At 60.8% G+C, this 42,296-nt stretch carries 28 protein-coding genes and 2 pseudogenes; 13 read left to right on the forward strand and 17 right to left on the reverse strand.

Annotation, left to right across the window (positions count from 1 at the left end; genetic code table 11):
* Positions 1-1,384: 1,384 nt before the first annotated feature.
* From GE027_RS18875 to GE027_RS18900, 6 genes are all read left to right on the forward strand, one after another.
* Positions 1,385-1,615, forward strand: a complete 231-nt coding sequence (locus GE027_RS18875) for an addiction module protein (protein WP_162006817.1) — start codon at positions 1,385-1,387, stop codon at positions 1,613-1,615.
* Complete coding sequence (locus GE027_RS18880) at positions 1,593-1,895, forward strand: type II toxin-antitoxin system RelE/ParE family toxin (protein WP_202617471.1); 303 nt, start codon at positions 1,593-1,595, stop codon at positions 1,893-1,895. The genes GE027_RS18875 and GE027_RS18880 overlap by 23 nt, the downstream gene beginning before the upstream one ends.
* Positions 1,896-3,102: 1,207 nt before the next feature.
* On the forward strand, positions 3,103-3,318 hold the full coding sequence (locus GE027_RS18885; RefSeq protein ID WP_202617472.1) for a hypothetical protein: 216 nt from the start codon (positions 3,103-3,105) through the stop codon (positions 3,316-3,318).
* A 5-nt stretch (positions 3,319-3,323) separates the two neighbouring features.
* Positions 3,324-3,623 carry a type II toxin-antitoxin system RelE/ParE family toxin gene (locus GE027_RS23790; protein ID WP_153558807.1) on the forward strand — a complete coding sequence of 100 codons (300 nt, stop codon included), beginning with the start codon at positions 3,324-3,326 and terminating at the stop codon, positions 3,621-3,623.
* A 980-nt stretch (positions 3,624-4,603) separates the two neighbouring features.
* The gene (locus GE027_RS18895) at positions 4,604-5,086 is read left to right on the forward strand and encodes a type II toxin-antitoxin system VapC family toxin (protein ID WP_153558783.1); all 483 of its coding nucleotides are present in this window, start codon (positions 4,604-4,606) and stop codon (positions 5,084-5,086) included.
* Between the two features lie 1,056 nt (positions 5,087-6,142).
* Complete coding sequence (locus GE027_RS18900) at positions 6,143-8,242, forward strand: FAD-dependent oxidoreductase (protein WP_153558784.1); 2,100 nt, start codon at positions 6,143-6,145, stop codon at positions 8,240-8,242.
* Between the two features lie 287 nt (positions 8,243-8,529).
* On the opposite strand, the gene GE027_RS18905 is transcribed toward GE027_RS18900, so the two are convergent.
* The gene (locus tag GE027_RS18905; RefSeq protein WP_237607654.1) at positions 8,530-9,384 is read right to left on the reverse strand and encodes a glycerophosphodiester phosphodiesterase; all 855 of its coding nucleotides are present in this window, start codon (positions 9,382-9,384) and stop codon (positions 8,530-8,532) included.
* Positions 9,385-9,618: 234 nt separating this feature from the next.
* On the opposite strand from GE027_RS18905, the gene GE027_RS18910 reads away from it, so the two are divergent.
* Both GE027_RS18910 and GE027_RS18915 read left to right on the forward strand, forming a co-directional pair.
* A complete protein-coding gene (locus GE027_RS18910; RefSeq protein ID WP_153558785.1) occupies positions 9,619-9,954 on the forward strand; it encodes a hypothetical protein in 336 nt (111 codons plus the stop codon).
* A gap of 52 nt (positions 9,955-10,006) precedes the next feature.
* Entirely contained in the window at positions 10,007-10,447 is a 441-nt protein-coding gene (locus GE027_RS18915) for an NINE protein (protein WP_153558786.1), read from the forward strand.
* A gap of 9 nt (positions 10,448-10,456) precedes the next feature.
* Here the strand turns inward: GE027_RS18915 and GE027_RS18920 are convergent, their stop codons facing one another.
* Both GE027_RS18920 and GE027_RS18925 read right to left on the reverse strand, forming a co-directional pair.
* Positions 10,457-11,158 (reverse strand): carboxylesterase family protein, encoded by a 702-nt coding sequence (locus tag GE027_RS18920; RefSeq protein ID WP_237607655.1) that lies wholly within the window; start codon positions 11,156-11,158, stop codon positions 10,457-10,459.
* A gap of 409 nt (positions 11,159-11,567) precedes the next feature.
* Positions 11,568-15,311, reverse strand: a complete 3,744-nt coding sequence (locus GE027_RS18925) for a PVC-type heme-binding CxxCH protein (RefSeq protein WP_153558788.1) — start codon at positions 15,309-15,311, stop codon at positions 11,568-11,570.
* Between the two features lie 354 nt (positions 15,312-15,665).
* Between GE027_RS18925 and GE027_RS18930 the strand changes: the two genes are divergently transcribed.
* The 3 genes from GE027_RS18930 to GE027_RS18940 all read left to right on the forward strand — a co-directional run bounded on the left by GE027_RS18930 (position 15,666) and on the right by GE027_RS18940 (position 18,651).
* The gene (locus tag GE027_RS18930; protein WP_153558789.1) at positions 15,666-17,036 is read left to right on the forward strand and encodes an NAD-dependent succinate-semialdehyde dehydrogenase; all 1,371 of its coding nucleotides are present in this window, start codon (positions 15,666-15,668) and stop codon (positions 17,034-17,036) included.
* A 35-nt stretch (positions 17,037-17,071) separates the two neighbouring features.
* Positions 17,072-17,776, forward strand: a complete 705-nt coding sequence (locus tag GE027_RS18935) for an SDR family NAD(P)-dependent oxidoreductase (protein WP_153558790.1) — start codon at positions 17,072-17,074, stop codon at positions 17,774-17,776.
* 194 nt (positions 17,777-17,970) lie between these two features.
* The gene (locus GE027_RS18940; RefSeq protein ID WP_162006818.1) at positions 17,971-18,651 is read left to right on the forward strand and encodes a hypothetical protein; all 681 of its coding nucleotides are present in this window, start codon (positions 17,971-17,973) and stop codon (positions 18,649-18,651) included.
* Here the strand turns inward: GE027_RS18940 and GE027_RS18945 are convergent.
* Complete coding sequence (locus GE027_RS18945; RefSeq protein WP_153558792.1) at positions 18,590-21,898, reverse strand: PAS domain S-box protein; 3,309 nt, start codon at positions 21,896-21,898, stop codon at positions 18,590-18,592. The two genes, GE027_RS18940 and GE027_RS18945, sit on opposite strands and share 62 nt — an antisense overlap.
* A gap of 260 nt (positions 21,899-22,158) precedes the next feature.
* Positions 22,159-24,036, reverse strand: a complete 1,878-nt coding sequence (locus GE027_RS18950; protein ID WP_153558793.1) for a hypothetical protein — start codon at positions 24,034-24,036, stop codon at positions 22,159-22,161.
* A 284-nt stretch (positions 24,037-24,320) separates the two neighbouring features.
* On the opposite strand from GE027_RS18950, the gene GE027_RS18955 reads away from it, so the two are divergent.
* Positions 24,321-27,188: an NACHT domain-containing protein gene (locus GE027_RS18955; protein ID WP_153558794.1), complete on the forward strand. Its 2,868-nt coding sequence runs from the start codon at positions 24,321-24,323 to the stop codon at positions 27,186-27,188.
* 209 nt (positions 27,189-27,397) lie between these two features.
* On the opposite strand, the gene GE027_RS18960 is transcribed toward GE027_RS18955, so the two are convergent.
* From GE027_RS18960 to GE027_RS19005, 11 genes and pseudogenes are all read right to left on the reverse strand, one after another.
* Entirely contained in the window at positions 27,398-31,588 is a 4,191-nt protein-coding gene (locus GE027_RS18960; RefSeq protein WP_153558795.1) for a COG1361 S-layer family protein, read from the reverse strand.
* Positions 31,589-31,714: 126 nt separating this feature from the next.
* Positions 31,715-33,268 (reverse strand): BBP7 family outer membrane beta-barrel protein, encoded by a 1,554-nt coding sequence (locus GE027_RS18965; protein WP_153558796.1) that lies wholly within the window; start codon positions 33,266-33,268, stop codon positions 31,715-31,717.
* A gap of 588 nt (positions 33,269-33,856) precedes the next feature.
* Positions 33,857-34,663 carry a ParA family protein gene (locus GE027_RS18970; RefSeq protein WP_153558797.1) on the reverse strand — a complete coding sequence of 269 codons (807 nt, stop codon included), beginning with the start codon at positions 34,661-34,663 and terminating at the stop codon, positions 33,857-33,859.
* 236 nt (positions 34,664-34,899) lie between these two features.
* Positions 34,900-35,304 carry a hypothetical protein gene (locus GE027_RS23150; RefSeq protein WP_202617474.1) on the reverse strand — a complete coding sequence of 135 codons (405 nt, stop codon included), beginning with the start codon at positions 35,302-35,304 and terminating at the stop codon, positions 34,900-34,902.
* 237 nt (positions 35,305-35,541) lie between these two features.
* Positions 35,542-35,787: pseudogene (locus GE027_RS23795) on the reverse strand (hypothetical protein); the annotation flags it as partial.
* Positions 35,741-36,751: pseudogene (locus GE027_RS18980) on the reverse strand (recombinase family protein); the annotation flags it as partial. The pseudogenes GE027_RS23795 and GE027_RS18980, both read right to left, overlap by 47 nt.
* On the reverse strand, positions 36,748-36,990 hold the full coding sequence (locus tag GE027_RS18985; protein ID WP_153558800.1) for a hypothetical protein: 243 nt from the start codon (positions 36,988-36,990) through the stop codon (positions 36,748-36,750). The pseudogene GE027_RS18980 and the gene GE027_RS18985, both read right to left, overlap by 4 nt.
* A 75-nt stretch (positions 36,991-37,065) precedes the next feature.
* Entirely contained in the window at positions 37,066-37,383 is a 318-nt protein-coding gene (locus GE027_RS18990; RefSeq protein WP_153558801.1) for a winged helix-turn-helix domain-containing protein, read from the reverse strand.
* 306 nt (positions 37,384-37,689) lie between these two features.
* The gene (locus GE027_RS18995; protein ID WP_153558802.1) at positions 37,690-39,609 is read right to left on the reverse strand and encodes an AAA family ATPase; all 1,920 of its coding nucleotides are present in this window, start codon (positions 39,607-39,609) and stop codon (positions 37,690-37,692) included.
* A complete protein-coding gene (locus tag GE027_RS19000) occupies positions 39,587-39,754 on the reverse strand; it encodes a hypothetical protein (protein WP_153558803.1) in 168 nt (55 codons plus the stop codon). The genes GE027_RS18995 and GE027_RS19000 overlap by 23 nt, the downstream gene beginning before the upstream one ends.
* A 153-nt stretch (positions 39,755-39,907) precedes the next feature.
* Complete coding sequence (locus GE027_RS19005) at positions 39,908-41,356, reverse strand: phage major capsid protein (RefSeq protein ID WP_162006820.1); 1,449 nt, start codon at positions 41,354-41,356, stop codon at positions 39,908-39,910.
* Positions 41,357-41,444: 88 nt separating this feature from the next.
* Here GE027_RS19005 and GE027_RS22875 point away from each other — a divergent pair, with 88 nt between their 5' ends.
* Entirely contained in the window at positions 41,445-41,669 is a 225-nt protein-coding gene (locus tag GE027_RS22875) for a hypothetical protein (RefSeq protein ID WP_162006821.1), read from the forward strand.
* Positions 41,670-41,741: 72 nt separating this feature from the next.
* Here GE027_RS22875 and GE027_RS19010 read toward each other — a convergent pair.
* Positions 41,742-42,296: sigma factor (locus GE027_RS19010; RefSeq protein ID WP_153558805.1), on the reverse strand; the 555-nt coding region annotated here is incomplete at its 5' end.

Raw genomic sequence — 42,296 nt, forward strand, 5'->3', positions numbered from 1 at the left:
ACGTTACTGTCGCTTGTGTTCTGTGGTGCGATCGAGGCGGGGGCCGGTTGTCGGTAGCGGCGAGCGGTTCCAATTGGCGTCCATTCGCGTGATTCGCGGGTCTACTTTCGGAATGGGGATGTGCCCGCTAATCACGCGAATGGTCGCGAATAGGCGAGTGCTGGTGCTGTCCTGTGGCGCCGGTACCTGCTTCGCCTCCGTGTCTTCGTGAACTCCGTGAGAAGCCGTCATCCTGCGAGCTTGCTTGCTCATCTATCAGGGCCCGCGTTAGAATGCGGCTGTCAAAACCGTTCCCGATTGGAACAGTCCGTGAACCAGTAACCACCAAATGCACGTGAGCACGGGTGGTTCGTTTGTCGGTCAGCTTGCTCGTCCAGTGCCCGTGCCACGTGATTTGCAACGTTACCGGGCTTGAGCTCTAGCGGTGTCGCATTCGCTGCAAACACCTTGGCTTCGTCGCATCACGTTGCGATGGGCAGCGCGTAACCTGTCGCCATCCGGTTTCCCCCGACGGTGCGTTTGACTTCGTTCCCACCTATGGTCGATGACAGGATGCTATTTGTGATGCAGATGGTCACGGGCAACGCATATGGATTCGGCCCGCCATTCGTAGCACGCATCATTGTCAGCATGTGGTGGATCATCGACGACGAATCTGCTGCAACTGAACGCCAGTCTAGCGATGGCTCATTCCTGCGTTTGCCGGCAACCGTTTTGTTGCTCGGTCGGTCGCGTCTGGGGTACAATGCCCTGCAATCTCAAAGGCCGAACCCGTGGCGATGGTAGACGCGGTGTCGGTAACCAAAAAATGCACTGGAGCACGGGTGGTGCGGTTTTTGGTCGGCTTGCAAGTCAACTGCCCGTGCCCAGTGTTTTTCAACGTTCTTGCTGTCCGTGGTTGCGCGGTCGAACGCCCGGCTTCGTGATGGATGCTCGGTCGATGGTCCAGGTCCGTGATGGATGCGCGGTCGATTGCCGGGCTTGCTGATTGTAGCTGGAATCTCCGTCTGCCCCTGTTCCTGCCATCGCGAGAACTGGTCACAAATGTCGACCCCCACCTATCTTCCTACCTCCATGTTCCTACCTGTCCCTCGCGAGCAGATGGTAGGAAAATGCATGCAGTGATTTGCAGGTGACGCGGTCATTTGTTGCTTAATCCCGTTCCGGTCGGTATTCTGAGGTCGATCCCGAGCGGCGGGGTTGGCAAGCCGCCCGTGAATTCGATCGCCTCGCAAGAACAAAGTGGTGCACCCGAGCGGCGGCAACGTCGCGTCGTGTTCACCAGATCCCGGGTCGCCGCCGGGTGACCACCAACGTTCGTCCGCTTCGTTCACCGTTTACCGGCGACGGCACGGCGTGTAAACTTGACGTTGGAGGAATGCCCATGTCGCTCGAGAATCTGCTGTCGTCGCTGAGTCCTAGCGAAAAAGTTGCCGCCATGAATTACCTGTGGCGCGAACTGTCCGCTCAGCCGGAGGAACTTCCCTCACCGGCTTGGCATGGCGACGTTCTGGCTGATCGCGTTGCGAATCCATCGCGCGAGTCGCGACTTCCGCTTGATGCCGCCATGGATGACGTCAAGGAGCGGCTTAATGGACGTCGAGCTAAGGGATGAAGCCAGAGAGGACCTGGTCAACGGTGCGTTGTTCTATGCTGGTCGATCCCTCGGACTCGAAGTGCACTTTCTCGATTGCCTCCGGGCGGACCTAGAAAGCCTCAAATCCACTGCCGGCGTCCACGAGCAGTACCGTGGGTTCCATCGGAAACTCTCTCAGCGTTTTCCATTTGCGGTCTACTATCTGGTGGCAGGTGAAATCGTTGACGTGGTCGCCATTCTCGATTGTCGGGAGCATCCGGAATTTACTTCTGCGAGACTCGGACGAACCAAGCGGTGAACGGGAGCCGCCGGTCACGCGGGTTTTGAGATCAAAGTCTTTGGCGGCGGCCCCGTTACCGCCAACGTTCCCCGACTGAAATCTTCCCAACACATATTGCGAACTTAATGCACAGATGGGTTGTGACATTCACATTGCCGTTGAGTACGACCATCCCGAACTGGGATGGCAGCCGTTTATCACTGGCGGTGTTTTTATTCCTCGCGACTACGAGCTTTTCGGGGCACTAGCGGGCGTTCGCATGCCTGGAGGTCGTGCTCCACTGCATTTGCCGCGTGGCTTTCCAGACGACGCAACTGACATCGTTTGGGGAGCGTTTTACATGCTCGTTGTTCCTGATGAACGACCAGACTTCCGCACATTCGGATTCAGCACCATTCTTCGTTCACAAACTCATGATGCTGCTGTCGTTACGCGTTCGTGCGAGCTGATCGACGACGCAGCCTGGGTACTCGGGCCCGACTATCATTCGCTATCATATTTAGGCCGTAGTGAATTACTCTCGGCGTTGGATCAATGCGACGTTGGCATTGACTCTCTCCCGTGAGTTTCGCTGTATAATGGACTCATTGGCTTCGCTCGACACGCGGTTTGACGGCGATCGTTCTCGACTACTTATGGCATTTTACGACTGAGCGTAGGCGAGCGGGGAACCAAACGATGCAACCGAGCGGCGAAGTCGGGCGTTTTGACAATGGAAGATCTTCCGTCGCCGCCGGCTGATCGTAGACGTTACTGTCGCTTGTGTTCTGCGGTGCGATCGAGGCGGGGGCCGGTTGTCGGTAGCGGCGAGCGGTTCCAATTGGCGTCCATTCGCGTGATTCGCGGGCCTGCTTTCGGAACGGGGATGTGCCCGCTAATCACGCGAATGGTCGCGAATAGGCGAGTGCTGGTGCTGTCCTGTGGCGCCGGTACCTGCTTCGCCTCTTTGCCTTCGTGGACTCCGTGAGAAGCCGTCATCCTGCGAGCTTGCTTGCTCATCTATCAGGGCCCGCGTTAGAATGCGGCTGTCAAAACCGTTCCCGATTGGAACAGTCCGTGAACCAGTAACCAACAAATGCACGTGAGCACGGGTGGTTCGTTTGTCGGTCTGCTTGCTCCTCCTGGGCCCGTGCCACGTGATTTTGAACGTTCTGCCGTCAAGATCTCCGCGTTTGCCGACATGGTTTCGTTCGTCTAGAATACGGCTACCAATAAGGAGACATCCGTGGCTGATTCACCTTCGCCTGTGCGTGACACATTAACTGAGATTGCTCGATTGCTTCCGACTGATGCATCGTTGGAAGACGTTCAGTATCACCTCTATGTGCGACAGCAGATTGAGGCCGGACTAGCTGATGAAGAAGCGGGACGTCTCATCGATACGGACGAAATGCGGAGACGTCTTACCGCACACAAACGCGCGAAAGAAAACCGAGGCTAACGGGTATTCGATGGACTGAGAAGGCGTCAGCCGACGCTCTTGGTGTTTTCGATTACATCGCGGATCAATCTGGTGCATACGCGGAATCAGTGTACGAACGGATTCTTCAAAGGCCTGGGCAGCTGGTTGCTCACCCCCGGTCTGGATCCGTTGTGCCCGAATTTGGACGTGACGATATTCGTGAGCTTTTTGTGTATTCGTTTCGACTAGTTTACCGAATCGCAGGGGACGAGATTCGAATATTGACTGTCATTCATGGCAGCCGAAAACTGGTCCCGGATATGCTCCGAGAGGCAGAACAATGAAATGCACGCGAGGCCGGGAGTCGCGGTTTTTGGTCTGCTTGCAAGTCGTTCGCCCGTCCCGCGTGATTTCTAGCGTTCTTGCTGTCCGTCGTTGCGCGGTCGAACGCCCCGATCCGCAAGTGCCAAACCTCGGAATTGTCAGATCCGAATTGGATACGCGGTCGATTGCCAAGATTCCCGATGGTTGCTGGACTTCCCGTTAGCATTCGCCCCTGCCGTTGGGCGAGAACCGGGCGCGGATATCGACCTCCACATATCTTCCTACCTCCATGTTCCTGCCTGTCCCTAGCGAGCAGAAGGTAGGAAAATGGAGGTAGGAAAATGCATTCAGTGACTTGCAGGTTGCGCGGTCAATTGTTGCTAAGTCTCGATCCGGCCGGTATCTTGAAGTTGGCTAGATCGGCAGCCTCGGCGAACCGTCCGCCAATGCAATCGCCGCGCAAGAACCATGTGGTGCACACGAGCGGCGGCAACGTCGTTTCGTGTTCACACAATCCTGGGTCGCCGCCGTGTGACCACCAACGTTACTGTCGCTTGTGTTCTGTGGTGCGATCGAGGCGGGGGCCGGTTGTCGGTAGCGGCGAGCGGTTCCAATTGGCGTCCATTCGCGTGATTCGCGGGCCTGCTTTCGGAACGGGGATGTGCCCGCTAATCACGCGAATGGTCGCGAATAGGCGAGTGCTGGTGCTGTCCTGTGGCGCCGGTACCTGCTTCGCCTCTTTGCCTTCGTGGACTCCGTGAGAAGCCGTCATCCTGCGAGCTTGCTTGCTCATCTATCAGGGCCCGCGTTAGAATGCGGCTGTCAAAACCGTTCCCGATTGGAACAGTCCGTGAACCAGTAACCAACAAATGCACATGAGCCCGGGTGGTTCGTTTGTCGGTCTGCTTGCTCCTCCTGGGCCCGTGCCACGTGATTTTGAACGTTCCCCGATCGATAGACGCACGGTCCTCTCCTGCTCGAAGTTCGTTAAGATACGGCGATGCAAAGTGTCTATCTCGAAACCACCGTAATCGGCAATATCGCTGGTCGTGTCCATCCTGACCTTGCGATGGCAGCTAGGCAGTCCGTGACTCGACGATGGTGGGACACTGCCGCGGAACGCTACGAACTGTTCGTCTCAGCATTGGTTGTCGAGGAATGCAACGGCGGTGACCCACAGGCTGCCTCGGAGCGTTTCGCAGTGATTGGCAACCTTCCTATGCTCGATGGCGGCGACGACGCAAAGTCGCTCGCCGACTCTCTGCTCGATGGCAACGCAGTGCCTCGATCCGAGCCCCGTGACGCCACGCACATCGCTATTGCCGCCGTGAACGGGATCGAATTGTTGGCGACCTGGAACTTCAAGCATATACTTAACCCTACCACGCAACACATAATTGATGCTGTCTGTCGCAAGGCGGGCTATGAGCCGGCAACAATATGTACACCTGAACAACTGCTGGAGGCGTTCGATGATTCCTGATCCTACGGCTGAGATCAAACGAATTCGACACCAATTGGGTGCAGAAGACGATTTCGATCTCGATCGCATTTTCGCTCGCATTCGTCGGGTGCAAGCTGAGTCGGGTCGCAGAATCGTTCGTCGACCTTCACGTAAACCGGCGAACCATGCGATGCAACGGAGCGGCGGAGGGGACGTTTCTGCAGGTGGAGAGTCAACTCCCGCCGCCCACTGACCGCCAACGTTCTTGCACGTTCAGAGTCGTACTCAGGGCGCAGCCCGGTACTCGTACTCCTACCCGAATGTCCGGTGACGAGTAGCGAATGCACCGCCGATTCGGCCGTGGTTGCGATGCTGCCATTTCTCCCGAATCGAGTACGAGTACCGCGTAGCTGAGTACGAGTCAGAAGCTTGCTCCATGGTTGCTGGACTCCCCGTTAGCATTCGCCCCTGCCGTTGGGCGAGAACTGGTCATAAACCTCGCTCGCCACATATCTTCCTACCTCCATGTTCCTACCTGTCCTTAGCATGCAGGTGGTAGGAAAATGGAGGTAGGAACATACAGGTCCATCCGGGATTTTCGTGGGTTCAGCCCAACTGCAAGGTTTTCTTAGGCACCCGCGGTGGTGTCCGAAGGGTGTGGTCTACCGGATCAAAAATGCTGGCGGCAGGCAATGCTTGCCACCAGCCAGAGACACCACTGGGCGCACCCCGACCGCGATATCCCTGGCCGTGCCCGCGTCCCCGCAGAGCTTGGTTCCGTTTCTCGCGGCAACTTCAACGAAATGGATGAAGACACCGCAGGCAAATCCTTCGGGCACCACCGCGGGTGCCTCCGAAAATCCACCATCCTTGGCTTTCCCGCGACAAACCCGGAGGCATCAAATATTAGGACACCACAAAGGAGAAATCCGTGGCAGCAGGGGAAAACAAGGTGTATCCTAACTCCGAAAGCTACCGTTCTACTCGCCGGGAGGATGAATGCTTCCTTTGCCGGTCTGCTCGCTTGTGTTGTGCCACGTGATTTTGGATGTTCGCTACGGGACTTCATCGCACGTACACCGCTGGAAAAAAAGGATGCAATTGCTTGTGATACCCTTGACCTTGCGATTCGTCGTTGCGACCACATTGCTGGCGACCATTGGTCAGACTGCGAGGGCCGAGAACGATGCTGAAGTGATCGTCTACGGCTCCACACCGGGTGGGTTTTGTGCTGCGATCGCCGCCGCACGCGAAGGGGCTTCGGTCATTTTGCTGGAGCCGACAGCACACGTTGGTGGGCTGAGCACCGGCGGGCTGAGCCACTGCGACTCGAACCAAATGGTCCGCAGCACACTGATGGGGCTGTTCGACGAGTGGCACACGCGCGTCGTGAAAGACTATACCGATCGGGGCCTTAAGGCGCCGTACAACCCGGCAAACAAAGACCAGTCGCGGTGGACCTTCGAGCCGCATGTTGCCATGCGAGTGACGATGAAGATGCTGGAGGAAGCCGGGGTCAAAGTGCTGACCGAACGCTATCTCAAGGCGGTCACCAAAGACGGACCGCGAATCACGTCCCTGGTTACCGGGAACGGTACGTTCACTGCCAGAGTCTTCGTCGACGGTACCTACGAGGGCGACTTGATGGCGGCTGCGGGCGTCGACTGGACAATCGGTCGCGAGGGCCGCGAGGTATACGGTGAGTCGCTTGCCGGCAAGCAGTACCCGAAGCAGAAGATGGACATCGATGGCTTTGGGGAGGACGGCAAGTTGTTGCCGCTGGTTACTACCGACGACGCCGGCGGCAACGAAGCGGGCGACAACGAAGCGGGTGACGGGAACGTGATGACGTACAGTTTTCGGCTGTGCCTGACCGACGTCCCCGACAACCGCGTGCCGATGCCCAAGCCGGCGAACTACGACCCTGCCCGGTTCGAGATTGTCCGCCGCGCATTGCGGGCGGGGGAGAAGCGTGTCGGCTTCGACCTCTATCCGCTGCCCGGCAAAAAGTTCGACGGCAACAATTCGATCGGCGGCCAGTTTTCGATCGGGCTTGTCGGCGGCGGCAACGACTGGCACTCGGCCGACGAAGCGGGACGGAAGGAGATTTGGGAAGCCCACAAGCAGTACACACTCGAGTTTATTCACTTCCTGACAACCGACCCGGCCGTGCCGAAGAAGACGCGAGACCGCTATGCCAGCCTCGGCCTGTGTCGTGACGAGTTTGCCCCGTACGACCATTTTTCGCCAGCGCTTTACGTCCGCGAATCGCGCCGCATGAAGGGTCTGTATGTGATCACGCAGAAAGACATCCTCGAAACGCCAGAGAAGGATGATCCGATCGCGATCTCGTCGTTTCCGATCGACTCGCACGACTGCCAGCGGATCGCCCTGCATGGCGGAGGCGTGGTTAATGAGGGGACGATCTTTCCCGTGCGGAGAGCGACTTCTAATCAGGGCTATGCGTATCACGTGCCGTACCGCTCGATCCTGCCGCGGTCCGAGCAGTGCGACAACCTGCTGGTGCCAGTAGCGCTGTCATGCACGCACGTCGGCATCTCGTCGCTGCGAATCGAAGGTGCGTGGATGGTTATCGGTCAGGGAGCCGGCATTGCTGCTGCGCTGGCGGCGGACCAAGATGTGAAAGTTCAGAAACTGGATTACGAAAAACTCCGCGAGCGACTGCTGGCCCAGAATCAGGTGCTGGATTTGCCGGATGCTTCCGATCTGCCATCGGCGAGCGGATCCGTCTCGGCGGAGACGTTGCCGGGAATCGTACTAGACGATCGACAGGCAGAGCTGACCGGCAACTGGTCTCGATCAACGAATTTCAAACCTTACATTGAAAGTGGGTATATCTATAGCGGAGGGAAGGATTCCAGCGCGACGGCCACCGGCAGGTCGACCGCCACCTTTCGGTTCAAGGCGCCGAAGTCCGGTGAGTACCGATTAATGATGGCCTATTCCGCACACGAGACGCGGGCCACGAACGTTCCCGTGGTGGTCAGCAGCGGCGGCAAAAAGAAAACATTCAGCGTAGATCAAACCCAGCCGCCGCCCCGGGGGAAACACTTCAGAACCGTGGGTACGGTACCATTGGAAAGCGGAGTCGAAACCATCATCACCATCAGCAACAGGCAGACGATGGGCTTTGTGATCGTCGACGCGCTGAGCTTGCTGCCGAAAGACCAGTAGGCGAACAAACGCATGCACCGGAGTGCGCGATCGGTGCAAGAGTTGGAGTACAACAGTTTTGCTTCGGGCGTATCGATCGTCGGCGGTTGGCTTCCCGGAATCGTTTACTCCGGGGTGTGCGTTGCGATTGTTGCCATGGCTTCAGCGGTCACGCAACGAATCACCAACAAGCCGCCCGAGCCGTGACATGATGCGGACGTACGGGCGGTGTCATTCCTGCCATCTGATTGGGACTTTGCGCTGTCAGTCGGAGCGGGCCGACTGGAAACCCTTTCGCCGGGTGTCCGTTACGGAGCTAGCACAGCGCCGGCCGGGGCGGCATCGCTGCGGCCGGCCAGCACGTTGCGGATGTATCCCGGGCGGTCGGTCGTGATCGAATCGACGCCCAGGTCGGCGAAAGCCTTGGCATCATCGGCGTCGTTGACCGTCCACACGTGCAACTCCTTGCCCGCCTCGCGAACCGCTCGGGCGAAGGCTTCGTCCAGGACGGCTCGCTTGCCCTGGCTGCCCAGTCCGGTCGCCTGCGTCTGTTTCAGGGTTTCGATCACCTGTTGGCGGCTGGGCGACCAGCGTCCGGTGGTTTTGTTGCGTTTGTAACCTGTCAGGTAGTTGGCTTTGTACTGGGGCATGGTCTCGCGAGCCCCCCGGATGACGGCTTCGTTGAAGCAGATGATGACCACCTGTTCGGGGTCGAGCCCGGAGCTTTCCAGCTGGGGTTTCAGCACCGGCAGGATTTCGGGCCCGCATTTGATTTCCAGAAAGATCTGCTTGCCTGCGGGGATGGTTTCCAGCACTTCGGCCAGCGTCGGAATCTGCTCGCCCTTGTACCGGGGGTGTTTCCAGCTGCCCACGTCCAATTTTCGCAGCTCTTCCAGCGTTGCCTTGGCGGGGGTCAGGACGGGGGCCTGAGGGGCGACGCGTTTGGTGTTTTTGTCGTGCAAGCACACGATGTGCTGGTCGGCGGTCAGGTAGAAATCGCCTTCGATAGCGTCGGCGTTTTGCTGCCAAGCTTGTCGAAAAGCGGCCAGCGTGTTTTCGGGGGCGTCGTGGGAGGCACCGCGATGGGCGACGATTTGTTGGCCCAAAGCGGTGGATACCATGGGAAAAACCAGGATGGTTAGAAAGGTAAGCAGGTGGCGCACCGTTTACTCCTCGGAGAATCTAGTTGCGGAAAGGGGGGAAATCTAGTTGCGGAACGGGAAGAAACGTCAGAGTGTAACAGGCCCGCGGGACGTCGTCTCGCCGGTATCGCGGCGGCGATGGACCGGCGAGTCCCACGGTTTTCCGCGGGCATAGCTGTGGCTGGCACGAAGGTTGCTCATTTTTGTCAATGCTTCATTCGCAGGAAGCGTTCTCGCAATCTCGAGGGTACTGAGATGCCAATCCAACACCATGCACAGGTCGAGTTTATCGGAGGCCCCATCGACGGGCAGATGCTGCATTTTTCCGAAACGCTCAAACCGTTCGTCGTCGTGCAGACCCTGGCTCGTGCTCGTCGCGTGAGCCTGTTTGTTCAGCTGTTTCGGATGCTGTGTTTCTATGACCACACCGAACCGCCGGTATTGGCGATCTACGAACTGGAGGGCCAGCGGTATCGCTACGTGCGGTCGACGCTGGGGACCGACGCCACCTGGGCCCATCAGAGCGTGTGCCAGTTGGTCCAGGATCGTCCACCGTTTCGCGCCTGTACCACCTGTGTCGAGAAACCCTAAACTCTGCCTGCAACCCCGCCGCATCAATCACCTTTGAAGGAGTCGCCGCTGTATGGCAGGGCAAACACCCGGGGCGCGTCACGAAATCGAACCGGCTGGATTTGAGCACGAGTCGCACTTGGTTGTGATGGGGTACGTGTTGTGGATCGTCGGCTTTACCGGTGCTCACCGTTTCTATTACGGTCGGCAGTTGACCGGAACGCTGTGGTTCTTCACCGGCGGGCTGCTGGGCGTCGGCTGGTTGATCGACGTGTTCCTGATTCCGGGAATGAACCGCAGCGCGGACTTGCGCTACACCCAGGGTCCGTACGACTACAGTCTTGGTTGGATCTTGCTGACGTTCCTGGGACTGTTCGGCGTGCACCGCTTTTATCTGGGGAAATGGTTGACCGGTCTGCTGTACTTGGTCAGCGGAGGGCTGTTCGGCGTCGGTTGGCTGTACGACCTGTGGACGTTGAACGAGCAGATCAGTTTGAAAAATCTGCGTGGCTGACTGGCCCGATCATTCGTTCGCCGCCTGGCCATCTCGCTTGTGCTGTAGCAGCCAGGTGAAGAACTCGGGATTGTCGTAAGTTTGGGTCCAGGAGTTGTGACCGGCATCGGGATAGATCGTCAGTTTGACGTTTTTCGAACCCAGTCGCTTCAGGCCAGCAACCATCCGCTGCGATTCGTCGACCGGCACGACGGTATCTTCCCCGCCATGAAAGGCCCAGACCGGAAGGTTCTGCAGCGCCGCTCTCTGGGCTGCGGGGACGAGCAAAATGTCCAGCAGTTCACCGCCACCACAGATAGGTGCAATCGCCGCAAATCGCTGGGGTTCGGCAATGCCCAGATTCCATGTTCCGTAACCGCCCATGCTGAGTCCGGTAAGGTAAACCCGATCGGTGTCGATGTTCAGACGAACGGTCACGTCATCGAGCAAGCGAGACAGGGCGGACGTGTCCCAGGTTTGGTCCTCGGGGCACTGCGGCGAGACGAGGACAAAGGGGAAGTCCGGATCCGTCTCGACCAACTTCGGCGGGCCGTGAATCTTTACCCGGGCCAGATCGTTGCCCCGTTCACCGGCTCCGTGCAGGAACAACATCAGCGGCCAGCCTGACTCGCGGTCGGCATCGTACGCTTTGGGCAGATACAGCAGATAGTTCAACTCCTGTTTCTCCACGGCTTTGTAACGGAATTGCTGTGGAGTTTGGTTTCCGATCATGTCTGGGTTCGTTGGCTGGCGTTCGGCGGTGTTCTGGGAGGGGACGTCCTGAGCGGTAAGGGACGTTGCGGCCAGTAGCGGCAAGCACAAGGTCAGGGCGAGGCAAGTGGTGAAACGATTGACGCACATAAGGGTTGGTCCGCAGGGGATTGGTGGTGGGTTAGGGCATCGTTGCTCGTAGCCGAAGTCGCCAGACTTTGGAAGCGAACGTGTTGCGGCGGTGTGTCCAAACTCTGGCGAGTTCAGCTACGGGGTGATTCACGTTCACAGGCTGGAAGCCTATGCCACTATGGGCTGGCGATTTATTTGAAAACGCATTGTTTATGTGAGCCGTTTGGGCGATAGCCCCGGTTTTGCAGTGACGAAACCAAGGCCAGCACCTAAACGGCTCCATAAATCGACAGGCCGACTAGTTGCCGAAGACGGCGGCTTGGTACAGGTGGAAGGTTCCTTGGCCCTCCAGTCCGATACGGATGTACTGGGCTGTGGTACCGGCCGGGAAATCCACCATCCACTCCGCTTGCGGCTTCTCCGCGCTCCAGACCTTCTCGTAATCTTCACCATTACCGCTGACCCAAACGGCCAGTCCTGTGGCTCGCTGATGGAACTGGCGGCTGAGCCGATTGCGGAGCCATAGCTGGGATAATTCACGCGGCTCGCTCAGGCGGATCGTCACATACGGTTTCGAAGCATCGTGTTCGCTGTGAAAAGCAAAGTCGAACGCTTCGCGGCCCGAGGCGGTCAGCAACAGATGCGACTCCTGGTTCCAGTCACGGTTGCTGAAGTTCGGACCCAGTTTCACCGCGGCGTCCTGCGAAACCTCCACCGCCTCGCCGCGACTTCGCGGTTCGGGTGCCTTCAGGTATTTGGGCGATGCCCAGCCATCGCGAACCTCGCGGCGGATCGCTTTTTGGCTTTGCAGGTAAGCGACCAGATCCAAGAATTCGATCGGGGCGATGGTCATCGCCAAGCCTTCGGGCATCGAGCTGGCTTTCATGGCTTTGCGGATTTCGATGTTGTCCTTTTCGATATCCACCTTTTTGCCGTCAGCGATTCCCAGGGACAGTGTTTCTTCGTCCTCGTCAAGAATGAACCCGTTGTGCGTATCGCCGTCGTAGGTGAGCACCATGACGGTTTCGTAGCCCTTGGGGATTTCTTCGTTGGGCATCGTAATCGAACGAATGATTTTCTCGCGGTCGAAGCGTTGGCCGATATCCGTGAGGTCCGGACCGAACTTCTTGCCCAGATCACCCACCTGGTGACAGGACGAACAAACCTGTTTGAAGACGCCTTCGCCGCGGCCGGCGTTACCGCCGCTCATCTGGGCCAGTTGGCGGATCGCGGCGTAGCGCCGCTTGATGTCAGCGTCCACGTCGTCGGCGATTTCCAGCGGCAATGCGGCGGCGCCGCCGGGGCCCGACATCCGTTTGTAGCGCTGGAAGTACTTTTGGGCCGCTTCGCTGCTGTCGGCCAAGAAGTCTTCGTTCTGTTCCTGCTCGGACCACTGGGGTTTCAAGCCATGAAGGGTGTGTTCGAGGGTGTACTCGATCCAGTAGTCCAGCGGATGATTCGCGACGCGCAGAGCCATCTCGGTGGCCTGCGGCGAATCCCACAGACTGATGCCACGCAGGGCTTCGAGGCGGACTCGCGGCGCGGGATCTTCGACCGCGGCGGCAAAGTATTCGCCCACGTTCTTGATTCGGTCTTGTTGGTTGCTGATCGTGTGGATCGCAGCGGCTCGTGCGTTGGCGTGGTCGCTCTGCAAGATTTTGGCCAGCAATTCCGGCCGCAGATCGTGGAAGCTTTCCTGAATCCACATCGCTTCGCAGGCCAACTGCGGGTCGTTATCGACGGCATCCCAATTTTCTAGGGCCGCGTACACTTCGGCTTTCGGACGTTCCCACAACTCGCGACGCACGCGGTAACGGGTTCGCAGCTCCGGCAGTTCCAGCGCCTCGAGCAGTTCGGCGGCCGAGGCCTGGGAATAGTCCACCGTTTCCAGCAGCGGCTTGTCGTCGTACACCATGCGATAGACGCGGCCGTGGGTGTGGTCGCGGTTGGGGTCGCGTTGGGAGTACTGCATGTGGCCGATCAGGGCGTTGCACCAGTCGCCGAACCAGATCGCCCCGTCGGGTCCGATTTTGGGATCGACCGGTCGAAAGATCATGTCGGTCGATGACAATAAATCTTCGACTCGTTCGCCTTCAAAACCGGCCGTGTCCGGCTGGTCGCGAAGATTAAAACGCGGCATGCCATGCATGTTGATCACGCAGGCGTAGATAAACTGGCCCTGCATGTCGTCGGGCAGATGTCGCGAAAGCAGGAACTCGTTGCCGACCGCCGGCCGCATGCCCTCGTTGTCGAACACCGGTTGCAGGGTTTTGCGCGTATTGACGTCCCGGCCGGTCAGCGGGCTGAGCCAGTGTTGGCGGGCGTTGGTGCCGTCGCCAACGATGCCGTTGCCCCAGCGATCAAAGACCAGGCACCAAGGGTTGCCGTAGCCGGGGGTGCGGAAGTGCCGCACCTGCATCGATTTCAGATCCAGAATATAGCCGCCACTGCTGTTGCGATTGCGGAACGCGCCCCAGGGCGTTTCCAGGGTGGTCGACAAGGCGACGCCTTCGAGCATGTACAGCAAACCGCCGGGCGAAAACTCCCAGGCACCGACCGTGTGGTGGGTATCGTCGGTGGCAACGCCGTCGATCAACTGGACCACTTCGTCGGCGCGATCGTCGCCGTCGTGGTCTTTCAAGAACAAGATCCGCGGCTCGTCGACCACCAACACGCCACCGTCGTAGAATTCGAATCCGGTCGGACAGATTAATTTATCGTAGAACGTCGTACACTTGTCGGCTTTGCCATCGTTGTCGGTGTCTTCCAGAATCAGCAGGCGGTCGTCGGGACGCTGGGCGCCGGGTTGCCACTGGGGATAGTTGGGCATGCAAGAAACCCATAGCCGACCTTTGGCGTCGAACGCGATTTGGTTGGGGTTCGCCAGTTCCGGGAATTCACGCTCCGACGCGAACAGCTCCACGCGGAAGCCTTCGGGAACGTTCATCATTTTGATGGACTCTTCGGGCGTCGGATAAACCAATTCTTCCGGCTCGCGCATCTTGCGGAAGTTTTCATCGCGCGTTCCGAACATCGTCGGTGGGACCACGACGTCGCCGGTTTGCGAGTCGTCGGGCTGGTCCGCAACCGGTCGACCTGCGGCTAGATCCCACAGGTACTGGTCGCGAACGGCCACCATCGCTCGGATCTTGCGGTACTCGGTCGGGAAGGTTTCGGTATCCCAGGTGCGGCGGCCGCCATACACATACCAGCCGTTGAGCATGCGGTAGTCCTGCTGGTGCAGCCAGGATTTGTCGTTGACCCACCGGCGGACCCGTTCGTACTGCTGGCCGGAATGATCTTGCCGGGCGGATCCGAACAACGCGGCTTCCAGTTCGGCGGCGATTAAGCGGTCGCCGGCTTCGTTCAGGTGTACGCCGTTGATCGTGAACTGCAGGCCGTCCTGTTTCTCAAACGGCTCCAGCGTGGGCGTGAACAAGTCGACGAAGCCATGGCCATCGGCCTTAGCCAGCGACTCGATCGCGTCGCGGTAGACGCGCAGGGCCGCGTTTCGCTCCTTCGCATCGGGACCGAACGGATTGCCGGTCGGTTCGAAAGCGGTCGGACTGACCAGCACGAACTGACCCCGATTGTCACGAGCGTAGTTCTTGGAGGTCTCGGCGATGTACTCGCGGTAGTTTTGCACAAAGCTTTCGATCTGCTCGGGCTGCGTTCCTGCGAAGGACTCATTGAAGCCGAAGAAGCAGAGGAACAGGTCGGGACCGAATACTTTCAGCGGGTCGTCGATCGTCGTGTAACTGTTGGGCCGCTGTTGAAGACCGACCTCGTCGGCGGGCCAACCGAAATTGCGAAACCGCGTTTCCGCTTCCGGATTCCGCAGATGCCAGCGGGTCTCGAAGTGGCCGAACAGATTCATCCGTTCCGCCAGCGAATTGCCGACCAGGGCGACACGCTGGTTTTTTTCGAGATCCAAAGTCGGTTCGGCGGCGGCCAGCGGTCGCTGGGCCCCCAGGAGCATCCCCGCCAAACTCAGGAAAACCGCCGTGAAAACGGCGGCTTGAGAACGAGTGAAAGCATGCATATTGAACGAATGTCCTTCGAGTGTGCAGCGCAGTTAATTCGCGTGGAGCAGTTAGTTTGCGTAGAATACGACCCGTAGTATAAACAGGTCGGGCAGAATTTGGGGATCGTCTAGGAGGTCTGGGCAAGCGAATTTGCGGGCTCCGCGCCTCAGGACCCGCGAGGACCGTAGGACCGGTCCGGCCACGGCAGGCGTGCCTCTATCACGGCGGATACGCCCAGAGGGTTCAAGCGGATCCGCTGTGCGGCGCGGAGTTTGCAGCCGCTTCTTACGCGGCCGGCCTTGTTCGACAGCGACTGTCGGCGACGCCACGATGCCCTCCGTTTCGTTCCTCGCACTCGGTTACCACCTGCCATGACCATCACCAGCGTCAATCCCGCCACCAACGAAACCCTGCAAACGTTCCAGCCCCTGACCAAGGAGCAGGTGATGTCCGCCATCGAGCAGGCGGATCAGGCCTACCAGAGCTGGAAAGAGGTCACGTTCGCCGAACGCAAGGCGTGTATGTTGCGGTTGGCGGCTCGGCTGCGCGAGCGAGCCGATCACTACGCGCGGTTGATCACCCTGGACATGGGCAAACGGATTTCGGAAAGCCAGTACGAGATTGAATACTGTGCGAACATCGCCGAATTCTACGCCAATGGAGCGGAAGAATTCCTTGCCGACGAACCGCTGGATGTCGAAGGCGTGGACGCGTATCTCCAGTACGCACCGCTGGGGGTGTTGATGGGCGTCATGCCGTGGAACTTTCCTTTCTACCAGGTCATCCGGTTTGCGACGCCGAATGTCATGGCGGGCAATACGGTGATGGTCAAACATGCCAGCAACGTGCCGCAGTGCGCCGAAGCGATCGAGGAACTGTTTCACGACAGCGGATTTCCCAAAGGTGTGTTCACCAATCTGCTGATCCCGTCGGAGTTTGTTGAAAGCATCATCACCGACCCCAGGGTCCAGGGCGTCTCGCTGACCGGCAGCGAAAGAGCGGGCCAGGCGGTCGCCGCGGTCGCCGGTGAACATCTGAAGCGGTCGGTTCTGGAGCTGGGCGGCAACGACCCGTTCATCGTGCTGGAGGATGTGGACATCGACGAGACGGCCGAAGCCGCGGTCCAGGGACGGTTGGTCAACGCCGGCCAGTCCTGCGTGGCTTCGAAACGATTCATCATCGTCCAGGCGGTGGCCGACGAATTTCTCGAAAAGTTCAAACAGAAAATGTCCGAGCGACGTCTGGGCGACCCGCTGGACGAGCAGACCACGCTGGCGCCACTGAGCACCGAGTCGGCGGCGGAAAAGCTGCAGAAGCAGGTCCAGTCGGCGATCGATGCAGGTGCCAAGGTCGTCCTGGGCGGCGACCGACCGGATCGCGCCGGCGCCTTCTTCAATCCCACGATCCTTACCGGCGTAACCCCCGACAGTCCGACCTTTGACGAAGAGCTGTTCGGCCCGGTCGCAACCGTCTATGTGGTCCGTGACGAAGACGAAGCGATTCAGTTGGCCAACCGTTCGTCCTTCGGTCTGGGCGGCAGCGTGTTCAGCAAAGACGTCCAGCGTGCGCGTCGCGTTGCCGAGAAAGTCGAATCGGGCATGGTGTTCATCAACCAGCCGACCAAGAGCCAAGCGGAGTTGCCCTTCGGCGGAGTGAAACGCAGCGGTTACGGCCGAGAGCTATCGCACCTGGGAATCCTGGAATTCGTCAACAAGAAATTGATCAACCTGGGCCCTAAATAGTTTTACGTAGACGTAGTTTTTACGGACAACCTTCGATGACTTCCAAGCATTATCTGATCATCGGCGGCAGCCATGGCATCGGCCTGGAGCTGGTCCGGAGGCTTCGCGCCGACGGGGCTGCCGTGACCGTGGTTTCGCGGACGCGGGGCGACCTGGGCACTGTTTCCGAGGTGTCGCATATCGAAGCGGATGTTACGGCCGCCACCCTCCGCCGCGAACAGTTGCCCGAGGTCGTCGATGGACTGGCCTACTGTCCGGGCTCGATCCAGTTGGCGCCGCTGCGCAGTATTACGCCGGAGCTGTTGTTGGAGGATTATCGATTGAACGTGGTGGCTGCCGTCCAGTGTGTTCAAGCCGCCCTGCCGGCGCTGAAGGCCGCACAGCAGGCGGCCATTGTGCTGTTTAGTACTGTGGCGGTTTCGCAAGGCCTGGCGATGCACACATCGGTGGCCGCGGCGAAGGGTGCGGTCGAAGGTTTGACCCGCTCGCTGGCTGCAGAGCTGGCTCCGGCGATTCGCGTCAATTGCGTCGCGCCGGCCCTAACCGACACCCCCTTGGCCGAACGATTCTTGCAAACCGAGGAGAAGCGAAAAGCGATGGCGAAACGGTATCCGCTGAAACGCGTCGGGCAACCCATCGATGTTGCCAATGTCGCCGCCCTGCTGCTCGGCGACCAATCGGACTGGATCACCGGTCAGGTGATCGCCGTCGACGGAGGCATGTCACGGGTGCGCGTTTGAAGTCTGTGGTTTTGGGCTTTCTGGGAACTCGTCGAAACGGAATACGTCGTTACTGAAGGACCGTTCGTTTAACTCAGGTGGAGACTTTTTTGATGTTCGCACCGCGTACTCTTGTCATTTGCTTCGCGACGATCTTTGCCCCGCTGGTTCTTACTGCCGCTGCCGCAGCAACCGCTGACGACGAGCTGAGGCAGGTGGACGTAACGCAGCGCTGGGCCGGCAAGAACCCGGATGCGTCGCGGCGTGAGCTGGCCCCCGAATCCGGCGTGATCAGCGATGCCGCCACCTGGGAGAAACTGTGGAAAGCGTGGCATGGCGAGAAAGCCGTACCGCAGGTCGACTTTGAAAAGGAACTGGTCCTGGTCGGTACCGCCCCCGGACCCAACTTGATCATGATGCAGCCGATGATCGACCGGCAGGGCGACGTACGCTTCAGCGTCGGGGCGACTCGGATGGCCGGCCCCGGCTTTGGTTACAATCTGCTGAAGATTCGCCGAGCAGGGGTCCGCAGCGTCAACGATACCAAGTTGCCGGGCGATTCGGATCCGAATGGCGGCGCCGATCGGGCGACGAAAGCCGAGGAATCCATCACGGTCACCGTGGTGGGGACGCTGCGCACCGGTATCTTTGCGATCGGCGGCGAGACGACGGGAACAACGATCACCGCCAAAGGCATCACCTGGGAACTGGACTTCGGCGAGCAAGCCAAATTCCGCCGGATGGCAGAGAGCCTGAACGAAAAGCAGGTGGTCGTGCGCGGCAGCCTCGAACGCCGCAGCGGCGTGGAGATCAAGCAGCGATGGATCGTGCACGTTAGCGATCTTGAGGCAGCAGCACTGAACCGGCCGAATCCCGACGAAGCCGCGCGGCAATAACCTCGTCGAAAACTTTTTGCAGCACGGCAACGCTGGCAGGTTTGACCAGGTGTCGGTCGAAGCCTGCCTGGCGGGCTTTCTGGATGTCTTCCGGCTGGCCGTTGCCGGTCATGGCAACGATTTCTAGGTCCTTCAGTTCGGGCTGCTGACGCAGGCTCTGGGCGACTTCATAGCCCGACATGTCGGGCATGCAGATGTCCGAGAACACCACATCGGGTTTGTGCTGTTGAACCAGAGCGATGCCCTCCCGAGCGGTCAAGCACATCTGTACGTTGTGTCCCAAGGCTTCGATCAGTCGAACCAGCAACGTGGCCACCGCCGGCAGGTCGTCGATGACGACCACCTCGAGCGTTCTCAGCGGCTGTGGTGGAGCCGGACGAGGGGCCGGAGAGGACGTGTTTTTTACCAGCGGCAGGCGAACCACAAACCGGCTTCCGGCGGCGTCGTGATTCGGGTCCAGTTCGACACTGCCACGATGCATCTCGACCAATTGTTTCACCAACGTCAGCCCGATGCCCAGGCCACCTTGGCTGCGCGTGACGGAGCTTTCCACCTGCGTGAACATGTCGAAGATGGTTTCGGCATCTTTCGATGAGATGCCGATTCCGTTGTCTTCGACGCTGATTTGCACTTGCTCGTCGACGGTCCGGCAGCACAACTCGATCGTGCCACCGCGCGGCGTGTATTTGCAGGCGTTATTGAGGATGTTGGTAAAGACTTGGGCCAGCCGCACCCGGTCGCCGACGACGGTCGTGGCGGGATCGATTTCGATATGCGAACGCAGGGTGTGCTGTTGTTGGTCACAGGCCGGTCGCACCGAGGACAACGACGTCTCGAGGACTTCGCGGATCGAGACCGGTTCGTTCTGTAGTTTGACCTTTCCGCGTGTGATTCGGGAGATGTCCATCAGGTCGTCGATCAAGCGGACCAACTGGGAGACCTGGCCTTGGAGGATGTCGCTGATCTCGGCGATTTGTTGCGGATCGTCGCTGCAGAATCGCAACAGTTCAGCCGCGTTGCCGATCGGGGCCAAGGGGTTTCGCAGTTCGTGCGCCAGAACCGCCAGGAACTGGTTTTTGCGGGCGTCCATCTCGCCGAGTTGTTCGGCTCGCTCGATGAGTTCTCGTTCCAATTCTTTCTTTGCGGTGACATCGACCATCACACCCCGCAGTTGGTCCGGCTTGCCATCGGCGTCGGAAACCACGTAGACGATATCGCGCAGCCACACGGTCCGGCCGTCGCGCGTGATCGCTCGGTACTCGAAATCGTGGTCGCGACATTGCTGACAGGCGTTGCGACAGAGGGCAACCGAATCGTCGCGATCCTCGGGATGGATGATGCCGGGCCAGAACGAAGGGTTCCCGAGCCATTGTTCGATGGGGTAGCCCAGGATCTGTTCGGCTCGCTCGCTGACGAAGGTGAACTCCCAACTGTTGGCGTCCGCTTCCCAGACGATGGCGTCCAGGCCGTCGACCAAGTTGCGGTACTTCTCTCGCGCCAGTTCGGCGTCCTTGCGGGCCTGGACTTCGCGCTTGATCAAGGCTTCGCGTTCCTGCTCGGCCAGGACCGAATCGGTGACATCCCGCGAGATCGAAAGCAGTTGTTCGGGACTACCGTCCTCGCCGGTGATCGGCGTCACGATCACGTCCCACCACTTCTTGGTTTTCGATTTACGGGTGAAGCAGACGCCTCGAAAGCGGCCCGCGCGACCTTGCCGAGCCGCGGCGATCGCAGCGGCTGCGGCGTCGCGATCCACACCGCTCCAGAAGTCGGTCCACTGGTGCCCGATCAACCGTTCCGCACTGTCGAGCTCCAGCAGTTTCTCCCCGCCCGGACTCATCGAAAGCAGGTGTCCGTCGAGATCCAGAATCTTGATGCAGTCCTGGCTGCTGGCCAGAATTTGACGAGCCTGTTCCTCGCTGCGGTGTCGAGCGGCCTCCAGCTCCTTTTGTTCGGTCACATCGGTCATCGTGGTGATGGCCCGGGCCGGTTGTCGATCGCCAACCGCGACCTGTTTGGAACTGATCAACAACCGTCGCAACTGGCCGCCGGCGGCCTCCAACAGAATGTCCTCGTTCGAGATGGCTTCTCCGTCCAAAATGGTTCGAGCCAGCGGCCATTCCTCTGGCTCGTAGCGACGACCGTCCGGGCGATACCCGGTATAGCTGGCCGACACTTGCGGATCGATTGGGCCGGGGATGCTGTCTCCGACCAGCTCCATGGCGCGTTCGTTGACCGACAACACGCGTCCGCTGGGCACTTCGGCAACCACCACTCCGGCCGGCAACTGGTCGAGCAATGCTTTCATCAGCGAACTCTCTTCCTGGACCTGCTGCAGTAGGTCCTCACGCTCTTGGTCCGCACGGACCTGATCGCTGATGTCATCGAAGATCAACAGGCTGCGGCCAGCCTCTCCCTCGTAATCGGGGAGCGCGGCGGCGGCGACTTTGATATGCAGGGTTTCACCGGCCCGGTGCCGACAACGTATCGCGTGCCCCTGCGGCGCCGTGCCGCTGGCCAGACGCTGTAGCACCGAAGGTAATTCCTGCCCGGGCGTCGCGCAAGCGATCGGCAAGCGTTGGCCGAGGACGTCGTCGGCCGAGTAGCCGAACATTTGCTCGGCGGCGGGGTTCCACAGCGAGACTTCGGCCTGGTCGTCGACCACGCTGATCGCCAGTGGCGATTGTTGGATGATGGTTTTCAGCAACTGTTGCTGCTGGCGTTCTCGAGCGGCGATCGTGACCAGTTCGATCTCGGATTCCACCGACTCCGCCAGGCTGTGCAAAATGTCCAGCTCGGTCTCGGTCCAGTCGCGGACCACGGTATCAAACACACAGAAGGAACCCAGCACGTGGCCCGAGCGGGTGCGTACCGGGACGCCGGCGTAGGCTCGCACGCCCAATTCCGCGACCGCTGGGTTGTCCTTGACGCGATCGTCACTGTGGGAATCACTGACGATCAACGGAGCGTCGCAGAGGACCGCCTGCCGGCAAAACGAATAGCTCAGCGGGCTCTCACGGCGTGAGGCCCAGGGTTCGGGCAATCCCACACAGCTCTTGAAAAACTGACGATCCGCGTCGACCAGCGTGACGACCGACGCGGGACACTTCAGCAATCTGCTGGCCAATTCGGTCAGGCGGTCGAAGGAACGTTCCGGAGCACTGTCGAGCAGCTTGGTCGCTCGCAGACTCGCCAGACGTTGCGGATCGGTGACCGCGTTGCCACGAGTCGAGCTTGATTCTTTCATCGCCCAGCAGTTCTCTTGAATGAAAAAGCGTGTCGACTGGTAACCGTATCACCAGGATCGCTCGTGGAGAAGCGCTTAATTCTCTGGCCGCTGCATTGTAAACGTTTTTTTCCGCGGGCAGATGATTTCGCCACCATCGGATCAGGCGGGGGGCAGATGGAAAACGCATGGTCTATGTGAGCCGTTTGGGCGATAGCCCCCGGTTCTTCGCTGACCAAACCGAGACCATCCCCCAAACGGCTCACTAGTTCGACAAGCCGCTAGGCGGTTGCGGCGGTGGTCTGTTTGGCTTTGCCCGCGGTGGCGGTGCGGAGATTGACCCGCAAGTCGCGGTAGCGCTGGATCAATTTGGTCATGTGAATGATCAGATAAGCGTTGGCGATCAAGGACAACAGCAACAGCAGATTGAACGCCTGCTGCGGCAGCGCGCCGCGCTCGTCGTCCCCAGCCGGTCGGCTCGGCGGCATCGTCGCCGCGTCGAGATCCAAATCCGATGGACTCTGCGTCGCGGTTGTCTCGCCCGGCAGCAACCCGGTGCGGCCGCCGGCACCGGTCGTGCGATTGGACGCGAGTTGAGGATGGGGGGGAGCGTTGCCGACGGGATGGTTCGCTGGGGGGGAATACCGCGCGCCCGGAGCACTGCCGGGAGCATAACCGGCGGGGTTTTGAGGAGACGCGTTATAGGGAGCGCTGCCATAGTTTTGGTTGGCGTAGCCGCCTGCCGGAGCCGGGTTGCCGACCGGCGACTGCGTCCGTGGATCGTACGCGCCGGCGGCGTTGTTCTGGCCCGCGACGGGCGTTTGATATTGCCCCGGCCGGTACTGACCCGCCGGGTATTGCCCTGGCTGGGGTTGGCCTGGCTGGAGTTGCCCTGGCTGGGGTTGGCCTGGCTGAGCTTGGCCTGGCTGGTACTGGCCGCCTTGGCTTTGGCCCGCCTGGGTTTGACCGGCGTAGGCGTGTTGCGGTGTGGTCGCGTTCCCGCCCTGGTCAGCCGTCGCCGTGTTATTCCCATAGCGATCCGGGTTGTCCCCATAGCGATAAGGAGTGCTGGTGGCCGGCCCGGCCGTGGTTCCAGCAGACGCCGCGGTTTGCGGGCGGGGCGCCGGTTGCTGCGGGCTGGATTGCTGCGGGCTGGATTGCTGCGATAGGGCCGATGCGGGCAGGCGTGGATCGGCCAGCCCTGGTGGTGGCGCGCCGAAGTTCCCCAGAGCCGAGGAGGATGCGTTTGGGGTCGGCGTGGAAGCGCCGCTGGCGGACGCAGTGCTGCTTCCGCCGGCCGCGACCGTGGTTCGTTCGCGGTCCCAGCGGTCGTCGCGCCCGTTATCGACGGTGGAGGGTAGCTGGAGGTTCGAGGCGGTAGCTTCACTCGGCGCACCGGCGGAGCGGCCCGGGCCGGCTTGAGCGGTCTGCGGTCCCGCAGCGCTCTGGGCGGCCGGGGCGCTGGCGTTCGAGGGCATCGGATTAGTGCTGGGAAACTGCGGTCCGGTCGCAGGCGAATTGGCGGCGGTGGAGGCGGTCCGCACGGGCGGCTCGGCGGCGGAGTCGCCGGCTTGCAAGCGGCGAAACGGATTCTGGCCTTGAGGCTGGCTCTGCAGCGATTCGGTGGCTTGCCGCGCCAACTGCTGGGCTTGTTGCGCGGCGGCATCGACGGCGTTTTGGGCATCGGCCCGCAACTGTTGCTCGGCCGCTTGCCGGCTCCGCTGCAGGGCGTCCTGGGCCGTCTCAGCCAACTCGCCGGGCAGACTCATCGGCGCGGCCTCCTGCGGTTTGGCCCGCGTCACCGACTCGGCACTACCGCCAGCGAGGGCTGGAATCGGGGTAGCCGAGGGTGGATCGTCCTGGATGGCGGGGATCGGGACGTGGTCCTGGTCTCGCTGCGCAGGGGACTGAAACGCTTGGGCTTGGGCTACCGAAGGAGGTTCGGGGCCGGGATCGCGAGGCAGCGGATCGTTGCCGACGCGCAGCACAAACCGCGACACACGACCTCGTACCGAGGCGTCGACCGTACTGGATATTTCGCCGGCCTGCTTGGCGTGTTCGAACTCCTCCGGCGTCACCTGGACGATGTACTCCACACCGCCCTTGCCGTCGGGTTCGTAGCCGTAATCTACGGTCACTACTGCCAGAGCCAGTAGCATCGGGACTCCGCCCATCGGATCCTTCCTTTCGTGGCGCGCGGGTCTCTCCGGCGCTTTTCCAAATGAACTTGTCACCGAACGCGACGGTGGTGACAGAATGGATAGGGCGATCCTAGTCGATATTCCGGCCTGCGGTAAAGAGCTTTCCACAGTATTCCTTGATGCCGTGCTTGCTAGCAAAAGGTGGTCGTCCCTGGGTCGCGCCGGCGACGATTTTCGCTACGGTGAAAAGGTAGAACGTTAAAAACGCTTGCTTTTCTGCTTCGATCGACGAGCCGCCTGCTATGCCCGAATCCCGCTGCTATCGATGGGTTGCGGTCCTCGTGCTGTTGGCCGGCGGCGTTTTGTTGGGAACAAGCTTGCTAGGGGGCCAGCGGCTAGCGTTTCGCGACGTCGGCCATTTCTACGCGCCGCTTTACGGCGGGCTGGACCAACAGGTGGGCCAGGGGCAGGTCCCGCTTTGGAATCCGCTGGACCACACCGGGTTGCCGGTCCTGGGCGAAACCACCACGGCCCTGCTGTATCCGCCGCGATGGCTGTTTGCGCTGCCCCTGCCGGCGGCGGCCGTGATGGCGTGGTATGTGTTGCTGCATTGGGTTCTGGCCGGTGTCAACGCGTCGGTCGCACTGCGGGCTGCCGGCGCGAACCCGATGGCGTCCGCATTCGGCGCCTTGGCCTACGCACTGTCGGGACCGATTGTTTTCCTGTACTGCAATCCGCCATTTTTGGTCGGGGCGGCTTGGTTGCCGCTGGGGGTGTCTTTGGGCCTGAGGTTGCTGGACCGCGGCGGTACCGCGGCGGTTCTGGCCGCCGGTACGGTGTTCGCGCTGCCGGTGTTGGGCGGCGACCCGCAGACCGCGATTCATGTCGGTGTTTTGGTCGTCCTGGTCTGGACCGGTCGCAGTCTGGCGGCAGGGTGGAGGCGGATTCTCGGGCGGCGTGATCAACGGCAAGGGCAAGCCGAGCGACCGGATCCAAGGCGGCTCGAACGCGGGCAAGACGCGGATGCGGGGCGTTCGGCGATGGGGCTAGCGAGGTCAGCCGAATCCGGCAGGGGACGACGCGTCCTGCCAATGCTGGCCGCGATCCTGCTGGCGGTGTTGCTGGCCCTGCCGCAGGTGGCCGCATCGCTGGACTGGGCGCGTCACAGCGCTCGCCGGTTCGCGCCGCCGGATGGGATGTATGACTACAGCACGGCGCCGTGGCAGTTTTTGGACTTGGCTGTCCCCTACGCTGGGGGCCGATTGTTTCCCGTCTACCAGCGCCTGAGCGCAGCTTTGCCGGCGGACAGTCGGGTGTGGACGGTGTCGCTGTACGGCGGCGTGTTGACGCTGTGTTTGGCTGCCGCTCACTACGTTCGCCAAGGGCGAGCCCGTCGCGGAGGCCCGTGCGCGAAACGCTGGCGCTGGGACGCCTGGGACGTGATCCTTCCGCTGGGAGTGTTGATGGCGCTAGGGCATTACGGTCCGCTGTGGGTTTGGCGAGCCCTGCTCGGCTGGTTCGGCGTGGATGCCGGTGGCATCGACCCGGCGACGGGAAGTCCGTACTGGTTGCTGTCGAAGCTGCTGCCCGGCTATGAAGCGTTTCGTTATCCCGCCAAGTGGCTGCCCTTCGTTTCGATGGGGCTGGCTGTCGCAGCGGGACGCAGCCTGACGGGGCTATTGGAGCGACAACCGACGCAGGGCCGACGACAGACGCAGGGCCGACGACAGACGCGGGGCCGACAACAGACGCGGGGCCGACAACAGACGCCGGGCCGGGGATGGTTGGTAGCCGCTGTGGGATGCGGTGCCGCGGCGGCAGTCTTGGCTGTGCGTCCGCTGCGCGGGGCGATCGCGAGTTGGCTGGAAGGCCAGATTGCACCGGACGCGTATTGGGGCCCGCTGCGAGGGGCCGCCGCGATCGGCGACTGGTCCTACAGCCTGACCCACGTGGCCCTGGTCGCGTCGGCGGCTTGGCTGCTGCTGCGATACGCGCACCAGCGTCCGTGGCTCTCGAGGCGGTGGACCGGTGGGTTGTTGTGCGGACTGCTGGTCATCGATCTGTTGGCCATCAATTATCCGCTGGTCGCAGCGGTATCCACAGCGCAAGAAATCCGCTGGGTGGATCGCTGGGGCATCGCCGATGCCGATGCCATCGGGGCGCGGACGCTGCTGCGGACCGGGCCCGAAGCGCCGGCAGTCTGGAGCCGCACGTCGCTCGGGCGACGTGTCGCCGAGGTGGCGGCCAGCGAACGGCTGGGGCTCCAGGGACGCTGGCACCTGTCCGCGGGACACCGCATTTTTAATAGCGCCACGTCCATCACGCCCCAGCGCTACCAGAGTGCCGCCGTGGCGGCTGCCGAGTGGAATGCCGGACGCGGTGCAGAAGCGCAAACGCGGTTTTGGCGAGCCGTCGGCCGACGGTGGGGAATCAGTGCTTGGGCGCACAGCAGCGGAGGAACGATTGCCGCCGAAACCGATCGGGGGCAGAGCGTGCGATTGGCTGAGTCACGACTGATGATCGATGCGAATTTTCCACGACCGACCACGGTGGATGCCTTCGCGTGGCACACGACCTGGCAAAGGATCGCACCGCGTCGCCCAGTCAGCTCCGCGGATTGGGCGGAACGTTTTGGTGTCTGGGAAGACGCCTTCGCAGAAGCTCCGGTGCAAGCTTCTGAATTATTTCCTGGTCTATCGAACCTCGCGGTGCCGCTTGTCGAAGACGAAAACTTCGCGGTCACCGATCCGCCGACAGGGTTGCTGGCCAACGTGTCTCGGCAGACGCCTATCGAGGTGATGGCTTGGAGCAGTGACCGGGTGCGTGTGCAAGTCGAACCCACGGCCGCGGGGTTGCTGTCTCGGGCGACCTATCAGGACGGGAATTGGCACGGTCGTTACCGGCGGTTGCCTTCGGCGACATCGACAGACGTTACCGCCGGACCGGTATCGTCCGGCGGGGCCGACGGAGTCCCCGCGTGGGAGTCGGCCGAGGTGCTGCCGGTCGACTACCTCGGCCAGGCCGTGTTTCTTCCGGCCGGACGATGGGAAGTCGAATTCGTGTACCGGCCGTGGTGGCTGGTGCCCAGTTTCCTGCTGTCGATCGCGACGCTGGCCGCGATGGGTTACCAGACGCTGCGGGTGCGTTCGGTCGCTCGGCGCGGAACGTAGCATGGCTCGCCGAGCTACTGTTTTTTCTCGGCTGGGACAGCCGAGCTACTATGGTGGCAGAGGCTTTGGGCCTGTGTGGAAAAAAAAGCGAGGGCGACGGGTGGCTCTTTCGTCTTTTCCACCGGCTCCCGCCGACGAAAGGTCCACCTCGTCGCCCTCGCTCACCAGGCTTCTCGTCCCCCCGTCGGAGAAGCCATGGCCCCCTCAGGTCAAGTGATCGTCGACGCCAGGAAACGCCGTTTGGAGAACGGCTCGTCCAGCTCGCCGAAGTTGAACATCACGGCATCGACGTCGGGTCCCAGCACGATTTGCGAGAACTGGTTGTTCGTGACGGTCGCTCCCGAAGCGTTGCCGTCGACCGTCCCGGCGGTTTCGATACCGTCGACGAATCCGCTCGGCTGGGTTTCGGTGACCGAGTAGGTTCCGGCCGGCAGTTGGTCGAAGCGGTAGGCACCGTTGGCATCGGTGGTCACCGAGCGGGTCACGGGATTGTTCAGCGTATCGGTACCGGCCAGGGTAATGGTCACGCCCGCGATGCCGCGTTCTCCCGCGTCCTGGATGCCGTTGTTGTTGCTGTCGACGTAGACCACGCCGGCCAGGGTCGAAAGCACCGGATCGACGGTCGTGGTTGCCGAAGCCGTGTTGTTCGTGTCGTCGGTTTCGGTTTGCGGCGTCGCCACGATCACGCTGTTGACCAAATCACCGGTCGCGTCGTTATCGATCGTCGCCACGATGGTGAAGGTGGCCGAGGCTCCGGCCGCCAGCGATCCGAGGCTGACGTCGACGCTCTGCCCATTGGCCGTCAACGCTCCGTCCGGCCCACTGCCGCTGACGAAAGTGACTCCGGCCGGCAGGGTGTCGGCCGCGGTCACGCTGGTCGCGGTCGAGGTGCCCTGGTTGGTCACGGTGATTGTGTAGGTCAATTGTCCGCCGACCTGAGCGGCGGTGGCCGACACGTTTTTCTGCACCGCCAAGTCCACATCGGGTACCAGCAGGGTGTCGGCGGTGTCGGAGTTGTTGGCCGTATTGGCTTCGTTTTCGGCCGCGGTAACGCTGGCCGTGTTGGACAGCGTGCCCGTCGCGTCGGCCGCGACGGTCACGACCAGGGTAGCCGTCACGTCATCGCCGGCGGCCAGGGTGCCGGCATCGAAGGTCACCACGTTGCCGTTTACCGTCGCAGCTTGACCGTTCACCGTGCCGCTGACGAACGTGGTTCCCGCCGGCAGGGTGTCGGTGATCACCAGTCCGGTCGCATCGCTGGGACCGGCCGCGTTGGAGACGGTGATCGAATAGGTCAAGTTGCCGCCGGGAGCGACTTCGGCCAGAGCGCTCTTGGAGAGAACGAGGTCGAACTGCGGTTCCAAGGCGGTGCGGACTTCCGCTTCGTTGTTGGTATCGTCGGATTCGGTTTCGTTGCCTTCGGTGACCGCGGTATTGACCAGTTCGCCGGTCGCCGAGCTATCGATGGTGCCGGTGATCGTGACCGTCTCGCTGGCACCAGAGGCCAATTGGCCAACCGTAAAGGTCAGCACGCCATTGGCACTGACGAAGGTGGTATTGCCTTGGTTGACCGCCGTGACGGTAAAGGCGGCTGGCAGGGTATCGATGATCCGCACGCCGCTGGCATCGCTGGGGCCATCGTTGGTGACCGTGACCGTGTACTGGACCGGTTGACCTGGTACGCCGCTGGTGACGTTGTCGTCTTTGGTGATCACCAGATCGACCAGGCGGTCCACGGTGACGGCCACCGTGGCGCTGTCGTTGGCCGCGTTGGTGTCTACGTCGGTCGTCGTGACGGTGGCCGTATTGGAGATGCCGGTACCGCTTTGCACGATCGAGTCGATCAGGACGTCGATGGTGAACGTGGCCGAAGCGCCCGAGGCCAGCGTGCCGACCGTGAAGGTCAGGTCCTGTCCGGCGGCGTTGACCGTCACGCCACTGGTGCCGGCGTCCAGCGAGTCGAAGGAGAGGTTGCCGTCGAGGGTATCGGTGACGGTCACGCCGCGAGCGTCCCCCGGACCGGTGTTGGTGACGACGAACGTGTACGTCATGAGATTGCCAGCGACCGGATCGGCGCTGGCGGTCTTGGTGACGCCGACGTCCACCTGACGTTCGATCGTTGCCGCCACGGTCGAGCTGTCGTTGTTGTCGTTGGGATCGGTGTCAGGCGTATTGGTGACGGTGGCGGTGTTGGAGATTTGTCCCTCGGCGTCGCTGTCGACGCCCACGACGATCGTAATCGTCTGCGACGCACCGCTGGCCAGATCGCCCACGGTCGCGGTGATCACGCCCCCGGTTTCGCTGACCGCCGCGGCATCGCCGCCGACGTTGCCCGAGGTAAAGCTGACTCCGGCCGGCAGGGTATCGGTAACGCTGACACCGGTGGCATCACTGGGTCCGTCGTTGGTGACGACCAGGGTGTAGGTCAGGGTGCCGCCGGCGGCGACGGTGGTCAGGTCAGCCGATTTTTCGATCCGCAGGTCGGTTTGGACCGTGATCGGCACCGCCGCGCTATCGCTGTTGTTTGCGGGAACCGGGTCCTGTTCGTCGGCGGTGACGCTGGCCTGGTTGACGATCGCGTTGCCCGTGGCCGAGGACGGAATGTCCACGATGATGTCGAACGACAGCGAAGCACCGACCGCCAGACTGGATGCGGTGGCCGTTACGGTTGCGCCGGAGACGGTGGGCTGGTCCAGTCCGGCCGAGACGTTTTCGACGCGGTCGAACGTCAGGCCGGCAGGGATTGCGTCTTCGATGACCAGGTTGGTCGCTTCCAGGTTGCCGTTGTTGGTGACGGTGATGCGGAAACTGGCTTCGCCGCCGGCGATGGGCGTGGTGGTCAACAATTCCTTGGCCACCATCAGGTCGGTTTCGGGCACAAAGCCAAAGTCGACCGTCAGGTTGGTGCTGGGATCGGTATCGCCGTCGTCGATCGGTTCGCCGCGAGAGACCAGCGTGATGGCGGCCGAGGCGACGCCTGCGCCGGCGATTTCGCTGCCGTCGTCGACGCCGTCCTGGTTATCGTCGGGATCGGCGACCGGGTCATTACCGGTGCTGGTCGTAAACCCGTACAGCGGTTGGCCGGCGGTGAATTCGGTGCTGGGGATCTGGACCAGGTATTCGCCGGGAGCGAGATTGCTGAAGGAATAGGATCCGCCGGCGGCGGTGGTCGTGCTGGCCACCAGCGTGTCGGTGTTGGGATCCAACGTCCCGTTGCCGTCGGTGTCCTGGTACAGGTTCACATCGACGCCCGAGATGCCGGGTTCGCCGGCGTCTTGAACACCGTTGTTGTTGTCGTCGCGGAAGACCGTATCGCCGAGGGTCAGCGGTTCGTAGTTTGCCAGATTCTGGGTGACTTCCACCGGTGCGATCGAACCGACCAGCGTGATCGCTCCGTCCAGGGACGGGACGCCGTTGATTTCAAACTCGATCGCGCCGACGTTGCTGAAGTCCGCCGGTCCCACGCCGCCCAGTTGGACGAAGGAATCGAAGGGCACGAACAGTTCATCGAACGCGACCTGGTTTTGGATCGTCAGGGTGGTTTCCGAAGCGTTGTCCGCATCGGTATACACCCGCACCGTGATCTGGCCGTTGGCCTGGTCGGCTCGCGAGCTGAGCAGCAGTCCGGCGCCCTGGCGACCTTGCACCAGATCGACGCCACCCAGGCCGCTGGTATTCAGCGCGCTGACCCCATCGGCATCGCCGTCATACTGGACCAGTGCGGTCAGTTCCGCTTGCTGGCTGGAGTCGAACTGGAACTGACCGTTGGTGACCTGAACCTCGACTGCCGCGCCGCCGGCGCCGGCCACGCCATCATCGACGTTCGATAGGATCACCACTCGGTTACCACCGAGGATGCTGTTGTCGGTCGTGGACCCGATGGCGTCGGCAGAAGCATCGTCGCCGACCGAGAGCGTCGAGAGCGTGGCCGAGAAATCATCGATCGACTGGACGGTTTCGCCGTCGTCGTCGGTGACGGTCACGATCACCGGATCGGTGTTGGAGATCAATCCGTTGACGGCCGACTGGACCAACAGGTATTGGCCGGGCGAGAGGTTTTCAAAGCGGAACACGCCATTGGCGTCGGTCGTGTCGCTGCCGATCAGGGTGTCGGCCCCGGCGCCGGTATCCAGCACGCCGGGCGTGGTTCCGTCGTCCAGGTACAGCGTCACGTCGACGTTGCTCAGCCGTGGATCATTGATGGTCGTGCCGCTGGTGTCGACGATGCTGTCGATGGTGTCATCGCCGGCCAGGTCGGTGTAGACCGCTCCGGTGATCACGCCCAGGTCGGCAGCCATCAGCTCGCGATTGACCAGCCGTTCCAGCTTCAGCCTGCGGCGCTGCGTGCGGGCAGGACGGCTACGACGACGCAATCCGTTGAACAAGCGACTGAGAACCATGTATGGGAATCCTTTCCACGACCCCGATAAAACCGTGCCTTACAACCGGTGGTTACCGCATGAACGTCACCATCCGGACAGAATCTGTTTGGGTGTATCGGCAGGTCGGCCTGACCTGCATAAGGCTTACCAGCGATATTCTCCACCGAAACTGATTCCGTGGACCCAGTAGTCGGAGTCGCGGAAGGCAAAGGCCGGCCGCTCCGCTCCGCTGAACGGATCGGCTTCGGGCGGCAGCAGGTTGGGGTTCAAGTCGCGGCTGATCTGGTCGCCGGCTCGCACGACGTTGGACCAGTAGATAAAGGTGTATCCCACGGTGGCTCGCAGCCGTTCGGTCAACTGGTATCCGACCTTGGCGCCCAGTTCGGGGACCACGGCAAAGCGATCGCGTTTGTAGGTTCCGATATTGGTCCGCTGGGCCAACAGTCCGCCCCGCGCCGTGGTGCTCTGGCCGGCCGTCGTGGTGACGGTTGTGCCGTTGATGGTGACATTCTCGCGAGTGGTACCGATCGCCAGTTTGGCCATCAGGTCCAGCGTCCACCAGCCGCGGGTTCGGCGGTAACGGCCGCCGAAGTCCACGCCATTGAACTGCGACCGGGCGTCGAAGCGATCGGTGATGTTGAAGGTTCCATCGCCAGCGACCAAGGCCTCGTTGATGCTCAGCGAGTCATCCAGTTCCAGCCAGCGGTATCCGATCAAGCCTTCCAGACGATGGGTGTAGCGTTGCGGAAGGCCGCAGAAAATCGTATCGCCGCAGCCGTCGCCGCAAGCCATCAGACGGCTGAACGTCACGCCGGCGCCCTGCAGTTGGGTTTCAGCCTGGACCGTGACCGTGCCGCCGATCACGTCCGGGAAACTGACCAGTTCCGAATCCTCGGCACCGGTTAAGACGTTGAAAAAGGGACGCGCCAGGATGGTACCGCCCTGAGGGCTGGTCTGCGTGAACGTATCCGACTCGGTGGCCGTGGCGAAGAACTCCCCTTCCACCGCCCAGTCGTGGCAGGCGTCCAGCCAGATGCCCACTCGCAAGCGGCCGCCGCTGATCGAGTCGGTCAGAATCTCGTCATCGCCGTACAGCGTTCGCACGCCCGCGGTGTTCAGCACACCGGCCTCGGCGCGAGCCGTGCCCGCGGCGCTGGTGGTGACCAGCGGCGGCAGATCCATTCCGTCCTGAAACCACAGCAGGTATTCAAACGATGCCCAGCCATCTTGCGGGGCACACAGCGTGATACAAGGACGCCAGCCGGCACCACCGACGGGACCACATTCGCGGCAGCCCACGCGGTTGCAGGGAAGTGCGTCACAACCGCCGCCGGCTGCGTCGCAGGCCAAACCGCCCGGATACCCGCCACCGTGATCGTACAAACCACCGTCGTGGTAGACGTCCCCTTCGTGATAGATCGCTCCGTCCTGATAAACCGTTTCCCCCGGGTGAACTGTTTGTCCTTGATGAACCGGACCCAGGACGATCTCGCCAGCCGGAACCGACTCGGTCTTGATCGAGGGCGGCAGCGGTGCGTGTTCGGTGTTCTGAACCGTTCGCACGGGTTGCCATTTGGCGCGAGCCACGCGTTCGGCTTTGCTGGGGGCACGCCGGCGAGGTTGTTGAGCGGTGGCGGTGGTGGCGATGGTCGCCAAAAGGATCAACGCCGCGATCCAGGAGAGTTGTTTTGTCTGCACGATGACACCGAAGTGCTGGGGGGATTGCAATCAAAGCGGTGCCACGTCGGCCCGCCTCGGTTGTCTCACCAGCAACATCGGCAAACAAAACTCGGATCCATCGGCAAAAATCCGAATAATCCGAAAAATCGTCAGAGTGCGGCTAATCGTTACAGTCGCCGCAAACCGCCCAGAAATCAGCAGCAGAGTAGCTCGGCTGTCCCAGCCGAGAAGAGTCGCAGCAGCTCGGCATAGTAGCTCGGCATAGTAGCTCGGCATAGTAGCTCGGCTGTCCCAGCCGAGAACAACTCTGCAGCTCGGCAGAGCAGCTCAGCTGCGGCCAGCCGAGAAGAGTCGCAGCAGCTCGGCAGAGCAGCCCGGCATAACCACGTCGGCATGAATCTTTCGGTGAAACCCCGCGACAACACCCTCCCGCGCAGCGGGAGGGTCGGGCTCTTAGGCCCGGGGAGGGCCCTACGAAAACCCTCTCCGGGCCTAAGAGCCCGACTCTCCCAGTGGGAGAGCAAAGCCGAATGAAATGTTGCGACGTGCTTAGGAGTACCTCGCGAACGTCACTTCGTGGTTGCGGAACGCCGCCTTGCGCGATCGTTAGGCCGCGACGGCTTGTTCTTCGAACTGATGCAGGACCTCGTGAGCAAGCTGCAGATAGTCCTCGGCGCCGTTGCTCTGCGGGGCGTACTGGAAGATCGATTTGCCAAAACTGGGCGCTTCGGCCAGCCGCACGTTGCGGCGGATGCGGGTCTCGAAGAACCGGGCGCGGCTGAAGATGCCGCCCTGGCTCTTGGTCGCCGTAAAGAATTCATCGACATCGCTGCTGACTTCGGCGGCCAAGCGCGTGTTCGAATCGAACATGCACAGGGCGACGCCGGAAAGTCGCAATTGGTTGTTCAGACGCCGCGAAACCACTTCGATCGTTCGCAGCAGTTTGCTCAACCCGTGCAGGGCCAGAAAATGGGGCTGCAGGGGCAGGAACACCTCCTGGACCGCAACCAACGCATTGATCGTCAACACACCCAGGCTGGGCGGGCAATCCAGAATCAGAAAGTCGAACGGTTCCTCGTCGGCTTCCAAGCGATCCTTCAGGATCACCTCGCGACCCACTTCGCAGGCCAGTTCCATTTCGGCGGCTGCCAAGTCCAAGTTGGCGGGAACCAAGGCGAGGTTGTCGTTGATCCAGGTTCGCGCGCTGGCGATCGAGGCATCGCAGCAGAGTACCTCATACATGCTCTCGCCGGCGGGCATGCTGACGCCCAAGTGCAGGGACGCATGGGCCTGCGGGTCCAAGTCCAACAGGCAGACCCGTTTGCCCGCTTCGGCCAAGGCCGCCGATAGATTTACGGCACTGGTGGTTTTACCCACGCCTCCCTTTTGATTGATTACTGCGATCGAGCGCATTGTTCCAGCTCCAATTCTGATTTGCACCGTGGCATGGTCGCACGCAAAGGCGACCGAGCAGATCGAGTCATAGCAAAGCGGTCCGGCGGCCGCCAGAGCGAAGCTGTTTTTCTCGCAGCTCGCTTCGGCGCGGAGAAACGCCGCCGCCCCAGTAGCGCTTTCCCGGCTCGGAAAGCCGTGCGTCACTCCCAGACTCAACGCCTCTGCGACTTACAAGCTCCTGGCACTAACGGAATCTATGTAAGGGGTGCGAAGCTCGGGCGCATCAGCCACAGCAGTGGCGACATGTGGTAGCCCCAGGCGCGAGCCTGGGGTGCCGCCCCCACACCCGCGCGCCAGTCCCCTCGGGGTTCCCGTGTGGACGTCGCGTTTAACGCGGTTTCGAGATCGGCCGTTAGCACGACGGTCCCCGTCTTGGTTTCGGGATCGACCTCGATGCGTTGCACGAACGCTTCGACTAGCTGGCGTTCTTCCAACGATGCATCGCCGCTATTGGCGACGTTGTCGAGCTGCGTGAATTGTTCCAAGGCCCATTTGCGAAGCTCGGCTTTCGTCCATTCGCGTTTGGCGGGCGTTCGCTTGGCTGATGCGTTTTGTAGTTTGTCGCGTTTGGCTTTTAGGTCGGCCAGGGTGGTCTTCAATTCATCGATGCCGTCGAACGCGGGATCGGATAACATGGCAACCGTCGATTTGATTTTGCGGTTGAGTAGATCGAGTTCGCGTTTGTTCGATTTCGGTTTCGCGTCTGCGGCCTTGGGTTTGAGAACCGTATCGACGAATGCATCGACCGCTTGCTTGACGGTTTCGTGATCGCCGAGCAACGCCTGCTTGATCGCTCCCAAAACGAATTCGTCGAGGTTGTACCCGTTGATGCTTACCAATCCGCAGACGGTTTTGCCGTAGCGATGGTAGCCCATGCATCGGTAGTAGCGCATGCCGTCGCCTCTCGGGCCGTCCCATCGCCGGTCCCATACTTGGCCGAATGGGGTTTCCGCATCGCTTGCATACGATGAGGCTGGCCAGCAGCGATCGGCACGTCGGCCGCGCTTTGCCACCGAGGCGGCTTCGCTTTTGAATCTCGGCTTGCGCCGCATCCCATGTATCAACATCAACCAACGGTTCATGCACGCCCTCGCTGATGATCCAATCTTCGGTCGGGTTCTTTCGCCAGTCTTTTTTGGTTCGCGGACGGAGCGTCCCTTGCGAATCCAAACCGAAGAGCGAACCCATTGAATGCCGGTTCCATGCGATCGCGCCTTTGTAGCATGGGTTACGGAGTAGCTTGCCGATGCGAGATGCGTTCCATGCCTGTCCCGCCGGAGACGGGACGCCTTCTTTGTTGAGCAACTGGACGATGTAATGGAAGCCGTAGCCCTTCACGCAGAGCTTGAACATGCGCCGCATCGTTTCAACGCGGTCCGGCGTACTGGGAACGTAGCGAATGACGTCGCTCTTGGCCTTCTTGATGTGTTGGCCCTTGGGAATCACCCGAAGCAGCTTTCCGGCCGCGTCGTATTCTTGCTTGCTCCCGTCGGGCATCCAACGAAGCGTTCGCAAAACCGTTCCATCCGACGCAACGACCTGCTTATCGTAGCCATACGGAGCGATCCCACCGGGCGCGGATTTGCGTTCGCGGATGTTTGAGATTTGACCGCGAATGGTATCTTTCGCCAGCTTCAATGAATACTGACGGGCCTGCCATGATTTGACGCCTTGAATCAATTCGCCTTCGTCGCCCTCGGGAATACCGTCTGCCGCGAAGACGGCCCGAACGCCGACCATACGAAGGCGATGCAAATAGTAGCCGGTCTCGTTCGTTCCGCCGCGCGAGAACCTAGCGATGTCGTAGCATACGATAACATCGAAGTCGCGTCCGTTTTCGGCCGCGTCAATCATGTCGGCGAATGCATCGCGACCGCGCGTACTCGTACCCGAGAGCGCGTCGTCGATGAACCAGCGAATGATTTTGCATCCGTTTTCGCTGGCCCACTTTTCGATGTACGCCTTTTGGTCGGGGATCGATCGTTCTTGCATGTCCGTGCTGCGGCGAGCGTAGCCGACCGCCGGAATCAATTTCCGTTTGCTCATCGCTCGGCCTCCGTCATGCGTTGGTGGAATTGCCAGAGATCGATTTCGGCATCGGTTGCGGGGCGGACGACCAACACGGAATGGGGATCGATTGAATCGGCATTGGGATGCCGTTCATCGCGGTAGAGCTGGCGTAGCCGATCAAATCCGACGTTTCGGGCATCGTGTTCGGACTCGCATTCGACTAGCACGTAGCGGGACAGGGTGGCAACGTAATACGTTTGGTTTGGGTTTGGCATGTTTGGGTTCCGATAAATCGAGAAACCGCGAGGCGGCGAACCTCGCGGCGTGAAGGGCGGTTGTCGGCGTTGCCGCTACGCGTTGGTGAAGCGGCCGGGCGCGGCCTTCTTGAATCGGGCGTCGGCGCCCTTTCGCATGTCGCGTAGGATCGCGGCGTACAAGGTCGCGTCGGGCGTTTTCCCGCCGGGCGATTTCCAAAGGCCCTTGGCCTCCATCGCCTCTACCATCTCTTTGCAGCTCATCGGTTTGCGGGCCTTCTTCAAAATCGCCAGGGCCGCGTCGATCTGCGACATCTTTTTGTCGGCCTTCTTGGCGGGCGTTTGCTTCGCGCTCTTGGCGGTTTTGCGGGCGGTCGTTTTCTTGGCGGTTGTGTTGGTCTTTCGTGCGGCCATCGTTTTGGTTCCCGTTTGTTTGGGGCGTTTCGTTTTCGTTGGCAACCGTTGCCAACGGGACCACACAGTTACCTCTGATTGAAAAACACATCCAGCTAGTTCCGGCCATGTTTTCCCAGTATTTTCCGGGCTTTTTTCATCCCGCCAAAAGTTCGGACAATCAAAACAAATTGTGTCATGGTCCGTGGCTGTTCCCGTGGCCCTGAGCTCGGCCTACCCCTTGGCCGAAGTACCTAAGGCATGTCAGACGACGCGCACCGCGCGTCGTCCCAGGCGTCGCGTGAAACCGCGCACGCCCTGGGGGTACTAGGGGGTGTGCGTGCTGTCTGTCACGACCGGTTTCGGTTCGGCAACCGAAGCAAATCGAACATGCCGGTTCGCATCCCGAGACCACCGATGCAACCTTCCGCTTCGCTCTGCCCGCTTGAGCAACCGTTCGGCTGCTCGCCGCGCCATGCCGCTTTCAACGGCCGTATCGAGGATCGCAGCCATCGTTTGCGGTTCGGGCGAAACGAAGTCGCATGCGAACTGCTCGGCCAGCTCTTCGGGATCGGTTGATGGCGTCTCCGGCGCTTCGCGCTGCTTCTTGCGGCGCGGTCGCTCGGGTTTGAGATCGAGCGGATCGAGATCATCTGCCGGCATGAATGTTGGGAACGCAAACCGGAGACAACGCGGTTCGATGGGTGGCCATGAGCGAACGGCTGCGTCTAATACGATTGCATCCGGCTGTTCGTACTGACGAAGGATCAAATGCGTATCGGTAGCCCGCGATTGGCTTCCCGCTCCCGCGCCGACGTCGGTTACGCTCTTGCCGGACTGGTTTCCTTTGCTCGAATGATGAACGAGTACGAAACAACAACGCAGACGGGAGGCAACCGCATCGATGAGATTGTAGACGCCTGCCATCGCGGCGTTGTCGTTTTCGTCGGTGTTCTTCGGCATGAACCGATAGAAGGCATCGAGCACAATCAATTTGAACCGGCCCGGTTCGATCGATTCGAAGTCGGCTGCGAGCGATTGGATGTCTTGTAGCCGACCACGAACGTTGACCACGAAGATGCGGTCGGCAACGTCGGCCAGATCGATACCGCGAGCGTTCATTACCTTCGGGATCCGGTTGGCGGTTGTCTCGCTATGCAATTCGTTGTCAACGATCAATACATCGCCGCGTTCGCAAGCGTAGCCATCGAGCCAGGGCTGGCCGGTTGCAACCGACAACGCCAGATCGGTCACGAGCCAACTCTTGCCGACCTTCGGGCTGGCAATCACGTTCATCGTTTCGCCCTCGCGTAGCAAGCCGTGAATAACCGGCTTGCGAAGCTCGGGATGTTCGGCAATCAACTGGCCGATCGGTTTGAATGTGAACGGTTCGGATGGGATCTTGCATCCGCGATCGGCCTTGCATTCGGCGTCTCGCAATCGGCGAAGAACGGCATCGTTGTTGAGTAGCATCGGGAGCGGCCGTTTCCAATGGTAGGCACTGATGCATTCCAAAGCTTCCTGGTCGCGCAAATCGTATTCAACGCAACGGCAGCAGGCGGCGAACAACCGATGCGAACCGTCTTTGTGGTCGATCAAATCCATCGCCATCAAGTCGGCCAGACATTCGTTGAACGCCTTTCTTCGTCTTGGCGCGGCATTCGGCTTGTCGGGCGCGTCGTCGCCCCACAGCCAATTGCAAAGCGAGTCCAAAGCGTCTTGCCCGTCGGCGATTTGGTGCGGCGTGTCGGGCATCGTGCGGCCGGTAACGGCGAAGAACCGGTTCTGGTCGTAGACCTCGATCTCGCCAACGCCATCCGGCCCGAACCCGTCTTTACGACAATTTGATACGCCGCGTTTGCTGGCCCGCAGAAACGCCTTCACGCCCGTCCCCGACGGCGAGACTTCGGTGTATGTTGCCAAGGCGGCAACCGTATCCGCGCCCCACACGAACGCACCGTCGGCGTTCAGGCAACGATCGATGTCCACGCCCGCATACGGATCCTCGGCCGTGAATACGAAACCGATGCCCGATAGATTCGGGTGGCGTTTGAGCGTATCGCAGGCCGCTTCGTACGTATCCCATGTCGAGGGATCGTTGGCCTTGGCGAATCGCCGCGTTGACGGCTCGATCGTTACTTTGGTTGGTTTGCCATCGCGGACGATCGTTTGCCAACAAACCCATTGCGGGATCGCTTTGAGCTCGTCGGGAATGTTGTCGTATTCAACCCTTGGAGGATTCGTCATTGACGGCCTCCGTTTGTCGGCGATCAAATTGTTTCAATAGCCACACTCGTAGGGCGTCGATGCGCCGTTGCCGGGCATTTTTGCGTGGCTTTTCGTATGCGACATCGAACCGATAGCGGCCGACATTGTTTTTCGGTTCGTCCATGACCTTCCGCTCTGCAATAGAAACAAAAAGGCGGACGCGACGTCTCATCCTGAAACCCAAAGTCAGAAACGCCGCATCCGCCGGCGAATGATTGGCTGGGTCGATTGGTAGGTGGTTTGCCGGTGTAGAGACCGGTCTTTGCGCGGCAGATGCCTACGCCTCGCCTTTAGCCTTGTAAGCCGCTCGGTGATCGGCCATCGCCGCTCCGTAATCGAAGTAGACGCGCCAGGTCGCTGCGAGCTTGTTAGGCTCGGCATCGAACCCGAAGAATTCGACCGTCGGCGATTGCTTGCCTTGTAGGAACGCGACGATCATCGGCATATCGGCTTGGCTTCCGAACAGATACCAAGCGAATTCACTTGCGCTGCCGAAACGTGCAGTGTTCGACAAACGCGGTTCCGTCTCTAGCGAAACGATGTTCCGCATCGCGTTGCCGGTCGGCGTGTTGTCTGCCGTCTGACGCAGGTACTCGCTTTCCAGCAACGTCTTTGCCGTATGCTGAAGTTCCGGCGGGACCAACAACGTCCGAGGTTGAATGTCGAGATTGCGATCCTCTTTGTCCCGTTGCGAAAGCATCCGAGAAACACCAACGCGAAGCGATTCAACCGCCAATGCGGTATCAACGCCTTCGTCGTAATTACCATTGGCGGCTTTGAAGAACGTCCCGTCCGAAGCCAGCAAGACGTTGAACACGAGATCGTTGAGCGATCGCATCGCTGCGCGACCCAGCGACCGAGCGGTATCATCGAACATCGACAAGTCATCGTTGATGATGTCGCGGCGATCGATCGACAGCATCTTGGCGAACGTATCAATCGAGAATTTGTATGTCGCCTCCTCGATGCTGCCGTGTTTGATTTCACCCCCGCGCGGCAATTCATCCAAATCGCCGGTTTGGCTTGGACGAACGCCAACGTGGTCCATGAAGTCCGTTGCCGACTTGATCGCCGCGAACGAACGCCATGCGGCGGGCGCTTCGCGGTACGCCTCGAAAAGAAGTTTGTTCGCAGCATCGCCGAGTGCAACCGGCAGCGAGTACGATGACAATGCTGCTCGAATCATCCCGTCGCGTCCGCCAGTCGCTTCGCGTCCATCGATCTGAAGCGCGGCCCGACAGAGATCGAGCAGGTTGGTCGCCTGCAGATCACGGGCTCGCTGGGTAACGTCCGCGCCGATACGTTTCTCGGCAACGGCCTCGTATCCCATGTGCGAGAGGATAGCCGCTTGCAAAACGTTCCCGTCGGCCATCGCTCCTCGCTGCGTAGAGTACGTTGGCGCCTTCGGCCGCGAAGCTCGCACGACCTCCAGTTCCGTTTTGGTTGCGTCCCAACCTTCATCGATGGCCCGCACCTCGATGTCACCATGCTGCGTTCCGCACAACCGGCGGATCGCAGCGATACGTTTGCTTTCGGCAACCGCCTCGGTGCGAATGGTCTCGGCCGTTTGATCAACCGATTCGGTTTCGTTCATTTTCAATTTCTTGTAAGCCGCGGAAATCGTGACCGACGTATTCCCGTCTGCCCCAATCGCAACGATAGATACTTCCTTAAGCACACCCGCACGAACGAGCGTTAACCCACTGGCGGGCGAGGTAATCGCCACGCCGTTTACTTCGACCGTTTCGCCCGCCCGAACGCGTTCGTAGCGTGTCGGCGTGACACCGACGGACGCTTGGAAACGAAACCCGCTCTTGGCCAACTCGATGACCTGCTTTGCGGCAACCGTTGATGGCGTGATCAAACCGCGAACCAACAACTTGCCGGTCGCGATCTCGGCTTTGCCATGCCCAACGATCCCGCCAAGCGACGAATCGTGGTCGGCCAGGATCGATACCTGCTCGGCCGATGCATCGATGCCCGAAAGCTCCAATGCAACCGGTCCCCAGCCACCGACGTTCATCAAACCGCCGGTATAGGCAACGATCGATACCGTCGGCGAGCGGCCTTTGGCTTCGATCCGTACGTCGGGCGAAGCGATGAGGAGCGTATCAGCTACCGCGACTCCTGCCGGGGCCGCGTGCTCGAATGTAGAATCCATGTTCTTCCTTGAGCTTGGGTGGTGGTTCGTAGCCTGCCCGAAGAAGCTTTGGGGCTAGCCTCGCCAATTTGCGAAGGACGGTTTTGTCAGAGACACCGACCTCCTTGGCGGTCTTGGTGGCGTTGCCTTTGTGCTTGATGTAGGCACTGCAAAGCCGCCGGTTTTTTTCGCCTTCGATGTGTCGAAGGATTTCAGCCTCGGTAGGTTTCGGTGCGATGTAGTCCGAAGGCTTCTCGCCAGACTGCAGGCCATCCTCGACATGGCTGTTTCCAGCTTTGTCTTGGGTCACCTCTGGCACGGGTGCCTGCCGAAATTTTCGATCCTTGCGTCGCGTTAGATCGATCGCGTTAACCAGATCGCAGTAGACGCATCGATAGATGAAGGTCGTGCGAGCCGCGCCGCTCGAAGGTTTCCAGATCGGAGGTTTGTTGACGAAGTTGGTCAGTACAATCTGAACCAAGTCATCGCGTTCAATCCGCTGCGGATAAAGTTTGCGGGCGATCTT

This window comes from Roseimaritima sediminicola, from assembly GCF_009618275.1.
Lineage (GTDB): Bacteria > Planctomycetota > Planctomycetia > Pirellulales > Pirellulaceae > Roseimaritima > Roseimaritima sediminicola.

What these genes read in the sequence shown, in the direction of transcription:
- GE027_RS18875 (WP_162006817.1), top strand. Translation starts at nt 1,385, where the DNA reads ATGTCGCTCGAGAATCTGCTGTCGTCGCTGAGTCCTAGCGAAAAAGTT.
- GE027_RS18880 (WP_202617471.1), top strand. Translation starts at nt 1,593, where the DNA reads ATGGACGTCGAGCTAAGGGATGAAGCCAGAGAGGACCTGGTCAACGGT.
- GE027_RS18895 (WP_153558783.1), top strand. Translation starts at nt 4,604, where the DNA reads ATGCAAAGTGTCTATCTCGAAACCACCGTAATCGGCAATATCGCTGGT.
- GE027_RS18900 (WP_153558784.1), top strand. Translation starts at nt 6,143, where the DNA reads ATGCAATTGCTTGTGATACCCTTGACCTTGCGATTCGTCGTTGCGACC.
- GE027_RS18910 (WP_153558785.1), top strand. Translation starts at nt 9,619, where the DNA reads ATGCCAATCCAACACCATGCACAGGTCGAGTTTATCGGAGGCCCCATC.
- GE027_RS18915 (WP_153558786.1), top strand. Translation starts at nt 10,007, where the DNA reads ATGGCAGGGCAAACACCCGGGGCGCGTCACGAAATCGAACCGGCTGGA.
- GE027_RS18920 (WP_237607655.1), bottom strand. Translation starts at nt 11,158, where the DNA reads ATGATCGGAAACCAAACTCCACAGCAATTCCGTTACAAAGCCGTGGAG.
- GE027_RS18925 (WP_153558788.1), bottom strand. Translation starts at nt 15,311, where the DNA reads ATGCATGCTTTCACTCGTTCTCAAGCCGCCGTTTTCACGGCGGTTTTC.
- GE027_RS18930 (WP_153558789.1), top strand. Translation starts at nt 15,666, where the DNA reads ATGACCATCACCAGCGTCAATCCCGCCACCAACGAAACCCTGCAAACG.
- GE027_RS18935 (WP_153558790.1), top strand. Translation starts at nt 17,072, where the DNA reads ATGACTTCCAAGCATTATCTGATCATCGGCGGCAGCCATGGCATCGGC.
- GE027_RS18945 (WP_153558792.1), bottom strand. Translation starts at nt 21,898, where the DNA reads ATGAAAGAATCAAGCTCGACTCGTGGCAACGCGGTCACCGATCCGCAA.
- GE027_RS18950 (WP_153558793.1), bottom strand. Translation starts at nt 24,036, where the DNA reads ATGCTACTGGCTCTGGCAGTAGTGACCGTAGATTACGGCTACGAACCC.
- GE027_RS18955 (WP_153558794.1), top strand. Translation starts at nt 24,321, where the DNA reads ATGCCCGAATCCCGCTGCTATCGATGGGTTGCGGTCCTCGTGCTGTTG.
- GE027_RS18960 (WP_153558795.1), bottom strand. Translation starts at nt 31,588, where the DNA reads ATGGTTCTCAGTCGCTTGTTCAACGGATTGCGTCGTCGTAGCCGTCCT.
- GE027_RS18970 (WP_153558797.1), bottom strand. Translation starts at nt 34,663, where the DNA reads ATGCGCTCGATCGCAGTAATCAATCAAAAGGGAGGCGTGGGTAAAACC.
- GE027_RS18985 (WP_153558800.1), bottom strand. Translation starts at nt 36,990, where the DNA reads ATGCCAAACCCAAACCAAACGTATTACGTTGCCACCCTGTCCCGCTAC.
- GE027_RS18990 (WP_153558801.1), bottom strand. Translation starts at nt 37,383, where the DNA reads ATGGCCGCACGAAAGACCAACACAACCGCCAAGAAAACGACCGCCCGC.
- GE027_RS18995 (WP_153558802.1), bottom strand. Translation starts at nt 39,609, where the DNA reads ATGACGAATCCTCCAAGGGTTGAATACGACAACATTCCCGACGAGCTC.
- GE027_RS19000 (WP_153558803.1), bottom strand. Translation starts at nt 39,754, where the DNA reads ATGGACGAACCGAAAAACAATGTCGGCCGCTATCGGTTCGATGTCGCA.